Source organism: Shewanella sp. P1-14-1, from assembly GCF_001401775.1.
Classification (GTDB): Bacteria; Pseudomonadota; Gammaproteobacteria; order Enterobacterales; family Shewanellaceae; genus Shewanella; species Shewanella japonica.
The window spans coordinates 1-57,671 of the sequence record NZ_LKTL01000009.1 but is presented as its reverse complement, the minus strand read 5'-3'; the positions used below and the strand labels follow the sequence as shown (position 1 = coordinate 57,671).

The following is a 57,671-nucleotide window of genomic DNA, read 5'->3' as shown; positions in this document are numbered from 1 at the left end:
CCCACATCAGCGCTTACTGAAATCGTGAGTCGTTGTAGTGAAATCACTCACTTGAAAGCAGACATCAGCTTGATCACATCAAGCCTTGTCATGGCATTTGAACGTGTCGTTAACTCAGATGATATTTGCTGGGCTCCTTCGGTCTTCCCATTTGAATTAAGTAAACAAAGAGATGACATTGAGCTCATTGATATGACCGAGTTTTACTATACTCACCTTCAAACCCCCGCAAATATCGTTGTCCCCTGTCATTACTTACAATGTCATGAAGCTAAAACATCAGAGTTCACTGCGTTATTAATAGAAAACATGACCGATAATTTGAAAAAATATCAACAAACATATCGAAATATGAATATCAGTAATATTAACAATGATGAAGTGACAACTAATGAAATAGTTGCTGCGGAATAAATACAAATAAGAATCAATAACAATTGGATTCTACTCATTTTAAAAAGTTAAAAATAATAAAGCCACTCAATATTAATTGAGTGGCTTTAATATTCAGTTTTATATGAGCAATTAGTGAAGCGCTGAATGTACCAAACCTTGAATTTTTTCAGTTAACCATTGCAAGTTAGCTTCATGATTATTTTTATTATAAATCATATATAGCGTCGGTACTTTTACTTCCATATATAATCTATCAGATTCAACTTCAGCTAAACGACATGCGTGTAAACCTGGCGTTGTATTGATCATGTTATATATCGAGCTATATGGTAGTAAAGCAACCGCATTAGTTTGTCTTAAATACTCAAATAAACTGGAAACACCATTTAAATCCATTTCAGTATTAAGCGGTATTTTTCTACGATAACAATACTCTTGAAAAGCACTCATTCTCTGTTCTGCATCACCAACATTACTATTAACGTAAGGGTATTTCGCAATTGACTCTAACGTTATTTCTTCTTTTAGAATTGGATGTTTCTCATCACAAATTAAAAATAGCTTATTCAATTTCTTTAAAGGTAATACTGCTAAATTATCATCTATGCTTTCCAAATTATCTATTGCTTTGCTACAACAGATACCAATATCAATATCCCCAGAGACAATATGATCAAGTGAAGACTTATTCCATGCAGAGATATTAAAATTGACATCTTTTCCTGCATCTCTAATGGACGTAAGCAACATCTTAGGAAAAGGAAAAGAAACAAGATCTGGCGCAACAATCTCAAAGTTATGAATATTATCAGCTATCGCCTCACCATTCAGCTGCTGCAGGCTGTTTGAACATTCAAGTATCTGCTTAGCAATCGGATAAACTTTGCCAGCAAACTCATTAGGCACCAAGCCATATTTTTTGCGAATAAAAAGCTCATTACCAAAAATTTCTCGTGCATGCTTAAGGCAACGACTTATCTTGGGTGCTGGCACATTCAATTTATTAGATACAAATGTCGCAGACTTGTTCTCATACAGATTAACTAGAATATTGATACTCAATAAATCTAGGTCACTATAACTAATATCTCTCATCTAAATACCTCCCAATGATAAGTTCATTTTAATAATACCCAATTTAAATTTATTTTTGTTATTTTATTTTAATTGTTTTATGAAAATGTTTGCCATGTCACTTATTTGGTTATACAGAAAATGAATAATAAATATTTAAATATCGGAATACTAAAAAACATAACGCCTTTTTATATATAAAAACCTATAAACAGTGAAATAAAAACTTCACAAAAGCCACCAACCCCTTGTGGCTGCTACTTTTTAATAAAGTAAAATCTCAACAAACAGAATAACAAACAAGCTAATTTCGAAAATCAAAATATCACATTTAAATATTCAAAAATCGCAATTCAAAATATACCTTTTAAAATTTGTAAAATCTAAATAATAATAAACAAACTCAAATTTGATATTTAAATATAAAAATAACCATCCAATTATTTAATTGATTTAAATCAATGTTTATAAACCCTCACAAGGAAATACTGAATGTGCTTTAAAAATAAATTTAATAATCAATGAAAGTTTGGAGGCGTTTATGAACACATCAGTCATATTAAGCTATGCTTTTGTCTACTTTGTATTATTCCTTGTTGTTCCTTTTGTTCTAGTAACATTTACAATGACATGTATAAAGTTTTTCAAAACCAGCAATGTAGAGAATGTGGGCGTTAATATTAAATTGAATCCTGAAAAAATTGCGAATAAACCCGTTGGTTTTTTCAATAAGCTCAATTCAATTGCTAAAGGTAAATATAATATTTTATACGGTACTACGATGGATAATATTGTAGATATTGATAAAACAGACAAGCCAGAAGATGCTCACAAGCATCTACAACATTGTCACCTCGATTATGTTGTCGTCGATGATAACTCAGCAGTCAAACTGGTGATTACAGATCCTCAACACAACACACCTGAAAATAATGAGTTCATCGACCATTCATTAGCAGAGGTTGGTATTAAAGTGATTCACTTAGCTAAAAACCAACAATGTGATGAATCATTAATTCGCAACTCTCTCGCAGCTTAGTGCTATCGAGTGCTGAAGCTAGGCTTCAGCACTCAAATCCCTATTAGACGTTACTGTATCACTGAATTATGTGAGGGCTCATTATGTCCAGAATTTCAAAAATCACCCTTCCCTTGTTGACCTCTATTTTGATGGTGGTACTCGGTTTTACCGCGCCTGTCGCCAAGGCTGACACCCCTGAATTTAAAATGAATCAAAATCGCCAATGCATCATGTGCCATAAGAAAAACGGCAACATGTATGGCATGCATGCTAATGACGCACTAGGTCAAACCTGCCAGGACTGTCATGGCGAGAAAGGTAAGCATCCACGAGGTGAATCAGAACTCATTGGTTTTGGTGAAAACTCCCCCGCTACAGCAGCACAACAAACAGCTGCCTGTATGGCTTGTCACGGTCAAGAAGAGTTAGCTGCTGCAGATTGGACCCACAATGTCCATTCTAACAAGGTTAACTGCGCCGACTGTCACCAACTGCATCCAGAAGTTGATCCAATTATTGGCATAACTGAAAGCAAGCGCATCGCATCATGTGTTAGCTGTCATGAAAGCAAATAATTAGGAGGATAAAACGATGAAAAAAGAAAGAAGACTATTTTTAAAAGGAGCATGTGTTGCAGCCGTTGGCGCTGCAGGCGCATCTGGCCTAAGTATCGCCAACTCTGGCGGTCAAAAAGAAGATAACAGCACAAATTGCAAATATGCCCTTATTCATGATGAAAACAAATGTATTGGTTGCGACGCTTGTTCCGTCGCTTGTCGTGAAACCAACAATGTACCAGAAGGGGTTAGCCGTTTAGATATTGAGCGCGAAGGGCCTTTTGGTGAATATCCCAATCAATTTTATCGTTTCACCCGTAAGTCCTGTCAGCAATGTGAAGGCAAACCATGCGTTAACGTTTGCCCAACGGGCGCTGCCTACCATGATCCTAAAACTGGCATTGTCAGCGTTGATGAATGGAAATGTGTTGGTTGCTTGTATTGCATCGCTGCTTGTCCATATCAAATTCGCTTTATTAACCCTGTCACTAAAGCCGCTGATAAATGTGACTTCTGTAAGGAGACCCGCTTAAAAGAAGGTCGCCTACCAGCATGTGTTGAAGCTTGTCCAACAAAAGCGCTCACCTTTGGTGACCTTAAAGATCCACATTCACAAGTGGTTGAAGTCCTTAAAACGACGCCTAACTACCGAAGTAAAACCGAACTGGGTACACGCCCTAAAGTGTTCCGTATTGCTTCCCAAGAGGGAGAAATCAAGTTATGAGCCCATTCCATTTTGACAGCCTCATTTGGCACTGGCCAATCGCCATTTACTTATTTTTAGCAGGGATCTCTGCTGGGGCAATTTGTTTTGCAGTATTACTAAAGCACTTCAAATTGGGTAAAAACGCCTATAAGTCTAGCTTTGTAAGAGCAGCATGTCTTATTGCTCCTCTTGCTGTATTTGCTGGCCTTGGGATCCTGGTCGTTGACTTAACCAAGCCGTTTGATTTCTGGAAAATTTTGGTTTTCTACAACCCAACTTCAGTGATGTCAGTGGGCGTTGCTGTACTGATGGTTTATCAAGTGGCTTTATTCTCGTGGTTGGCTTGTTTATTCCAAGAGCCTATCCGTCATTGGTGTAATAACCGTTGGCCTATCGTCGATAAAGCGCTGGATATTTTGTTAAAGATGGAAGCAACGATTACAGGGTTACTTGTCATCTTGGCACTATCATTAGGCGCCTACACAGGCTTCTTACTGTCAGCATTAACCACATTCCCAATGCTGAATAACCCTGTACTACCAATGCTGTTCTTAATCTCGGGTATCTCTTCTGGCGCGGCAGGCACATTGCTAGGTGGCGTATTAATGAAAGGCAACCCTGACGGTAAAGAAGTGCACTTTATCCATAACATTGAGATCCCACTTATCCTGCTTGAACTCGCTTTATTATTTACCTTCTTCGTAGGGTTAATTTTAACCGGTGGTCAAAGTCAGGTTGCCGCACTCAATGCCATTGGTGAAGGTTTCTGGGGCTGGGTGTTCTGGGCAGGGATTGTCGTTGTCGGTCTAGCTATGCCGCTTGCATTTAACCTATTTATGACAGCATCAGCAAAACGCAAATTCTCTTATGTCGCCATCACAGCAAGTTGTAGCCTATTCGGTGTCCTCTTGCTTCGTAATTTCATTCTTTATACCGGTCAAATGACCGTAGCTTAATCATTATTTAGGAGTTAACCATGCTTAAAGTTTTAGGACTATCGATTTTACTGAGCTTCTCTGGTGCTGCATTTGCTGAATCAATTGCAGACACTCATACGGACATGGCTGGATGTGAAGCTTGCCACATGGATGGTGAACCATCAGCAGATATGGCGTATGAAAACCAAACCTGTATCGATTGTCACGGTGGATTAGATAGTATTGATGGTGAAATTCATCAACAACATGATGGCGTTTTAGATTGTGGAACCTGTCATATCGTGCATGAAGTTCAAGATCCAAACGATACTTGTGCTGACTGTCATTAGCATATAAAGCGCTTCGTCGAACCATTCACGAAGCGCGTTAATTAAACCACCAGCAAACAATGTCACTGTTAAGAAATCGTATCATTAAGCTTTTTTAAAAGTGACTGTTCAGTCTTACCCAAAGCACTGAAAGTGATTAATAGCCATGTAATTGGCTAATCCATCGAAGAAATGACTTTAGCCATTTCGTCGTATTAACAAGGAAGTCATTGGGCAGGATGCCATTTTACTTGTATCTATTGCACGTTAACTAAGTACTTTGCCAAAAGGTATTGCCCCTTATGCAAAGTGAGTGCACCCAACCTCCAAATGGGTTCGCCACCCTTTAAAGGGTGGCTTTTTTAGCGATTGGCCTATATTTCCCTATTATTCTGGAAACACTTCTAAGGTCAAATAAAGGCTAAAGTGCTTCACATCTATATCTGCTGCATCTGGAGCATCAACATGGGTTTCTGCAATTAACAAGTAAAAACCTGCTTGGCTTGGGGTAAAACTAATATCACCATTTTTGGTCACATCCAAAATTTGCTCATCTCGGTCATTACGGTGACGTGTTCCGGCTTTAATCAATTTCACTTTAGTGTTTGTCGTTAAAGGTTTTCCATTAAAAAGCAATTGAAACTGTGCAGTTTCATTAGCAAATAAATCATTCGGGTGGGTTGTTTTACTCACGATTTCAACGCCAGTCCCAGTAGGGGCAATCGCCTGATGAGTCGCACTGTTTAACGTCACAAAGGTTTCTACCCTTGATGCTGTTGTTCGACGAACCACCTTTGTTGCTCCGGCAGGAATTTCAGGTGATGGCCCCCATAAACGAGCAGGCTGACCTTCAGCGTTAACAAAGGTAGTCATAAACACATCCGGTTGTACCAAGCCGACACGATACGTCCCCTCGTGAGCTAAGGTCACATCAGCAACAGACATACGTGAATACGCCGCCCATTGTGTGTCTAATGACACCTTGCCATCTGGCGCGATCACCGTGTATTCAAGATTCGCAAAATATTCTTTTAGCTCACCGACATCTCGTCCTGAACCACTGTCGCCCAATGGTCTATCAGGGTGAAAAATATCATTAGAAATACTCGCCAATACGGTAATAGATTGAGGTGCTTCACCAGATAACAAGGTATGAGACGGCAGAATAAACCGTTCGTGTGCCGTGCTAGTAAATACGGCAAATACACTTGCTATCACCACGACTGCACGTGAAATAAGCTTAACGTTAACTGACATATTGATCTTCCTATTTGATAAGTAATGTAACTGTGCCTAGCTCTTGTTTTCCTTCAAGAACCAACTGCTCTTGTTTGTTACTGGGGTATGAAAACGTTTGGCGTAAATATTCGCGACTCCCTTGCTCTCTGACTGACTCAACGTGTAATACATAATCGCCTGCTGGCAGCATTGCTCCTGTTCCCAATCGACCATCCCAATGAATGCTATACACTCCCGGTTTACGCGTAGCGCCACTCACGGCTTGATAATCAGGTGAACCACTACGACCTATTTTTCGCCACCACTGGCGTAAATCTTTAAACCAGTCAGCTTGTTGTCGCCAAAAAGCCAATGTATGCACTCCCTGACGCTGCGGAGTTTCAATCCAGATCGCCACATACGGTTTATGGTATGGCGCAGCTTTTATATCTGGAATCTCAACCGACACCGTAAACTCCTGAGCTTGCAGCCAAGTGGGTGTCATTAATAAGCCGATAAGTAACAGCAACGCGAGCTGTAGCCGCACCATGAGTTTTGTTGCATTATTTTTCATTGAATTTCTCCTTGTTGCGATTACCTTGGCACCGCCATCAAATACACTAATAAAGGTGTAATGCTGCCCAATGCCACCACCATTAATCCCATGCGGCGGTGTTTGGCGTTTTGAAGCAAAATAATCAACCCTGTAATCGAAAACAGTAAAATCAGCCCTGCGGACACATCAATCACCACAGACCACACATTGCCGCTATGCCTGCCTTTATGCAGGTCATTCACTAACCCCAGTAAGCCTTGGCTACTGCGTTCAATTTCAATGAGTTGGTCATCAAGTAACACGGTGACAAAGGCATAACCTGCAGGTAAAGGGTAGTCAAAGGTGATTTCGTCCATGTCCACCAGCACATCAATACTGCGTGGAGAAGCCAGTGCCGTTTTTTGTTCGATATAGGCTTGCAGCGCGTTAAGCGGGTACTCTCCTTCAAACTGAGCAAATTGCACAGGTAAAGGTAAGCTTTGGATTTCGCTTGTGGCTTGAGCAGTCCAAGAGGGGTGATTAAGGGTAATCCCCGTAAGACTAAAAAAGACTAACAGGGAAAATAAAGTGCATGACACATAGATGTGTAACCAACGGCAAAAGCTAAAAAAGCGTTTTGCTTTTGCCGTGCGTAGCCATGAATTTGCCATTAGAATTGATATGACACCGTGGCCTTAATATTACGGCCAGGTTCAAAATCTTGCAGATACAACTCGCCAAATCGAGGATGGAAAGACACACCAGTACGAGAAGATTGCGAAGCATAATATTCATCAAATAAGTTATCGACACCTGCAATAATGGTTAACCCTTCAACCGCTGCAATATCCCATCTGGCATTGATGTTATGCACGGTATAACCTTGCTTACTGTTATCAAGGCTTGCACCGTCTAAATCAAGTCCAGCAGGCACGTCATCGGCATAAAGCAGTTCCCAATTAAACGACAGCCCCATGTCATCCAATGCATAACCTAAGGTTGCACTGACTGTATCACCTTGTTGTCTATCTAATCGTGCACCGTCTAATTCACTATATTGTTCAAACGCCTGTAATTCACTTTCAGCACTTGAGTAGGTTACCGAGCCTGAAAAACCGCCATTGAGATAATTAATGTAGGCCTCATAACCCTCAATATCCATATCGCCGATATTGTCTTTCCAATAACGACCTCCAGAAGTAGTAGGTGCTGTAGCATAATCGTAGATGTAGTCATTGATTTCGGTTTTAAATACGGTTGCCCCTAGGGAAATATTATCATCACCAAATGCTTCAAATTGATATGCAAAAGCTAGCTCATAGTTAACCCCAGTTTCGGCTTCAATTTCTTGATTGGTGGTGTCATATAAACCTGCGCCGACAAACACTTCACCAATTTCAGGCCCCTTAAATAACTCTGTTGCACTGACATTAAACACTAAATCATCAGTAGGCTGAATGGCTAACGCTAACGCCCATGCAGTATTATCAAAGTCGTTATCAACGACCTTAGAATCCACTGAATATTGGTCATAACGTAAACCTGGGATCAAACTGATGTAATCGTTAAAGGCAATTCGATCTTGAACAAAAATAGCAATGTTTGACGATTCTTCAGCAGACTCATCCGTGCTAGCAGTGTATCGAGCAGAGTAATCTGTATCATGTTTCACATAATCAAAACCATAGGTAAAGTCATGCTCCCACAGAGCTGTAAGCGTGGTTTCACCTAATAAGTTTATGCCTTGATTCTTTGCCTCTCCGGTGACAATCGCTGCCCACCCTGCGTAATCAGGATTATCTGCATAGCCCGTTTCATCACGCCACAGCTCGCTGGTATTGGAGTATGCTGCCGCTTTTATCAAGCTTGACGCCAAACTTAGCTCGTAATTAAGCGCCAAGGTGTCACGCGTAAATTTCGTCGGCCAAAGCAGTGGCACATTTAATGACTCGGTAATAGCGATATCAGTTGCAAGCCCCATATCAGGGCGGTAGCTGTAGTCACCTTCGTCGGTGTACTTTTCATAACTAAGTTGAATACGCTGATTATCGCTCGGCTCCCAGCCGAACTTAATCAGTGCATCATCAAGTTCGCCCTCAAGCCCTCTTACCGTGCCGTCGGTACCTTCAATGACATCGCCATTTGAATCGGTAATTTCTCCGCCACCCACTTCGTAATTTTCACGATTGACCAAATTGTAATAGCCAAGAAAATCAACACTGTCAGTCATCAAACCATAAGCTGTGGCTGAGTAGGTTTGTCCAGAGTTATCGCCAGCCCCCACTTGCACGCGCCCACCAAATCGTTCACCCGATTGCAATAAGTCACGTGCTTGTTTGGTTTCAAATCTTACCGAGCCACCTAAGCCGCCGTTAATGACTGAGTTGTTACCCACATCGATATCAACTGACTTCAAAATATCAGCGTGAATTTGCAAGTTACCCATGTGGTGATACATGTAGTTATTTTGCTTAGCACCATCAATCGATATGTCTAAGTCTTTATCATCCATGCTACGAATCGTAATACGCTGATTTAATGAATGTGCTCCGCCAACATCCACACCGGGAATGCTGCGTAATAAGTCACTGATATGATCAGCCTGTTTACTGGCAATCGCTTCTTCTTTTAAATACATAGAAGAGGCATTTACAGTGGTACTCCATACTGTCACACGTTCTATTTCAGTGTCTTCAGACTCAGCCGAAAATACCGCTGAAGAAGTAAGCACTGTAACAACAGCTAAGCTTGTCGAACTTATTTTAAAGCGCTTGGGTAACATAACGATTCCTTGTGGATGAAAATTATTCCGAACAACTGTAATGAGAATTATTATCATTATGTTACCACTGTGTTATGGTGTTTGTTTCACTCATTGTTATGCGAAATCGCCAAGCTGTTATGCGTAATCGCCATTTACTATGAAAAGGCAACTTAGGTATGAATACACGCTTATCAAAGGTTGAGTTATCAAGAAAAATCAAAGATGCAGGCTATGAAGATGCTTTTATTGAAGCAAAAGATATTGCTTCAAAGGAGCTGATTACCGGTAAGGTGTATTTTAAAAAACTGCCCAGTGGTATTGATGTTCACTGCGTTAATATGACAGAGCATACTGAGGGTTATAGCAACTCGCAGATTGATGCCTGCATTAGCATTAATGTATTACTGGCCGGTAAGGTTAGCTTTGCACTGGAACATCAGCGCTATGATATTCAAGCGCAAAGTTCGCCTGTGTTATTCATCAACATTATCAATTCACAGCAGATATTTACTCGGTTTTTTACTCAGCAACAGCAGGTCAAAAAAGTCAATTTAAGCATTACCAAACAATGGTTATTAACCCGCTGTGGCAGTATGGCTAACAGGCTGCATATTGAGAAAATATTTGCCTCGGCTCAGTCTGTTTTTCAGTGGCCATGCACTGAAAAACAACTAACATTAGCCGCTGAGCTGTATCAAAAAAGCCTCGATGAAACGCTTAACTTTCAATGGGAATTAGAGCAGCTGGCATTGCAATTTTTTTGTGACAGTTTTACGCTACTGAGTGACAACCTCGATCGAGATGCGATTCCCCCAAAAGAGCCTGACATTAACAACTCCCCTTTACCAGTAAGTCAGTTTGATTTTGAGGCAAAAATTGAATCCTTACTATTTGAATCATTATCTCTCAAGCAAATCGCTGACAAACTTGGCGCGAGTGTTAGTACCTTACAACGTTATTTTAAGTCACATCATCAACTGACACTCAAAGAATACATCCGCAATCAGATCCTTGAACATGCCAGAAGACGCCTTATTTTTGACAATCAATCAGTGGGGGAAGTGGCATACCACTCAGGATACAACCATGTTTCTAACTTTTCTTCGGCATTTAAGAAGTACTTTTCGATGACGCCAATTGAAATGCAAAACCAATACAGAAACCTTGAGTAACTAGGCTTACACCACCACTTGCTTAAACAAGTTTTGCACGATAAACAAACCAATAAAGCACGCTACGGCCGATAATATTGGTGTGATAACCCAGCCCACTAATATCTTACCTAAAACAGGCCATTGAATTGGCAATCGCTTTAAAAAAGCAATGCCTATCACGGCACCAATCACGGCTTGCGAGCTCGATACCGGCACCAATGGAATCGCTGGTAAGCCCATATTTACAAAGCCATTTGACAATGACTGCGACGAGAAAATAAATAGCACGATGGAATGCGCCATTACCACGACCCATGCAGTTACAGGTGTCATTGAAATCAAGTTACCACCCACAGTCATCATCACTTTTTTAGAGTAAGTAAATACCCCAATACTGATAGCAACAGCCCCTAAGAAAAACAACTGCATCGCCCCAGTAAACTCTATTCCAGCCAGCTCGATGGTATCGATAGGCGCGCTTAATACAAACACCCCCATTACATTGGCAATGTTATTCGCTCCTAAACTGTAGGCACCAAAAGCGCCAGCTAAAATCAAACCGACTCGAGTCCATTGGTCAAGCTGGAATAACCCAGGACGCCACCAGTTAATTGCTTTGGTCACCGCCTTATACAACAAAACTGCCGTAAATGCCGCTAAGATTGGACACATCACCCATGTGCTTAAAATTTTAGTGAGCACTTCGGGATCAGTTGCCATGCCACTGAATAGGTTCCAGCCAATAATCGCCCCCACAATGGCTTGCCCTGTGGATACCGGTAAACCTGATTTTGTCATTAAGTACACGGTTGTCGCTGCAGATAATGCCACAGTAAAAGCACCACCAATAGCTGACACTTTACCCAACGCGCCTAACGTATGTGACGCACCAGCACCACTTATCACAGCGCCTAAAATGACCATCACCGAACAAATCATCGCGGCAGTAGAGAACTTCACCATCCTTGAGCCAACTGCGGTACCAAAGACATTCGCAGCATCATTTGCACCCAGTGACCAACCTAAAAACAAGCCACTTGAAAGAAACACCCAAATCGCAATATCCATTTGCACTCCTTACTGAACGCGTTTTAACGTGAAAATGGCTACCCTGTCACTGATGTCTTCGGCTAAATTAGCCACTTGATCAATTCGGTCAAAGAAATAACGAAGCTGCACTTTGTTAATAAGTGGCAAGTCTGTATCAAATAAAATCGTTTTAGCTCGAGTACAGGCTTTATCTGCATCAGACTCAAACATGATCACTTTTTGATGATATTCCTGCACCCGCTGTAAATCGGTAAAAAAGCTTTTGGCGCACAATAAAGTGTGGTCAATGGTATTGCCTACAGCCTTAAGTAACACCATCAAATCAGCCTCAACCGCCTGAGGGATTAATGGTTTTTCAATTTGCAGGTGCAAACCTATAGTCTCTTGGCGATTGATTAGGCGGTCAGTTAAATCGATAAGTGACGCTACATCACCCCGTAAATCAGGAATAAGCGTCTTACGATATAAGGTTTGTTCAATTTCTCGTTTGAGCACATCAGCTTCATGTTCAATAGCTTGTAATTCAGCTAACGCATTGGAAAACTCATCACTATTAGCGCCATGGGTGAGATACATTTGCCACATATAAACAAACTTATGTTGCGCTAAGGTCACTTGATCTAGAAATAAAAAAACATTGGTTTCGGTAGACTGACTCTGAGAAAGAAGCGTAGAAATCCGAGAAAAGCCAAACATTGGCATCTCCTTGTAGTATTGATAATGGAAGGTAAAGCGAAAACATGACCGGGCACTACCAATGGGAGTGAGGGTGATAATACCCAGTCATGGGTGAGTGCGGGAAACTAGTTGAATCCTTTACTCATTTTAAAAGTGGAACTTGTTTTCGAACCACTATGACCATGCTCATAACCGACAGATTCAACTTGTTGGTATAAGTATTGGTACATTTTTTCTAATTGCTCTTTGTCTTTAACATGCCCTTTAAACGAGAACTCATTAAAGCTGATACGTGGCTTACGGTAGTATGGAGTCCATACTTGAAAGTCCACTTCTACATTATCAAAACGCTTATCTTTTACCGCCCCTTCCCAGCCATGGGTGCGCATGACCATTGTTTGAATAATCTCATCTTGATGAGCTTCATAGATGTCGCCAACGATGTCCCACAACACAGAATGGCGCTTTAACACCTTAAATACCGAGTCGATATCCACGTTTCTGACATCAATATCTGCTGGAGAATATGGCACGTCATAACTCACACTATATGCCGCTTTACCATCGGTATAGTCAATTTCCGCTTTACGGTAATTAGACAGTTCACCAAAACTTTCTGGGTCGGCTGCACGTAGTTTCACGGTAATTTTACTTTTGCGAGGCTTACTCACATCTTCACGCACACGGATATTAATATCCTTGGCTTTGAAAGCGCGATTTGGCGTATCTAAGTAAGTCACCAATTTGACTTTAAGGCGCTCTTCTAAATCGATAAAATTAAATGCCTCTTTAAATTCATCGGTTTGCTTAGTCGCTGCATAAGGCATCGTTTTCGCTGTACCCGTATTCACGTGATACTCAAGTGAAGTAAACGCATCTGGCGATAATGCATAGGCACTAGAGCTTAAACACACATTCACCAAGCCAATTAAAAATAGATTATTTCGCATCAACATATCCCCTTAAATTAGAATGCAAATTGCAATCTGGCTTGGAAAATATTGCCATCTTGATCGTACATTTCGACACCGTTAATGTCGGTATATGGCTGCTTATAATCCGACTGACTGCGAACATAGTTAAACTGCGCTTTTAGGTTATTTTCTAAGTACCAGTTTACCCCCACGATGTAATCGGTTTTTTCTCCGCCATAGATATCGGCATCGGTATCATCGAAGTTAGCAACATCCACACGTGCGGCGATTTCCCAAGCACCATAGCCACCAGCAGAAATCGCATTTTCAGGTTTTACTGATTTAAAGGTGCCTTTCTTACTACCATAGTTCCATTGCTCGCCCGTTAAGGTATACACAGCTTGTAAGTAATAGGCATCAACGCTTACCGACTCATCGTCAACTTGATCCGCTTTTGACGTTACATATTCACCTTGGATCAGTAAATTACGGTGCTGATAAGCCAGCTCTAAGCCATAACTTTGCACTGATTCAGCATCAAACTTACCAGTATCAATAGTGCGGCTAACCGGTTTGCTGCTAGGTCTTGCACGGTAACGCATTTCTTCAGCTTCACTATTATTGTTGGTGTACATACCACTCACACCAATATGCAATAAATGATCACTGGTATTAATCGGCGCCATAGTAAAGCGGCCGTTGTAGACATCTTGTTTGAAGTTTAAATCATCATCATTGATGTTAGCGGTTGTACCTAAGCCCAGCATCAAGTTGTAATCATTACCTTTATACAACCATTGCACACCCACATTACGATCTGGTGAGAAGGTATCCGTGCTCGCACGCTCTAAAAAAGCAAGGTGAGCAGAACTGCCTGTCGCCTCTAAGCCGAAGCCAAATTTTTGAAAGCCAATTTCAAGCTCTTGGTTCTCCCAGCCACGGTAACTCACATTGGCATCTTTGACTTCTACTTCTGATTCCCCATCAAAATCAAACTCTAACGAGTACTTCCAAACATTTGAAAAGTAGCCTTCTACGCCAAAGCGGACTCGTCGGAAGTCGACCGTGTTTGCTCCGCCTTCAAATTCACGTTTACTGCCAGTGTAGAAATCATCAGAGTTCACATAGTCCAATTGAATACGACCAGAAAACTCCATGGTCGACTTGCCGTCTTTCGATATAAACTCTGGTGACGGGCTGCTGCTTGAGAACGTTAATCGGTCAGTTTGATTAGCGGCATCTTTTGCTTCAATTAATTCCATTTCTAGTGCATCTAAGCGTTCTTCTAGTTCTGTCACACGGTCGCTATCAGCTGCCATTGCAGCACCTGAAAAACAAAATAACGATATCGCGACAGCCTTAGCTACGCCCGAAACTGAAAACACATTTTCTTTGCTCATCTTTCTCTTCCTTAGATTTATTTTAAGACTAATGTGGAACAAAAATGTTTCTATCCTGTTAGGCATAGAGTAGATCTACAGCAGAAGAAAAAACATGATCAACATCAACTAATTACAACTTAATCTGACAATTATTAACTAATGAGATCTAGGTGCAACTTGTTCATTTTCGAGTGTTTTTTTATATTAGGCAGCCGAATCCCGCATTAGAATTGTCTTAATTCAAACGCAACGATTCCCGGTCTTTTAGGTTAAATTACCTGTATGGTTTTAGGCTTTATATGAGAAGCGATTTGAGCGCCGTACCAGCCGATAAAATCAGAAAGTAATTATTTAACCTGTTCTAATCTATGGATCCCTTTACGGCTGGTCGTGAGTTTATAGCGTTGATAAACGCTATCAGCATCGGTTTTAATTTCTACAATAACGTTTATGGGATACACACTGTGCACATTGTATTGTTTTATGTTGTTATCTGTTTCTTGCCAGTGACAACGAATGGTTCTTGGTAAAAAACGTAAACGTTTACTTAAATTAAGTGTCAGTTTGTCTCTAAACTTAAATAAAGGCTCTTCACCGTTTTTTAAATGTGATTGATATAAGCGTTTATATACCAACGCTTCTTGGGAGCTATGGCTATCTGCACGGTAGAAACGTTTACGAAGCTGATTAATTTTGGCAGGTAAGGCCTCAGCCTTTTGTCGATACAAGGTTTCTTTGGCATCAAAAACAAGTTGACCAGAGTCGGCTTGATGAAAACGATAATGATGCTGAGAATATTTAGAAAAATACTTCTCCATAAAATAGTTACGCCCCAATTCCTTGATGCGGTCTTTAAAAATATATGACAACACCAATGAAAAGAAAAAAGGAGTCGAGAAATTGCCAAAAGCCCTTTGGGTTGCAAAAGCCACTCCCGTGGCAAACGCCATTGCTAATGCCGCAGCAAAACCAAAAATAAGTTGCTCTGCCACTTCGCCGTTTTTAAGTCGCTTACGAGATAATTGATAAGGTCTATGAATGACTCGTTTTGCAATATGTAAGCGGTTAAGTAACTTTTCTCTGCCAGCTTCTGATTTAGGCATTAACGTCAGATTACGCAGTTCAGCCTCTTCGGTTAACCGATGAATGTGAGTATTCAGCCAAGCTTTTTCTTCTTTAGATGCTTTATGTTTCGCTTCTAGTAAACACTGGTGATAGTGGTAGCTAATGACATGCAATGCCAATTTAAATAATTTACTTTGGGTAACACCCGCTTCATTGTCATGAACCTGTGAGAACTGCTCTATTCTGTCCCCCATAAACCGTAATCGCCGAGCACTGCCAATGGTAAGATCTTGTTCTGTCATTTGATGGGAAGGTAAAAAGTCTTCAGGTTGTAAATCGAGTAACCCGCAAACAAATTCAGATAAGGCCAACACATAACGACGTTGGTTGGCCTTAGCTGTAGCATAAGCAGTTTGCTTAATGATCAATAAATCACGATCAATAGTATTACAGCTGATGGGGTCAACTTTAATAAGCTGCTGTTGCTGTAGGAGATTATGATAAAAACTACTTTTATTCATGACATCGCTATTGTCAGCCAATTTAGCAGGATAGAAGAAATACACCTGCAATTGCACTCGACTTAACTCAGGTGGAATTTCCAGCTGAATCGTTAAGTGGTACTCATCGGCTATCGATAGCGACAACATGACATTCACCCTACCATTGAGTGAAAGGTTGCTTCATTAGCATTGAGTTATAGTAACGCGCATCACCAGTGACTTCTTCTGCTAACCAACTTGGTTTATGAACGGTTTGCGCTTCATCTGTCAATTCAACCTCTGCGACAGTCAACCCTTGGTTGCTGCCGTAGAACTCATCAACCTCGAAGATGTGTCCTTCGAAATCGACAAGATAACGAGTTTTGTCGATGACGCCTGGTTCACAGATTTTCAGTAGTTCTTGCGCCTCTTCAACAGTGATTTCTTTTTCCCATTCATAACGCGACGCACCTGACTCATTACCAATTCCCTTAATGGTTAAAAACCCTTTATCGCCTTTTACCCGAACTCGCACAGTACGTTGCGGCACACTACTTAAATAACCTTGAATAATGCGCACAGACTTAGCTGCTTGAGCTTTAAATTCGTCACTTGAGACTAAATATTTACGTTCAATTTCTTGTGCCATGATAGCTATTCCCTAAAAATGAATTTGTCGCTGTTACCACTTTTGCCTATTAAGTTGGCCAAATGAATTAATTCGCTAATGGCAAGTTTTTCATGCCGATAACACGCTTAATAGCTTGAAGGTAGTTAATGTTTTCAACCCCTTCTAAACGCAAATCTTTTAATGTTGTTTGGATATCATCAAGCTCGGTAGATTCACTGTTTACACTGACTAAGCGCGCACCGTTCACTAATACATTGGCGACCTCACAAATGGTGTTATTGACCATGTAACCAAAACGTTCTTTGTGAATTTTTACTGCTTGAAGATCTGGGTGGGCGTCGATGATATCGATAAACTCTTCAAAGCTATAGGTTTCTTTCGCTAATGCAGGTTGTTCTACCATAAATGCAGGGAAAATCTCTTCTACAAGCTGAGATTTAGCAATCGGGAATTCTGCTTTTAACTTAGGATCCCACTGTTCTAGACCATCTACCGTTTGCACATAACTTTTAACATCCATTTTGCCATCGCGAATTTTGGTGTTATTCAAATCATTGGTGCGAGACATAATGTAAATCTCATCACTTTCACGACGCCATACCTTTTCTGGAACCGGTACAGATAAACGCGCCATACGTTCTGCTGCTTCAGTAAAGTCCTGCCCAAACGTACGGAACTCAAAGCGTGGTTTCGAAATTTCACCAATTGTTAATTCAGACATACTGTTTCCTTTCATATCAAGTCGTTGTTATTGAGTACCCTTTTACAGTACTCCTGTGATTGACAAAAAAAACAGATCTAGATCAACTTTTATTAATTTTAGTCTCAACCTAATCTTACAAAACAGCAAAAACCAAACAAATCACAACAAATATTATACAACAAAATCAACGCACTATAGCAACGCGGTAGTTTCTACAAACAAAATCAAAAAATATTAATTAAAAACTAATTGATTATTTTATTGATCTTGATCCAGTTTTATCCTCACGTTAAGGGGTATGGTTAGCCCATAAGGATTTCAGCTAAAGGTCATAAGAAAATGAGCAAAGAAGTTACGGAACGGATAGACCCCCTAGACATGAATCAATATCGAATGGAAAGGTTGCCTGTCAGATCAAAATCAAACTTTGAGTTGTGGCTAGCACGAAGCGGTATATGGATTGCCTTAGTGGTTTTTGTTGCGATATTAACCGGTGCTCCAGCCTCATTTTTAACTCAATTTGATCCCGCTATGCTAAGTCATTCGGCAGCAGAACACTTTCATGAAGTGGGCTTAACGGAGTTTAGTTGGCACGGCCAAGCCATGTTAGCTATCTTTTGTGCGGCGGTGATTCTATGGATTACCGAGCCTATTCCTAACTACCTTACTTCGCTAATGGTCATTATCGCCTTAGTGTTAACTGGCGTTCTGCCCGAGCGTCAAGCATACGCTCAATTAGGCCACCCTATTATGTGGCTTAACATTCTCTCTTTCATCTTGGCATCTATGTTGGTGTCCTCCGGCGCAGCCAAGCGTTTCGCCTTATGGTTTATATGCCGCTTTGGCACAAGCGCTACACCCATTTTTTATAGTTTTATGGTGATCAACCTAGTGCTATCTGCATTCATTTCAGCCACCACAGCAAAAGCCGCCATCTTGATGCCCATTTTTATGGTAATCGCTGCGGTGTATGGTGCCAGAGGTGGTGACAATAAGAATAATTTTGGCCGTAACTTAGTGCTGCAAAACTTACTACAAATCAACTTATGTGCAGGTGCATTTGTTACTGGCTCAGGAGCAAACTTATTGGCAGCAAGTTTAATTGCTGGCGCGATAGGGGGAAGTTTTTTCTTTGCTGACTGGATGATTGTCGCATTACCCATTGTGGTTTGTATGATTGTTATTGGCTGGCTGCTAGCAACTAAAATATTCTTTCCGTTGGCACCAGAAGAACGCTTACCGCAAATTGAAGGCGGTATGGAGCGCTTAAAAGAAGAACTAGAAAAAATGGGGAAAGTCTCATTCCGTGAGATAAAATCGATCGTCATTTTCGTCACCATTTTGGTTTTTTGGGCAACGGATAAATATCATGGCGTGAGCGCAACAGCGATAGCATTTATTGGTGCCATCGTCGCCTTATGCCCACGTATTGGAGTGGTGAACTGGAACCAAGTCGATGTCCCTTGGCATTTACTCCTATTCTCAGCAGGTGCTTACACCTTAGGCGCAGGTTTTAAACAAACTGACTTACCTAATCTGGCAGTAAATTTTAGCCTAGAATATTTTGGCATGGATGAATCAACCCCATTCAGTGTGTTTTACATTGCCCTCACTGGCGCCATGTTACTGAGCTCGCTAGTATTTCAGTCTAAAACGATGCGAACCATGTTGTTTGTGCCTATCGCAATTGGGATTGCACAGCGATTTGATTTCCCAATCATGAGCTTGGCATTGCCTGTCGCGTTATTGATTGAGCATGTATATGTGCTTCCCTTTAACAGTAAACCAGCCTTGTTGCTTTACTCAACAGATCAGTACAGTCTGAGCGATAGCTTTAAGTTTGGCTTTACGATGTTAATGATAGGCTGGGCCACCAGCATTCTAATGGGTGAAACCTGGTTTAGGTGGTTAGGTTATACCCCTAACGGCGTTTTTTGGTAAGATGTTTTTAGATGGTAAATACTTAATGATAATAAGCAGATATGAATTCAAATAAAAATGAAATTCGCAGTAAACTTGCTCTGCTTCAGCTAGCAACTGAACTTGGCAGTATCAGTAAAGCCTGCGATATTATGGGTTATAGCCGTGATAGCTATTACCGCTTTAAAAAACAATATGAAGAGGCTGGTGAGCGAGGGTTAAAAAACCTCTCTCGTAAAAAACCAGCCCTTAAAAATCGAGTCTCTCAAGAAGTTGAAGATCAAGTGATTGAGATTGCACTCGATTACCCTAATTACGGCCAAGCCAAAGCCGCTGAGCTGCTAACTGCTCGAGGGTGTACGATTTCAGCCAGTGGCGTTCGCACTATTTGGGTTAGGCATAATCTTGAAACCAAAAAAAATCGCTTAGTTGCTTTAAACAGCCACCTACGACAACAAAACCAGCTTAGCTTCAAAAGCCAGCATGATATGGAGCAGCTCTACAAGCTTGAACAAAATGAAACGGCTTTAGACTGTAAATATCCTGGCGATGTCTGTGTACAAGATACGTTTAGTATCGGAGTTGTTGAGCCTATCGGTCAGCTATTTCAGCACACCTTTATCGATGCCTACAGCCAATATGCCATTGCAATTGTGACTGATAATAAAGAGTCTGCGACTGCGGCTGAATTTTTATCAACCACGGTTATGCCTTGGTATCAAGAACACAAGATCCCCATCAATAGTCTACTGACCGATAGAGGGGCGGAGTTTTCAGGCAAACAGTCGGCGGCGCCGTTTAAGCAGCTGCTTGAACAAACCGAGATAAACCATATTCAAATGCGTGCATACAACGGACCTGTAGTTAATGGTTTAGCGGCACGTTTTCAACAGCTCGCTTACGATGAATTTTATGCGCCTTTTTTAAAAAATCATCGCATTACCGATATCGAAGAGCTCAATACCCAACTGCAAAAATGGCTCAACCGCTATAACCATCAATATGCGATTGCAGGTCGTTATACCTTAGGTAAAACAGCTGTTGAAGTCTTAGCTCTCAGTAAGCATTTGCTAACGTAAACAACAGCCTCATTGGTTGTCATTGATATACAAACCTTTGAGGTGTCACCCTTTTGAGCTTCACCCTTACAAAGCTTCATTTTATTGAAACCTTGTAAGGGTGAAGCTTTTTTATTGATTAATAATCAATCGTGGTATCAATTGATTACCAAGGTATGTAAAAATATTGTTTCACCTTACTGGCTGTAATTCAGGATTGAGCAACTGAGCCAGAATTACATTGAGTATTGGTGCTGTTATACGTTAGCCACTGACACACCACACATAAATCACAAGGAAGTTATATGGACTTTTCTGACGGCATTTTACAGCTGAATTCATTTTTTACCGTCACTATCGGTATTATCGTGCTGTTTGTTGGCAGACGCTTAAATCAGGTCGTAGGTTTTTTAAAAGAGTTCAGTATTCCGGAGCCTGTTTCTGGCGGTATTGTTTTCTCGATAATGTTTACCCTCATTTACGCCATCGCCAGTGTTGAGGTGACTTTTGATTTAATGGCTCGAGATATTCTCTTGGTGTACTTTTTTACCACGATTGGGATTAATGCAAGCTTAGGGGATTTAAAGAAAGGTGGAAAACCCTTAGCCATTTTACTGGTAGTGACCATTGGCTACATGATTTTGCAAAACTTAACAGGTATTGGCGTTGCCACATTGTTTAACCAAGAACCAGTTGTTGGCTTATTAGGAGGCAGTGTCTCGTTAATTGGTGGTCACGGCACGGCTATCGCCTGGGCGCCCAAAATTCAAGAACAGTTCGGCCTAACCAGCGCAATGGAAATCGGTATCGCTAGTGCAACATTCGGCCTGATATTAGCCAGTTTAATGGGTGGTCCAATTGCTAAATACCTAATTAATAAGCACCAATTAAAACCTTCGGTTGATTTAGATGCATCAAACACGCAAGGTAAAGAAACCGAAACACCTGTCAAAATGACATCTTTTGATTTTTTAGACGCCCTGCTTGCTATTCATATTTGTGTCATCCTCGGCTTTATCCTTAATGAAGTCGTCAGTAATTTTGGTCTAGATTTACCTTTATTTGTTACCTGCTTATTTGCAGGTATTGTGGTCACCAACTTAACCCCAAAAAGTTACCCAAGACTGACAGGTACAGCTTGGCCTACACGTACTGCGGCTGTCGATTTAATCGCAGATATGGCATTAGGTACTTTCTTAGCTATGTCATTAATGAGTATGCAATTGTGGACGCTTGTTGATTTAGCAGGCCCTATCTTCGCCATTCTAGGTATGCAGTTTATTGTCGCTATTTTAGTGAATCTATTTGTCGTATTTCCTGCAATGGGTAAAAACTACGACGCTGCCGTTATTTGTTCTGGCTTTGGCGGTATTTCATTAGGTTCTACTCCTACCGCAATGGCAAACATGTCAGCCGTATCTATGCGTTACGGCTATTCAGCTCAAGCCTTTATTATTGTGCCACTGGTTTGTGCATTCTTTATCGATCTCGCTAATGCGTTAATCATTCCTTATTTTATCGGCTTGATGCAATAACGCGATACAATCAAAAAAGGCCATCTTGTGATGGCCTTTTTAATATCAATTCAATCAACTGTTGTAGAGCCCACACCTTACTACCACCAGCATTGGCCTCATATAACTACGGCGACACTCAATATCAATTCATCGACAAGCTCATACTAAACATAAATGGTACCTAACAGGTATAACACCCCGTAACCTGATACCAATACTCGCTGACCTTCAAGCTGACAATAAAGCACTCCTCCTCGTGCAGAGGCTTGTCTTGCGACTAAGGTTTGCTTCTCTAAAATAGCGCCCCAATATGGAACTAAACCAGCATGAATAGACCCTGTGGCAGGATCTTCATCACCGCCATTTGCAGGCCAAAAGTAACGAGAAACAAAGTCATACTCGGACTCAGCAACATCGACTTGTGCTGTTACTACAACATCTAAGGGCGCAAGCGTTTTTAGAATGTCAGATTGATATTGCAGCCGCTCTACCTCATCAACTGATGACATGATCGCAAAATAAGCCTGTCCGCTTTTTAACACAGCTCGTGGCGTAATAGACAAACCAGCAATTAATGCTTCAGGGACTTTATTAAGCGGTTCGGGCGCCCTGTTAGGAAAGCTCATTTGAATTCGACCATCAGCCAATTGCGTCACGGATAAACTGCCAGCGTGGGTCGTCATAAACTGCAGCTCGCCTTCACAGCCTAAATGGTCAAATAAAACAAAGGAGGCAGCCAAAGTAGCATGACCGCAGAAGTCTATTTCTGTTAATGGAGAAAACCAGCGGATCTCATAGCGATTGTGAGAAAAGAATTTAATAAAAGCCGTTTCTGATAAGTTATTTTCTGCAGCAATATGTTGCATTAACCCATCATCAAGCCAATCGGTTAAAGGGACGACCGCGGCTGAATTACCTTTAAATTGTTTGTCAGTGAAAGCATCTACGACATATATTTCTAATTCCATGACCACGCTCCAAATCCTTTTGTGGCAGCAGTAACTTAATTCAGACTACAGCCAGTATCTTTGTCAATTACAATGCATAAAGCGTACATATCAGCTAACCAGCTCATACACCATAAAGATTAATAGCGAGTTAACCGACTATTCATTAAAACCAATTTTCGAGATGATAGCTACGACTAAACACTCTTCATACCAGTCATTGACACACTTGCCCCCTGCATTTTCCTTATTTGCTCATACTTTGCTTTGGATGATAAGCAGCGATGAAATCTCTATATTCTTTTGAACAATACTGACGGCCTCGCCCTCTGAGAACGATAATCCGACGAGGAAATCCAAGACGGAACAAGGGCTTTGCGACAAATACAAAATCAAAACCTGCCAACTTTGTATCAATCACTAAAAAACTATTAATTTGTTATTGACACTCTGTATCGATCAATACAGAATGTGCACATCAAATATGTAGCGAACGATACAGAATGTATTCGCTCACCCCGACAACTTATTAAGTTCAACAGATTATGCAGGAAAGAACGATGATCCAAGAAACAGCAATCCCGAAAGGTGACAACATGAAAACAGTCGTAATTACTGGTAGCAGCAGTGGCTTTGGCAAAATGTCAGTAAAGCAGTTTGCAGATAAAGGGCACAAAGTTTACGCAGCCATGCGCAATGCAGACAGCAAGAATCTCGAAGTAAAAAATGAGCTTCAATCATACTCAGAAAACATTGTTGTAGTTGAGATGGACGTTTGTAGTGATGAGTCTGTTAACGCAGCAATAGCTCAAATTATGCTTAAAGAAAGTGCTATTGATGTGCTAATCAACAACGCTGGCATCATGCACATGGGTGTAACGGAGGCATTCAGTGTTGAACAAGCCCAGCAACTGATGAACACCAACTTCTATGGTGTTATCCGCACAGTTCAAGCGGTTGCACCACATATGCGTAATGCGGGTAAAGGCCTAATAATCAATACGACGTCTGTAATTGGCCGAGTATCATGGCCATTTACGGGTACCTACAGTGCGAGTAAGGCAGCAGTAGAAGCGTACTCTCAGAGTCTGAAATTTGAATTAGCACCAAGTGGTGTTGAGGTAGTGATTGTAGAGCCTGGCCCATCAGGTACGAATCTGGCTGGTTCATTTCAACCGGAAGCTCACACGCAGGTGGTTGCAGAAAACCCGCATCTAAAAGAGATCATCGACAATATGAGTGGCTCGTTTGATCAGGTATTGCAAGACCCTAAAACCGATCCACAAAAAGTGGTTGATGGATACTTAACACTGGTGAATATGGAGCACGGCACACGTCCAACACGTACAGCAATTGGTCTAGTGAACAACGTGGATAAAATCAACGATTTCTTCCAGCCACTTCAAGACCAAGTGATCTCAGATTTCCAACTGGACTTCATGCTAGAAACAAAAGTTAACGCCTAATAACACCACTATCACAACCTAAATAAACAAGGTAAAAATTATGTCTTTCAGCATTTCAAACAAAGTCGTCTTTATCACTGGTGCGAACCGAGGTATTGGTAAAAGTATTACTGAGCACTTTATTGATCAAGGCGCGAAGAAAGTGTATCTCGCGGTTCGAAACCCAAATTCAACTAAGTCTCTAGAAGAGCAATATGGTGACAAAGTAGAGACGATTCAAGTCGATATTACCGATGAAGTGTCTATTCTTGCAGCAGCTAAAACAGCAACGGATGTTGATGTTGTCATTAATAACGCGGGGATTATTTCGACAGTACCGCCTCTGGCGGATAATGCGCTCGATACCTTGAAGGTAGAGATGGACGTGAATGTTTACGGACTAATGCGTGTTGCTAAAGCATTTGAAGCGACATTGATTGCAAATCAAGGTGCGCTGGTGCAATTAAACTCGGTTGCTTCACTCAAAAACTATGTGGATATGACCACATACTGCACATCAAAAGCGGCATCTTACTCTGTGACGCAAGGTCTGCGTGATCATTTCAAGCCACATAATGTGAGTGTGCTGAGTGTTCACCCTGGCGTGGTTGCAACGGATATGGCGGATATTACTGGTTTTACTGATATCGCATCGTCACCACAAGTCGTGCCAGTTAGTATTCTTTCTGCGTTGGATGAGGGGCAATTCCACGTATTCCCCGATGCTGTTGCAAAACAGATAGAAGTAGGATTTCAATCCTATGCAGACAACGTCATCATGCAAGATTTTGCAGTATAACAACAAAAGCACGGCATGATGGAAATTCGCCTTTTTAACAATAATAGAGGCTAACAATAGCCTCTATACCCCAAGAAACACAACTTAATATATTCCTATTGTTTCAATCACCACTTAGTCAACTGGACGTGATAAAGGCAGATTAGGATGAGAGAAAACCGATTATGACAACCTATACCGCCATTAACCTAATCAAATACCATGAAAGAGGCCCTATTAGCCCGGATTACTTTCAGACCGTAAAGTTGGATAAACCAAACGCCAATGCGGGTGAATTAATCGTTAAACAGACTTATATGTCTCTTGATCCTGCTATGTTCGGTTGGATGAACGCCGATACCGATAGCTATATGCCACCGGTAGAGTTAGGTACGGTTATGCGCAGCTTCGGCATTGGTGAAGTTGTTGAATCCAACCACTCTGGTTTTAATGTCGGGGATCGTATAACCGGCATGATGGGCTGGCAGGAGTATTTCTTAAGCAATGGAGAAGGTCTGGAGAAAGTCGACTCCTCACTGCCTGATGTTGATATTCTGTCCGTTTTGTCCCTGCCTGGCCTAACCGCTACCCAAGGTTTGTTCAATGTTGGTAAAGCCAAATCGGGGGAAACCCTTGTTGTTACTGGTGCAGCAGGTTCAGTTGGCTCAATTGTCGGCCAACTGGCAAAAGCAGATGGCCTGCGTGTGATTGGAATTGTAGGCAGCGAAGAGAAAGCAAACTGGATCGTCAAAGAATTAGGTTTTGATGGTGCAATCAACTATAAGTCAGACGAGTTAGACGCCCAACTGGCAGCACTTGCGCCCAATGGTATCGATCTGTTTTTCGAAAACACTGGAGGTCCCATTCAGCATCTTATCTACAACAGAATGAATGAACATGGCCGTATTGTTCTCTGTGGTCTGATCGCAGGTTATGAAAAGGGGGAATACAGTGCCGCGCCAAGCTGGATGAACGCGATTAGAAAGCGTTTAACCATCCAAGGCTTCGTAATGACAGATCACTTCCATAATTCACAGGCTCTGTTGGAGAAATTAGCGCCATACGTACTAGAAGGTAAAATCAAACACCGCTCGCACGTATTAACCGGATTGGAATCTGCCATCTCTGGGTTGAACTTGTTCAGCACGGGTGGCAACAAAGGCAAGCTGATCGTTAAGCTGTAATCTGGATTTTATTGACAGGGTATAGTTATATCTGGCTCATTCAAGTGGCTTACTAGGAAAATGTCGAGGAAATTATGACACTAACATTAGAGCAAAGGCTTCAAAGATTAGAAGACCTGGAAGAGATTCGAACTCTACAAGCGAACTATGGTCAATCAGTTGATAAAGGTTGGAACGGCAAAGAGATGGACACTGATAAAGTGCCAGAGATATTTTCCGAAGATGCCATTTGGGAAAACCCTAAGATGAACATCCATCTAAATGGGCACCAGCAAATCACCGAATTCTTTACCGCAATTAATGCTGATAATTCGTTCTTTATGCACAGCTTCACCAACCCACGCATTGAGGTTGACGGTGACAGTGCGAAAGCAAAGTGGGTTCTCTTCTCGCCAATGAAACCCGATGGGCATCTTGTTTGTATGCTTGCAGATTATGATATGGAATATGTACGTACGGCTGAGGGCTGGCGAATCCAGTTGCTTCGATTAAATCTGGCTGAGTTTCTCGGTCAGTAGTCGGTACATTTTCTCTAGTTATTAAATGGCCTCTGGTAGCACCTGAGGTCATTTTTAATTGATTTTAGCTATTACGATTTGAAATAACCTTATCACCCTTTTTATAATTGTACCCATCATCAAGTGCTATACCGATGTATCGTACTGATCTTGTGCACTTCCCGTAACATTGCAGTAGCTAAAACGATGAGGGGTACCCATATTGGGTACCCCTCATCATATTTATCGATATCATGGACCATTAAGCCCATGGTAGCTAGCTTGCGTTATTAGTCTGTAGCGTATTGAGTGCATAGTCCATGATCGATTCTGCAACCTGCCGTGACTCTCCCGCCCGAACCTGAGTAGAAAGGCCATAAAGAACCGACAACAGGTATTTTGCCTGCAGTTCTGCGGTCTCAGACTCAGTTATCCCCCACTCAGACTCAATCAAGGTAGTGATAAAATTTTGGGTTTTTAATCCAAATTGTTTCATATACGCCGTCGCTTCCTCAGGAAAGGCAACGCTGTCAGACTCATTCATGCTTTTTGTTAATAAGCAGCCTAGCGGGGTATCAGCATCTGAAAACACTTGAATCAGTTCATAAAAACACGCTCGTAATTTTTCGATGAAGTGTGTGTCAGAAGGCTCCGTGATATGTCGGAAACTAGGCTCACTGTATTGTGTGATGTAATGCGCGATCACTTCTTTGAACAGCTGTTCTTTATTACCAAAAGCGGCATATAAACTGGGTGTATTGATCCCAAGTTCTGAGGTTAGATTCGCGACAGATGTCGCGGCATAACCGTTGTTCCAAAATAGGCGCATTGCCTTATCGAGTGCGATATCTCTGTCAAACGATCTTTTTCTTCCGGCCATTACCGATAGTTCCCTACCTAAGTTATCTTGATTGATGCCTATTTTGTAGTAATCACTAAATAAAGTCAATTTTGTTATTGACTTTATTTATCGATCGATACACAATTTACACACCAATATGTATCGATCACTACATATTGCAGATTATCGTACAGACGAATTTGTGAATATCAACCAATATGTAGGAACAAACAATGACGATTAAAGCACTAAGAACCCCTGAAGAACGTTTTTCAGTACTCCCTGCGTTTCCTTATCAGCCTAATTATGTTGATGATCTAAGCGGATATGAATCGCTGCGAATGGCGTATATCGATGAAGGTGATAAAGAGTCGGAATACACGTTTCTCTGTTTGCACGGTGAACCAACATGGAGTTATCTATATCGTAAAATGATCCCTGTTTTTACTGAAGCAGGGCATCGTGTTGTTGCCCCTGACTTATTCGGCTTTGGCCGCTCAGATAAGCCTATTGAAGAGTCTGTGTACAACTTTGAGTTCCACAGAAACAGTCTAATTCAATTAATTGAACGCTTAGATCTTAAAAATATTGTGTTGGTTTGTCAGGATTGGGGAGGTTTCCTTGGTCTTACTTTGCCAATGGATATGCAAGATCGTTTCAAAAAACTTATTGTGATGAACACTGGTATCTCAAATGGTGAACCGTTGGCTGAAGCCGCAGTACAGTGGATGGCTTTTAATGAATCGATTTCAGAATTACCAGTAGCAGGGCTAGTCGCATGTGATGCTGGCGCTGCTGTCAATGTGATGGATGCACTTGCGTATGACGCACCATTCCCTGACAAAAACTACAAAGTTGGCGTTAAGCGATTCCCACAAATGATCCCAACAAATGCGGATGATGATGCGGTGAAGTATGGACTTCGTGCGATTGAGTTCTGGTCAAATGAATGGAGCGGTGAAAGCTTTATGGCGATAGGAATGAAAGATGCAATCTTAGGTGAGGCAGCGATGATGCAACTAAAATCGGTGATCAAAGGCTGCCCGGAGCCAATGAAAATCGATGAAGCAGGGCACTTTGTTCAAGAGTACGGTGTTGAAGTGGCAGAGCAAGCGCTTATTCAATTTGGGCTAAATAGATAGTTGAGTTTGGGTATTCTGTGGAAATCACTACAGAGTGCCCAGATGACGATTGTAAAAGCATAGTGATTACTACGCTTTATCGATTTACATTTTACTTGTTTTGAGGTTTAGAAATGTTTAAGAAATTCGTTCAAATTACAGCACTGTTTAATTTCCCTATCGCGATTGGGATCATGATTCCTGAGCTTGTTTCTCCTCAGGCTAACTCATTCATTATCTCGCTTGTACTTGCCTCTTTCCTGATTTGTACCGGTGTAGCGCTACTTTGGGCTGTTTCGGATCTACCCAGACGTGCTCCGATTATTGTTTGGAACGGTTTTGTACGACTTTTCGGTTTTGTTGTTGTCACCTACGCAGCATTGTCAGGTATGGCGCCGACATTGTTTATCCCAATAGCGGTTATGGACTTAATTACTGCGGCCATCTATGTAATAGGAAGTGCCAAAGGAACGGGTATTCCCGTCTCTTCCCTGCTTCTTGGCAAGTCTAATTCTTAACAGTACCCAACGGGTACATCTGTTAGTATATGAGAATAATAGGCTTATTAGTTTTCTGCCGACCTTTTGGTGACATGTACTTTATTATCTCTACACATGTTTAATGTATTGGAACAATAAAGTTTGTACACTAAATACCATTTGGAACAATAAAGTTTGTACACTAATCACTACACCGATCAATAAAGCTTGCACTTTAAATAAAGTAAGTCGAATTTACTGTACCCATTAAGAGTGCTAACCCCAAGAGACTTTGCTGCATCAGCAACGCTATAACCTTGCTCTAGCACCATCAAGACGGCTTCATCTTTATATGCTTGCGGATAACTCTTATGTGATTTTTTTTGACTCATATAGACCTCTTAATTTATTGACCATACTGTCTCAAAATTAAGTGTCCGATGGAATTAGACCAGAACACTCTTCATGCTTTATTTAGATAAAGCAAACTACTGAAGTCCGCACACTAACTCATCAAAATACGAAATCTGTTATTGAACAGATATGAGTACATAATGGCAATAACAATTCAAACTAACCACAAATTCGAGCGGCATAATGTTGCCACTATGGAGTATGAAAATTTAGACGAGAAATTCAAAAAATTGGAAACTAGTTGACAGAAAAGGCAAAAACGATAACCAAGAAGTTAGGAGTAGACGATTGCCAATTGCTTCAAAGCGAAAAAACTCTCGGCCGCAATCAAAGATGAGCTAATAACAAGTATTTGTATTAAGCTTATTAGCGGCCAGATCACGGCGGGGAAGGCAATACTACAATTGCGTACAAAAATGCGACTTGCGAATCAAGATTATGATTACCTCTTTTATAGGTCAATAAATCTTATGGCTCAGCATGATTTTTTTCACATGCTGTTCATAACGTTCTTTCCCACCAAAACCAGCATACATCTTGTAGCTTTCAATATCCTTTCTTACTTTGACTTCTCCCTCTCGTACACCAAGAGAGTCCTGAAAACCTCTTACCTTAACTAAATAATCTGCAATCAAGTTATTTGCAATATTGGAATATGACCCTACTTTTAAAATATACTTTTTAGGTGCGTATATTTGATATCTCACAGCAACAGGACAATCAAGCCATGTTGTAAAATCTCTGTAATTGCATTTTGAACAATTAGATTTTTGGCTCTTTAGGGTGCATCGACTATTTTCGGAGTCCTTATGCCGCCATATTGGAAAAAAGAAAAGCTCCAATTCCTCAATAAAAAAATTCATTACATTACGATAGTCATTTTGTAATGCAATTTCTAGAAAATCATCCGTGTTGAACGTAACTTCCTCTCTAAGCCTATGCTTGTTTAGAGCTTGAAGCTGGTTTGACTCTAAACACCCATAATCAAAGATATCGAAGTAGCCTTCTGGAAAGAATTTTATATTATTAACCAAATAATTAATAATTAACTGTTTCCCACATGGTGCAATTCTTGTGACAACGTTTGATAACACTGCAGCTCTGCTATTTTTAAGTTGAGCAACTGGTAACGCAAGGCCACTTAAATGCTCTCCCTTTAACACCCCACTAATTAACTTAATAACTTCTTTAGATGATGTCTTTGTTGGAACCTGCTGTAAGTTAATAAGATGGACAGCACACCAACTTAATCGATCCCATTCAACTTTAAAGTATGAATATCCGAGATTTGATAATTGCTCTTTAATGCAAAAAGGACAAAACCTCACAGGTAACAGTTTACCACAGGTGGTAGACTTCTTATTGGGATTAAAGGTGCTGTCAAAATGTTCCAGATAGGCTAAAGAGTTAGAAAATATACTTTGTTTGCTATCATGTAAGTAAGTTTGCTCATAAAGTTTCAACAGAGCAGCTTTTTCAAAAATTTGAAATATACCTTTAGCAGAGATAGGAACTTTAGGCTCATCTCCCCAACCTCCTTGTTGTATTATTGTGCCAAAGTCCCAATACCCAAACCTCGATAAAGTTCGAAAAATAAAACTATTTAAAGATTCATTAATGGCAGGAACTAAACCACCATCCGCTTTATTCATTCAAATACAACTCTGCCATACCATCCAACCGACTTTTAACTTCTTTCCAGTTCGGCATCACGCTAGTCAGCAAACGCCAAAACTTTTCACTATGATTGTGCTCTGCAATGTGACAAAGCTCATGTAAAATTACGTAATCAATACATTCTTTAGGCGCTTTAATCAGGTGAGGATTGAGCATCAAGCTTCCCTTTGCAGAACAGCTTCCCCATTGCTTTGCCATCGATAACACTCGAAAACTAGGGATTCCCGTAACCCACGTAACTTGTGGAAGTAATTCAGACAGTCGTTGATGAAAAGCCCGTTCAGCACGAACCTTATACCACTTTGATACTAACGTTTTGGTCAGGGCTTGTTTGTCTTCATTGAAGCGATTCAAAGTAACCAGCAACTTGCCTCGGGTCATTTTGACATTTGAAATACCATCAAGGTCTTCCACAACTTTAAGCACATAGCGCCGTCCAAGATAAAACTGCATTTCACCACTGACATAATGTTTGGGTTGAACATACTCCAAATGCCCACGGAACTCTTTGAGTGCGTCATAGATCCATTTAGCACGCTTCATTACGGCTTCATGAATGTCACCACGCGAGGTATCTTGTGGTGCCATAATTGTCACTTCACAATTAGGATGAACCTTGATGGTTATCTTGGGCTTCTTTCCATCTGACAGGGGCTTACGAACGACTTCATAAGTAACAGCTTCATCACCATAGATGAAACTGTATTCCTCTTTGCTGCCTTCATTTGAACTAACAGAAGTCATTAATGATGGCCCGCCACACCTAGACGAGTGATTTGAATAACGTCGGCAATAATAGCCTTCGCAGAATCCATACCAATGGCTTTAAACAGCACAGGCAATAGCTTACGACGGATCTGATTTTCAATCTCTTGCGGGTTAATTGAATACTCTGCCACAGATGCAGTTACCACTTCATCGATCTGCAACGCATAATCGAAGCGATTATCCTCGCTTAGTACATTGGTATCGGCTAAGTTTTTCAGGAATAATCCATAGTAGGCTTGTACATGACGTTTGATTTTTGGGTCAAGCTCACTAAAGCGGTCGGTTGGTATACCTTCCACATTTCGCTCTTTTACTTGCTCCTCAAAGTCAGCAAATAGGAGATATTGCTTAACAGGCGCATCGAACATCTCTTTGGCTTGCTGAATTGCTTGTTTAAGCAGTTTCGAGAAATACTCTTGTGCATAAGGGTCGTCGGCAAGGTCTTGCTCAATCATCTTAGTGACACGACCTGTGATCGCATCTTTCTTATTGCGAGCCTCATCGTCACTTAGCTCTTCTGGTTTTATATCCTTACCCATGTTGCCAACTAGATAAGCGCCTTTAGACTCTTGGATCTCAACGCCACCGATGTGCTTGTCTAACATAGTGCGAATACTCTCAGCGTACTCGTCGTAATCAATGGTCTCTTCTGCTTGCTCACGGACAACTTTACGCAGCGATGTCATGCTTTTTAGTGTGTCTTTGTAAATCTGGCGCTTATCATCAAAGCTCTTGTCTTCAAAGTAGGTGGCCGATTGCAGAGCGACTTTTAAACAATTAGCAAACGCAGTGAGCGTGCTATAAAAATCTTGGCGTTTCTTTAGGTTTAAGTCTGTTGGTTGACCGTCTACATATTCTATGTTCGGCGCAAATACCCGTGCCATTGCGTGCGGATCTTGGGTGTTTTTTACATTAATAAAAAATGCCCAGAGTTCACTGTATAGCCCTGGCAGTTTCTTATATTCGGTGTCCATTCGGCTGTATAAGCCTTTGAGATCGTCAATATCAAAACCACCTTGGGTACGCTCTGCCAAATCTTGGTAGTCAGCGATGGTGGCATCTAGCTCTTTTAAGATGCCTCGGTAGTCGATGAGGTAACCAAACTCTTTCTTTTGATGTAGACGATTCACACGAGCAATGGCTTGGATAAGGTTGTGCTGTTTAAGCGGCTTATCGATGTAAAGCACGGTGTTCTTTGGTTCATCAAAGCCCGTTAAAAGCTTATCGACCACGATCATCAAGTCAGGGCCATCATCTTTACCAAACTCTTCAATGATATGCTTGGTGTAAGCTTTCTCATCTTGGCCAAAATCTGAGTCCAGTACGTTCTCTTTCCACCAATTCTGTACCACATCTTTGCTTTCTCCATCGACTGTATCGTGCCCCTCACGGGTATCTGGTGGTGACATGGCAACAACCGAGGTCACTTTACCAATTTGGTCGAGAAGCTTCTTATATTGGATAGCAGAGGATTTTGAGTCACAAGCAAGCTGACCTTTTAACCCTTGGCGCTTAAAGTTTTGGAAATGGTCTGAAATATCATGAGCGATAAGCTCGATACGCCCCTCGGTTTGATAGATTTGACCTTTTTGAGCAAATTTCTTCTTCAAATCGGTACGCTGTTTTTCAGTGAGCTTATCGGTGATGCGATCAAACCAAGCATCGAGTGCTTTGTCATTGGTACTCAACTCTGGCACACGCTCTTCGTACAACAGCGGAGTAACGGTTTTATCTTCTACCGCCTGTTGCATGGTGTACGAGTGGATGATTTTACCGAATTTGTTTTCGGTCTTATCGTCTTGCAGCAAAGGTGTACCCGTAAAACCAATATAGGCGGCTTTTGGCAGGGCTTGCTGCATACGAATGTTGTTTTCACCGTTTTGACTGCGGTGGCCTTCATCAACCAGCACTATCATGTCAGGGCTGTCGTTGTAGCACTCATCAAGCTCTATTGCGGTGCCAAACTTGTTGATGATGGAGAAGATAATACGCTCATTGCCTTTACCAATTTGCTCAGCAAGGCGTTTACCCGTTGTAGCCATGGCAGTTTTACGATCTTTTTCAGACAAGGCTCCGCCAGAAGCGAAGGTACGCGCTAGCTGATCTTCCAAATCCACACGGTCAGTAACCACTACCACACGGCATTTAGCGAGTTCTTTAACCCAAATCAGTGCCTTGGACAAGAACACCATGGTGAACGATTTACCCGAACCTGTGGTATGCCATATAACCCCACCATTACGTGCGCCTTGCTCATCAAAAGAGGTTACACGCTCAATTAATGCTTTAATGCCAAAGACCTGCTGATAACGGGCAACGATTTTGCCCGCTTTTTTATCGAACAAGGTGAAGAGTTGGGTCATTTCCAGAAGGCGGTCATGACGAAGTAGTGATACCAATAAACGGTCTTGGTCTGTCACCATTAAATCACCGCCAGCAATCAGCGATAGGTATTCATCACTTACTTTGGCAGGGCGGTGAGCAAATAGCTTATCAAGCTGCGCTGGCGCAAGTGGCGTATTTTTAAGACGTTCAAAAGTGGCTTCGGTGATCTGTTCTTCTTTCCACTTCGCCCAGAATTTACTTGGTGTGCCGCATGTACCGTATAAACCTTCATGTCCATTCACCGACATTAGCAATTGGCTATAGGCAAACAGATGTGGGATCTCATCGACTTTTTGATTGCGGATGTTTTGTGAAATACCCTCGGCAACAGTTGGCTTGCCCTCATGGGAAGAATCAGGACGTTTGGCTTCAATGACTACCCAAGGTAGGCCGTTCACAAAGCAGACAATGTCGGGAATGCGATGACCCGTTCCATGAGCATTTTCTACTTCTAGCTCTTCGGTAAAATGGAACTGGTTGTTCTCAGGAGTTTCCCAATCAATGACATTGATCGTTGGGCTGGCTTTCTTGCCATTAACAAACTCGGTTACGCCAATGCCGTAGGTGAGGGTGTTATACAGTTTTTCATTGGCCGCTTTCAGCCCTTCGTTCATAGCAGGGTTGGCAAGCTCGTGGACAATTTTATCGATGGCCGATTCCGATAGGTGATGATCTTTCCCCATGAATGAATAGGTTTTGTGCTTAAGGACATCACGCAGTACATCAGGCAAAATAACGGTAGAGAGGTTGCCACGCTTAACGACACATTCGCTCGGAGGAATGAATTGATAGCCAAGGTTAGTCAGTAAAGTAAGTGCAGGTATTTTGGCGCTTTGCTCTTCTCGGAAGTTGGGTAAATTGCGATTATCCATTCTTGTTCCCTTTCGTCGCCATACTCATCATCTCGGCCATCGGCATTTTAGGCCCCTGTTCTTGGCTTAAAAGTCCAGTCTCGGAGCGACTAAATAGTGCTTGTAAAACAATGTCGCGAGACTCTTTATCTATCTCTGACTCATGTGTTAGGGATAGGTACAAGTAGGTTAGCTGTTCTCGTTCTTCAGCATCTCTCATTAAGTGAAAAGAACTAAATGTCACTTTAGCTAACACCCGAACAATAAAAGTAAATACTGCTGCAATAGACCCAAAAAGGATCGCACCTTGGAGTGTGTTTAGTTTGAGCTTCAAATCTTGAGCGGATAACCAGTCTTTGAAGAAATCGACACCAACTACTAGAGCTATAACACAGATTGCACCAAGCAAAATTGCCGCAATAAAACCTTGAGTACGATATCTTTCTGCCGCAGTTTTCCAATACTCTGCTGGTTTTTTTAGACGTAACTTTTCTTCGTAAGTTTTCTCTAACTCAGAGATAGTTTCTGCCCAAGTATGTAGATGGTCATCAAACGATTTGTTTTGCTTGCGAATCGCTCTTGCATTTAACTTTTTATTGACTCGATGTAGTTTGGTTGAACTTACTTTTATTTCAGACTCCCACTCTTGAAAGTCAGTTTTTAGCTCCGATACTTCTGAGAACAACTCGTCTTTTGAGTCAGCAAAAGCATTGCGCAGATGCCCAAGAGAGACTTTTTCACCATTTCTTCTTCTGGTTATATCGGAGGCCTGATTTAAGAACTCATAGCCTAATAAAGCTCCGTTAAATGCATCAATGTTGTTTTGATTCATCGTGACTTTGTTTCTAATGACAAGATCAAGAAAGGCTTTAGCAACATTAGGGTTATGTTCAAGGAAACACTGAATGTAAGGTTGGACGCTTGGGTGCCCACTCCACAGCCAATGCTGTTGGAGTGGTGCATAAACATTTTGCCGAAGTTGGTTTAGTTTTTGCTGAAGAGCGTTGTCATCCAATTGGTCAAGCTCATCTAACCAGTTTTCTATATTTGTGGTTAGGGTATTCAAGTAACTGAATGAATTAATAGTCGCATCATTAACGTTGTGCTTCGCTTTAATCGTTTCCGACTGCTCTTTCCACAAATCTCGTTCTTTTTGAGCGAAGTCATAAAGGGATCGTAGGTTAGTAAACTCTTTACGGAAGCCTGAGATGTCGGTGAGAGTAATCTTAATATCTCTATCTGGGATCATACGACATTACTCCACATGGACGCGACGTTTGCCCGTCAACAATTGCTGCATTAGTGCCTTTTTCTCTTGCTTAAAGTGAGTAAGCTTGGTTTCGAGCACTTCGATTTCTTTATCGGCGGTGGTGAGGACTGAGGCTATTTTTTGTTGCTCAATCAAAGTTGGAAGTCTGACAGGTATTTTTTCACATACAGCTTTATTTATCTTAGGCTGTGCTGAGCCAGAGTTATATTTCCTATAATCTAAGCTCTCTAGATACATGCATAAGAAGTCAGTATCAGCGTTCTTGTTTGCTTTTAAAACGTGTGCATGGTTGTTTACCCACACCTTTCCTCGCACTACAAATACATGTGGTAGAACACGAGATAAGATATTTTCACCGTCTTCCCCTAACAAAATTATCTCATCATCAAAAATATAGTCATTTACATAATCAATAATGCCCGTTGCCCCGTAGTACGGGTAACTACCTTGAATGTTTGCTCGTTCTTCTTGTTTTATCGGTTTTCGTTGCCCATTGAGGAACTGTACGCATGATTTTAACTTAACCTCTTCCCATTCCCCCTCAAACGCCTTACCCGTTTCAGCCCCGTCTTTTGGTGAAGAGCGCAAACGCTTCTTACCCGTCAAAAGCTGCTGCATCAGAGCTTTTTTCTGCTGCTTGCTGGTTTCAATTAGCTTTTCAGTGGTTGCAATACCGCGATCCCATGTAGAAAGGATTTGGGCGATTTTGCGTTGTTCTGGGAGTGGGGGCATTGGCAGCTTTACAGCATAGATAGGCTTCTGTGAGACAAGTGGCTGCCCCCCTTTATTTCTAAGTCTAGATAAGTCAAACTTTTTAAGTTTGCTAACCAAATACTCTTTGTCGATATCAGAAGATACTGATTTGGTATATAAGGCGTTATCAGTAATCCAACATGCTTTATCAATGTATCGCGTTACACCACAATATTCGCCGACACGCCCAATTAAAATCACAGAATCTGAAGAGTTTTTTTGACTAGAGTACCCCATGATGTTGTTTCCGCCATAGACAGGGAATGGCGAATCATCAGAAAACTCTTTTTGCAAGTCAGTCGGTTTCGTATCTCCACTACCAAGCGTTAAAACATCACCTAGTTTAACTAAACTCCAACCATTAGGCACCATAACCCAACTCCTCTAGGTAACCCGCCATTTCGGCCTCAAGTTCAGCTAGTTCAGTTTGAAGTGCCAAACGCTCAGTACGAACAGCGACTAGATCGATTTCCTCTTCTTCCTCAAAAGTATCCACATAACGAGGGATGTTGAGGTTGTAGTCGTTCTCGGCAATCTCTTCGAGCGTTGCAAGGTATGAGTATTTATCGGTGGTTTCACGAGCTTTGTAGGTATCTACAATCTTCTGAATGTTCTCTGACGTTAGCTGGTTTTGGTTTTTCCCAGACTTGAACTCGCGAGAAGCATCAATAAACAGCACCTTGTTATCGTTTTTTTGTTTTTTGAAGATAAGGATCGCAGCAGGGATACCTGTACCAAAAAACAGCTTTTCTGGTAGACCGATTACGGTATCGAGTAGATTTTCATCAATAAGTTGCTTACGGATTTTACCCTCTGATGATGCACGGAATAGCACGCCATGAGGCACAACCACACCCATTCTTCCACTTTGAGGTTTTAATGTCTCAATCATGTGTGAGATAAACGCATAGTCGCCTTTGGTCTTTGGCGGAATACCACGGCGGAAGCGACCAAAGTGATCGCTTTCTGCGTCTTCATGTCCCCATTTATCTAACGAGAATGGCGGGTTTGCAGTTACCACGTCAAAGTGCAGTAAGCCACCATTAGCATCTTGCAGCTTAGGGTTACGAATGGTGTCGCCCCATTCAATGCGGTGGTTGTCTTCACCGTGCAGGAACATGTTCATTTTGGCTAGTGACCATGTTGAGCCAATCGCTTCTTGCCCAAACAGAGCGTACTGCTTCGAGCCGCCAAAATTCTTTTGAACTTGCTTACCACACTTCATCAACAGTGAGCCTGAACCACATGCAGGGTCGCAAATGCTGTCGCCTTGTTGTGGTTCTAAGATGATAGAAAGTAGATCCGACACCTCTGGTGGCGTATAGAACTCACCCGCCGATTTACCGCTGCCTGCGGCAAAGTGTTTGATTAGGTATTCATAAGCGTTACCAATCACGTCCAGCGAACCCACACGACTTGGACGCAGACTAAGCGTTGGTTTACCAAAATCTTCCATTAGATGACGCAGAATATCGTTTTTCTGTTTTTCATCACCGAGCTTATCTGTGTTAAAGCTGATGTCTTGGAACACATTTTTAAGCTTAGTGCCGTTGGCTTCTTCAATCGCGTGTAGGGCTTTATCAATACGTGAGCCATTACCCGCCTCAAAACGCGACTCATAAAGATCCCAAAATGTAGAACCCGTTGGAATTTTAAAAGATTGGCTTTCCATCATCGCGGCAATCAGCTCTGGTTCATCACCGTATTCTTTCGCTAGCTCATCTACTTTGTCTTGATGTACATCAGAAATATACTTCAAGAACAACATGGTCAAGATGAAGTCTTTGTAGATTGATGGGTCGACCGTGCCACGGAAAGTGTCACAGGCAGACCATACGGCCTTATTAATTTGATCTTGGTTGATTGGTAAATTAGGCATAAGAGTCTCTTAATTAGTTGATTCTTTTAAAATTGACTGGGTAATAGCGTCTAGCTCCAAACGCTTCAACTCAATTAACTTTTGATAAATTTGTCTTTGACGCTGTTCGTTCTTTACGATATTCAACACTTGGTATTGCGTCTCTAATGGTGGAATTGTTATCGGTGTTTTATCTAACACATTTCGACGAATACTCACTTGTGCTGAGCCTTCAGCTGATTGCTGAAAATACCGCTGCGCCTCTACTTGATTCAATTGCCAACCTAAAAACTCTGGTAAAAGGTTCGCACTGTTAACTCTGATCTGAAAATAGTGTGGAGAACAAACAATAGGCTTACTGATATCTGGCATGACAGATGCTAAATTTCTAGCCCCTCGTGCGGTAAAAATAATATCATTTTCTACAAGCCAATCAGGATCTTTACGCCCCACAACATCGGTTAGGGTTAATTTTTCCCAATAGATTTGCCCATCTGCATTTTGATCTCGCGTTTGAATAACATAACCATTTCCCTGCTCGGATTCTTTGATCGACCCCCTAAATGGATGCCCCGCTTTAATCACTGCTACTTCATCTAATGTTACTTTCATATGGCTCGCATCATTTTGAATGATGCAACAATAATACTTGACTCGGTCTAGAAAATCAACGTATTCTAGAAAAACAAAGCGTCATTACGAATGATGCACTTAAACTGGTTTGGGAGGATAATATGTCAACAACTGTAAACGCTGCATTTAATGCATTTATGAGTAACACCGTGAATTTAGATGGGAGTAGAACAAATACGGCACGCTCTAGTCGTGATTTCTTAAAAGGAAAAATATCAGGGCTAGAAGATTTTTTCCCACTCTACGGTGATAAGAATATCGATTTTGGCTCTTTTGCTCGTAGAACAAAAATCAAGCCTCTAGATGATATAGATATGATTTTCACGCTGAGTGCAAACGGCTGTACTTGGGAGGAAACCTTCGATGGTATTGTTTATATTACCACGTCAGCAGATTCCCCTGAGTATAAAGACTACCGACACGATAACTCATATAGACTTAACTCACGGAAAGTGATTAACCGCTTTGTTAGCAATTTATCTGACCTCAATCACTATGAGAAAGCAGAACTGCACCGTAACCAAAATGCGGCAACCCTGAAATTGACAAGCTATGACTGGAACTTTGACATAGTTCCTGCTTTCTTCACCACTGAAGATAGCGCGGGAAAAACTTATTACATCATTCCAGACGGCAAGGGTAACTGGATGAAAACAGATCCAAGACTTGACCGTCAGCGCGTCACAGATATCAATCAGCTATGTAATGGCCATGTACTTAACGCTATCCGAGCCATCAAGTATTGGCAGCGTCGTTCAACCATGCCTTCTATGTCGTCTTATTTGCTCGAGAGCATGGTGCTCAACCACTTCGAAGTCAAAGGTGAAGCAACCGAGTTTATTGATATCAATGTCATTAATATTCTTGGGTATATTAAAAATAATATATGGAGTTCTGTCGATGATCCAAAAGGGATTCAAGGAAATTTAAATACTTTAACTTATGACGATAAGCTAAAAATTTCCCAGAAAGCAGAAACTGACTTTAATACCGCTCTTGCTGCGCGTGAATTTGAGTCCGTAGGGGACCATGAGAAAGCCATAGGTGAATGGCGAAGAGTATACGGCACTGAATTCCCACAATATGGATAAAAATATGACTTGTATAGTAAGCAACCAAAAACAAGCTGCAGCAATCGAAGCAGGTACCGCATTCCGTTACGCCTATAACCGAGCGAAATTTTGGAAAGCCTTGATTTGGGGGGCAGCCCTTGCTCTCGCTTTTGTTCAGACTGTAGCATCGGTATATATTTTTTCTGGTAACAAAGCTCCATTTGACCCAGCTTATTTGACTATTGGTCCTTTACTAACTTTTATCTTCATTGGCACTTTCGGCAAGTATCTAGTCAACAAATGGCAGTCTAGGGGCTGTATGATACAAAGACTACACGACTACCAAACCATGGATATTGGCGATAAGCCTTCACAACTAGAGCTTCCCAAAAGCCTTGTTATGGAACTCAGCACAAAACGGCTTGAGCAAGCTCCTGGCGATCATGAACAGCTTGAAACATGGTGGTCTTCAGCACTTAAAGATGTGCCGTACCCTGTAGGAAAAGTCATTGCAACATACTCAACGTTCGCCTGGGAAAGTGAACTGAGAAAACGCTACCAAGGTTTATTAGTCTTTTTGTTGGTTACTTGTATCGCAATTCCAATCTTGGTGTCTCTCACATTGAACTACACCATATTACAGTCGTTGGCTTTTGTTATCGGTCCATTTACGCCCATAATTGCTGTAATACTCGATGAATGGATATTGAATAGACAGAGCCTGAAAATAGCAGAGCAGCTGACACAGGGGTGTTATAGCTCTTGGGACAATATTATCGCAGGCAAACTAAATAACGATGAGATGCACTCAGCAACTGAGCAACATATGCGTTACTGGCAAAACTTCCGACAATCAGCAACACCGATTTTTGAATGGCTATACAAGGTATCGAGAAAAAAAATGGAAAATAATATGCTTGTGGATACAGCCCAACTGATCTCGGACTTCAACGATAATAATTAACCTGAATCAAGAAGGTAATTGCCATGCCCAATGGGCTTGGCGGGAGATGGAAGAACAACCTCAAGCCAGTCTCTGTCATAAAGATAAAGCCAAAAAAATGCTGCATTACAGTCAGATTTAATATCACGGCGAATAGCATCATGATATTTCTGTCGATACCTTTGGATCTCTAAGCGATAACGTCGTCTCATTGACTCAAAGTGACATTTTTTTCGCCAATCGACTAAATCCGGTACACTGGAAATAACCTGCTCAACCGACCCTACCCCTATATCGCATCGTTCTGAAATCGACTTTCTATGCATACCTGAACGAGCGAGATGAACAATCTTACTTTTTAATTCTGATGTTAGCAGTCTAGGCTTTAGATTCAGTTTAATACCATGCTGCAGAGCTATTCGTTTTAGATAACAGCGGCTTTTTCCTGTGAGTCGAGTTACTTCGGCCATAGAGCGATTTTCTCCAAGCAGTTTTAAGCATCTATTTTCAAGTTGCAGGGCTTTAGCTTTAATCAGGCTCGGCTTGACCAAAGCTTCATTGGGCTCCGATTGTTTTTGTTTAAATATTTCATTTGGATGACTAAACAGCCAGCTGGCAAAGAGTAGGTGTCTGAATGGGTGGTGGCTCGTCTTTGGATTCAATAACTCAGATAAATATCGATAATCTTTAATATCATTGGGAAGTGGGGTATCTGCTCTAGAATGATAACTACCTACCCAAGTTATAAATTGTTGCATCAAAAGTTGGCGACGAACACGCCCACAGGATGTGATAAAACCCAAATCAGCTAGTCGCCATCGGTAAACTGAAGATAACTCTACAACGGGGAGTTCTTTCACGAGCATTAAGATGAGCTTTTGACTGAACTTAGCAACACGGTACTCAATATCCAACGCAGATTGAGTACCCCCATGACAAGATGGAAGTAGCCCCGCATCTAAGCGATGTTTTCGTTCTTCTAGCTCTATACTCTTCAGTAAGATTGGATGCTTATAACAGGCTATAACACCTGGGATCTGGTGTGCCCTATGCCAATAAGTCACCCCATAGCTTTGAATGTCTTGCTTAGCGCAGAGTTGGCACCACTTGAGACACACAGAACCTCCATGACCATATGAAGGTAACTGGCTTTCTCGAAGGGCTTTTGCGCCCTCATTAGCAAGCAAATACTTTTTAAGATTACTTGCATGTTCTGGCAAGTAAAAAAGAAAGAGTGGTGCTAAGGTTTGCTGGTATAACAACTCTTCTGGAGGCTCCTTAACAACATGAGATAAATGCTCAATTCCTGCTGTTAGTAAGGGATGTAGTGAAATTCGATTAGAGCCAAATGCTTTCTCGCAAAACCCTCCTACCTCATATCCAGATATAGCCACATAACGGATTAATCGCCCTAGCAACAACTCATCTGGTAGCACAGGAGGCAATAGCATGGCTCAAACTCTAACCGAAAGTCTTGAGCGGGTCTTCACAGAAAATTCCTTCCGATTTAAGCATACCTAAAGGGTTTTCCTCTTCTGATACTCGCTGTATTAATGCCGGATCTTCAATCAAGGCATGTAAATCATCCTCATACTGTAATTCAGTGATACGCTCAGCAAGTTCTGGATGGTGAGGGCGACTTAGGTCACCAGGTATCGTAACGAATTTACCTTTAGATTCAGTAATTGCTTTAGCTTCTTCTGAAGCCTCACTGTTTGGCTTATCATTTGTAGATTCTTTTTTACGCTTTAATAGAGAAAGTCTTAATTCATCAATGGCAGGCTTCGAGGATCTAATAGCTATACTTGCTCCTTTATTCAATACATCGGTAGTAATCCGCTCATCTAATGAGCCTATTACAGCTCGTTGTGCTGCGTAAAATATTCGCACTGCAAGATCCATATTACCTACAGACAAACTATAGAGACTATTACTTAAGTCCTGTGTCAATGGCGTTTGAACGTTAGTCCACTGTAATTCCCATAATGCATCAACAAAAAGTCCCCACTCAGCTTCTGAGTTTTTAAGTAAACCAATGTCAAAATAGCCGCCACTTTCCGCTCGTCGTGCGGCTTTAAGTGTTTTGCTTAATAACTTATCAAATGGGGGGTTTGCACAAAATAAAATTGGTATGCCAAGGTTATTCATCAAATTATGTAAGAAACCTAATAATCGCTCAGCGCCACCAGCTTTAGCTGTATTTAGGTTTTGCATCTCATCTATAACTAAGATGCCCAGAAAACTAGACTTCATTTTTGCTTCAATCTGCTTAATTAGCAGTGCAATAGTGCTGTGAGGCTTTGTATTTTCAATACCCATTTTCCTGTCAATTTCATCTAAAATCCGATGACAAAGCCCTTTTACACTTGAGTCATCAGGACAATCAACCTTAAGCCAAACAACTTGCGTTAAAGGTAATGACATACCGTTATAAGATTGATGATTAATTACATCAGGGTAAATACTTAGCACCTGTTCTAGCATTGATGTTTTACCTACGCCACTTTCACCAATGATAGTTATCCCGCACCCTTTAGGTTTAAAAAAACCAGAACGAGGCTTTATATTCGGTCTTTCCTCTAAAGAATAGTGAAGGTAATTCATTGTAGTTGGTGACAAAGGGTTTTTAGCTGAATAGCCATCTTTTATCGCAACTTCAATAGCGCGAAAGACATCAAAGTAAACAAGTTGCGGCTGACGAAGCCTGTTTAAACGAGTTAAGTACTCCACTCGTTCAGAGGCATCCTTTTGAGTATCCTTGATTAAGCATTTAGGATAATGTTCCAATTTACTAACTAAATCTTCATCAGTTAATTTCTTCGGCAGCGCCTCTATAAGGGCATTACCACTATGCTCAGGTAAAATGGGCTTTTGATAACGGGCATTCTCAACGTACATTAGTCACGATCCTTTTTACGCTTCAGCAGTGACACCACTTTTTGATTCCGCTCTTCTGGCCATTGGTCAACACGAGTTCCAACTTGTGGAGTTAACTCTATATCTGATGAACTACTGGATAATCGATCATTCTCAATCACTTTCCTTCTTCGCTCTTTCATCCCACGTGTACGTTCAGCTTTAGAAGATAAAGGAGGGGCATTCTTAGCCTCATCTTGAGCATGTTTCACAATCGCTTTTCGACGCTGATGCTGTTCCACAGATTTTGCGTCAGGTTTAGCTCGTTTTTTATCGAGCTTTTTCAAATCCTCAAACAGCAAAACATCTGCTCTATGTAGACCTTCAAGACTAGAAGATTGCAACATTAATTCACATCGAGTGAACCCCTCCATCTTTTGCAGCCTTACATAAATGAATGAGGAATTATCTTGATCGATTCGAGCCTCCATTGACCAACGAGATCCAGATCGAGCAATCGTTTTCCAATCCTCAAACTCTGGCCGATCACACTTATAGTACATATCGTCGTTGAGTCGAATTCCTTTTGAAGTCATAGAAACCGTTTCAACAGGTAATAAACGACTTCTAACTTCAGCCTCATTAACCTTATTTAAGGCATGTAAGTGTTTATCTAAATGAAAATTCCAGTAATTAATAGGACAAGGTTTATTAGCGGACTCTATAAACAAGCGACTCTGACCCGCTAAGCTGTCTAAATGATTCCGATTAAGTGACATAACCTCATCAATAAGTAATGTCGTGACCTCTTTTAATGTAAATATAGCATCAGCTCTTGGATCACGGTCCCCACGAGTATTTGGTCGCCCAAGAGTAGTTCCCTGAAGTTCGTGATTTAATCGCTGGTTCAACATATTGAATCGTTGTTCTATTGATCCTTTTCGGTCTGCCCTATAAGGGGGAGCAATGCTAAGATGGCCGATTAGGGGGACAGCTAAGTCTTCAGCATTTTTACAAATAAACTCCCCTCGGTCACATAACAGTCGCTGGGGAATATGGCTACACGGCCAATCCTTATCTTCGATGTCGATGCCAAATTGAGCACAGAACTCTTTTTTGGGTGTGAAACTATTAACCAAAGCCTGACGCCCTGCACGCCAAGAGGCAAACTCCATTGATACATGCATACCCACAATCATCCGGCTTTCTTTATCTATAACGAGATAAAGTGTTGGTCGCCCTAAAACATGATTACGCCTAATTTCTGATACGACATGTACATCTAGAACAGTAGCATCTAGCTCAAAACAACTACCAGGAACTTCTGTATGATCCGTCGATGACCCAGATAAACCTCTAAGATTGCGATCAAAATAACCTAAAGAAGTCTGCTTTCTAATTAGCTCTTGTCTAGGAACCAATCTGTTAACCCAATAAATAAAAGCTCTATAGCTCGGAACCCTTACCTCACGCTGCTCAATATCAGCAGATATTAATTCATCGGCATAAAACTCTTTTAACATCTGGTCGTACACCCGACTGTGAGTAGCCGCCTTTCCTCTTAAGCCATAACGCTTCATCGCTTTAAGGAACTTAACTTTGTCCTCTTCGCTTGTATTGACGCCTTTTGGAACAATAAGTCCTGGAGTGGATACTTGAATAGGAGAGCCTCGCTTTACATCACCAGCAACTCTTGACTTCCCTGCTCCCCCAGAATTTTTGTATGCTGGAAGCAATGCGTTAAGCTCTTGCCCATACTTCCAAAAAAGATTAAGTGACCGATATAAACCTTGAACGTATGTGCTTTGCTTTTTAGCGTGCTCTGCAACAAGTTTACACCTTGGGTTAAGTGAAACCTCCAGAAGAAAATTTGAAGCGGTGATTAATCCTTTAATTTGTTGAAAACGCTTATCCCTCTTATTCTTATGTGCTTCAGAGATCGTTTCCTCAGCAACAAGCTGGTAGAAGGGAGCTAAATAATCAGACGGGGATACTTGGCCATTTTCTATTGCTTCAATAAATATAGCGACAGAGACAGCTATGGGTCTTTGGAGATTAGTATCATCCGTAAGCCTGAATATCACAATCATTGAATCATCAGGGTAATGTTTTAAAACTCGGTAAGTTCCATCTTGAATCTCACCAACGTCTTTAATACTCCAAACACTATTTAATTCAACTTGCATTTTGTTGCTCTCCTATTCGGACCGCAACCTGTACAACCTGCAAAATGCCGCTTTCAGCTATAGGCTTATTAAGATCAACACGAATTTGCTTAGTTGCTAGTAGCACCTTCAGTAAAACCAAAGCATCATCATGCTCGATATCAAGTTCACTAATAAAGTCATTACATAAATCCTCAATTAAATTAGTCCCTAATTTAACAATAGACTTCGCTTTCTCAATTGTGTCATTTGGGAAATTACTCCCTTGCCGATACGGTGAAGTGAACCATTGAATATTTCGAGATTGGATTTGAGTCTGCTCTGTCATTGAAAATATATGAAATGCAATACCTTGTAGCTGCCACCAAACCCTCTCAATATCGAGTTTTTCAGCTGTACGTTTATCTTTTAAATCATCAGCAGGCTTAACACTTATCGCCTCATACCAAGTTTTAGTGCCGTCAGTCAGAGTTAAAAGAAAGTCCGTCGTCATCACATTGAAACATTTTTCTTTCGTCACTGGGTTTATCGGATGATCGATATCTAGTGTTTTTGCTATTTTGACCGAAAGGTCGAGTGGAAGAAGTGGGAATTGCTCACGAATATCAATAACAGGATCACAAAATTCTGCTAAATAGAAAAAGCATGATTCTTGCTCTGATAATGTGTGGTGAACTCGGTTAGATTTAAGTCCATCGATCTTACCGCTATTTCCGGCAGAATTAACATCTTGTACACGCAACCAAGGCGTGTACTCATCAGCTTCACCTAAGCCAAACTTATTCTTTAATGCTCGCTGATAATCTTTCGGTGTAACTAGCTTCCTAAACCGTCCCAAGTTAATTCACTCCACAGTATCTGGTTAAGTGAATTATAGCTTAGTGTACAAACTTTATTATTCCAATACCGCCTTGTGTACAAACTTTATTTTTTATGTACAAACTTTATTGTGCCAAAACATTTAAACAGCCATTCCAGCTGCAACACCAGATGACCAAGCCCATTGAAAGTTGAACCCTCCGAGCCAGCCACTGACATCCATGACTTCACCGATAAAATACAAACCAGCAACCGATTTCGCTTCCATGGTTTTCGATGACAATTCATTCGTATCAACGCCACCTAACGTCACTTCTGCAGTGCGATAACCTTCTGTGCCATTCATCACAATTGACCACTCATTTAACTCTTTAGCTATTTGATCTCGCTCGCCATGGCCTAATTGATTTAGGGCTTTATCAAGCTGTGCGGCATTAAATAACGCCTCAACCAAACGCTTTGGTAACCATTGGCTAATGGTATTGCGTAAGCTTTGTTTAGGGCTATTAGCTAAAGCAATTTCAAGCTTTTCAGCCGCGCTTTCATTAGGCAATAAATCAATACTAATAGCTTGACCCGCTTGCCAATAATTTGAAATTTGTAAAATAGCTGGCCCTGATAAACCACGGTGGGTAAACAACAACGCTTCACTAAACTGCGTGCCGTCTTCTGCTGTAATCGTTGACGGTACAGCAATACCTGATAGTGGCTCAAAACGTGCCTTTTGATCACTATGCCATGTAAAAGGTACTAAACCCGCCTGGGTTGGCAGCACCGATAATCCAAATTGTTCAGCAAGCTTATAGCCATATGGCGACGCACCAAGTTTCGGCATAGATAACCCACCCGTTGCGATAACCAGTGAGTCACAGCTAAAGTCACCATTTGACGTCAGCACTTCAAATTGGCCTTGAGCATTCTTGCTCACTTTGGTCATTTCTGTACGTAATTGCACTTTGGCGCCAGCCCATTCACATTCCGTCATGAGCATATTGACGATGTCTTTCGCTGAGTCATTACAAAACAGTTGACCATGATCTCGCTCGTGATAATCAATACCATGACGTTCCACAAGTTCAATAAAATCTGAAGAACGATACCTTGCCAGTGCAGACTTTACAAAGTGGCTGTTACCACAGATAAAATTGTGCGGTTCAACTTTTTGGTTGGTAAAATTACAACGCCCACCACCACTAATCAGAATTTTTTTACCCGCTTGTTTGGCATTATCCAATACCAGTACGTCACGACCACGATAGCCTGCAGTTGCCGCACACATTAAGCCCGCAGCTCCTGCACCAATAATAATTACGTCATGATGTATCACTTGTTTACTCTCTCACTTTGGGTGGTGCTAATAAGGCATTGGCCAACAAGCCGGGTTAACTATCTGCCGAAAATAAAGCGCTATTAATAACAGACTACTTTATCATCAGACACAAAAAAGGGCGCTATATTAGCACCCTTTCAGTCGTATTCACACTCACGCTACTCAGAGATGGTCTCAGACTTTTGGTCTCGCCCTAGTAGCTCTTTAGCCGCTTCAACTGGCGTTTTACCTTGATAAAGCACTTGGTAAATTTGCTCAGTTATCGGCATTTCAACACCAAGTCGTTTCGCTAATGTGTAAACTTCTTTGGTATTACGATAACCTTCAACCACTTGGCCAATTTCTGTTTGCGCAGTATCGACATCACTGCCTTTACCTAATGCTAAACCAAAACGGCGGTTACGTGATTGGTTATCGGTACAGGTCAACACTAGGTCACCTAAACCAGCCATTCCCATAAAGGTGTTATTGTCGGCACCCAGTGCCACACCAAGACGAGTCAATTCAACCAAACCACGAGTGATTAATGCTGTACGCGCATTGGCACCAAAGCCAATACCATCAGACATGCCAGCACCAATTGCGATAACGTTTTTTACCGCGCCACCTAATTGTAAACCGGTAAAGTCATCATTTGCATAAACACGTAAGCGTTTAGGACTATGCAATAACTCCACTAAATCACTGGTAAAGTCGGCACAGGTACCTGCAACTGAGATTGCTGTAGGCATTCCAGCAGCAAGCTCTTTAGCGAATGTTGGCCCAGATAACACAGCGAGAGGAATATCATCCCCTAATTGTTCTCGAGCAACATCTTGCAATAATCGACCTGTTTCTGGCTCTAAACCTTTAGTTGCCCAGACAATGCGAGCATCATCTCGAAGCAATGGTTTAGCTTGACTGAGAACTAAACCAAATACATGGCTTGGTACTACAACCAACACATTTTTACTCGCTGCTAATGCTTTACCTAAGTCAGACTCTAGCTCAAGCGTATCAGGGAAAGCGATCCCTGGTAAAAATGCGCTGTTGGCTCTGTCTTTGGCAAGGGCTTCCATGTGCTCAGGCTCATGACCCCATAGCAAGGTCTTATGACCACTGCTGGCGAGAGAAATGGCAAGGGCGGTGCCATAAGACCCCGCCCCTAATACCGTAATTTCGGTAGCGTTACTCATAAATATTAAGCGTTTTCTTCAGCAGCTGGTGCTGCAGCAGCTTCTTGCTGGCGCTGTTGAACGTATTGAGCGAATAACGCGTCAAAGTTCACTGGAGCAAGGTTAAGCTGTGGGAACGTACCACGAGAAACTAAGTTACCTACTGTTTCACGTGCGTATGGGAATAAAACGTTAGGGCAGTATGCACCTAAAGAGTGAGCCAATTGCTGCTCAGTTAAACCAGTGATAGAGAAAATACCAGCTTGTTGTACTTCACATAAGAAAGCGGTTTCGTCGCCATTTTGTGCAGTGACGGTTAACGAAAGAACAACTTCATACACGTCGTCAGAAAGTTTGTTGCTACGAGTATCAAGATCTAGCTTAACTTCTGGGTTCCATTCTTTTTGGAAAACAGCTGGGCTGTTTGGCGTTTCAAATGAAACATCTTTAGTGAATACGCGTTGAATGTTGAATTGTGGTGCTTGTTCTTCGTTGTTTGCTACTTCAGCCATGATTTCCTACCTTCAAATGTGTTTTAGCTCTTCTGTGAGGCTAATTTTAAATTTGGGCTTTTATTCCTAAAACCTAGCCAAAGCCTAGATATTAGTCCATCCCGATTAAAGTTGATCTAACTAGTTAACAAAACGCCTTAAAGCCCTTTATACAAGTAGGATCTTGTTGGACCCGCTAACATTCATTAGCAAGTCGCTGGATATATTTACTTCTTACCTTTTACTGTTGGTAAGTTTGCAGCAGTCCAGTCGCCCATACCGCCTTTTAAGTTGCTGACATTTTCAAAGCCTTGTGTAACAAGAAGTTGAGCTGCTTGCGCAGATGTCATTCCAGCATTACATACAGTAATAATGGGACTGCTTTTATACTTTTCAAGGGCAGTGGCTTTATTATTTTTAATTTCAGACAAAGGCACGTTTAACGCATCTACGATATGCCCTTTACGGAACTCTTCTTGCGAACGAACATCAATCACTTTACCGCCTTGCTTGTTCATCAGCATGGTCAATTCTTGTGTGTTGACGTTGATAACTTTAGATGTTGCTGTCTTAATTGTCGTCACAACTACAGCGATGAACAAACCAACCCAAGCGATACTTAAAACTGGGTTCGCCTGAAAAAATTCAATATATTCTTGCATCTTCTCTGCCTACTTTTAGATTGGCTAAAATTAATAAGCCACAGAGTATACCGACTGCGTCTTTATAATGCAGCAAGTTCACGCTTAATCATCACCGATGGGGGCTTATTAGTGACACTTTACACATTAAAGGTTGCATAAAATTAACAAGCCAGCGCCAAAATCATGATGATTTCGCTTTCATTGCAAAAAATTCATCTTGGCTAACCGGTATACCAGCTCCGATATTGCTATATAAATCGGCATGAAGAACAGGCTATATAAGGTAAATATCTTTTTCAGCGCCAGCATAAGTAGTAATATCCATATCAATTAAATTTTACTTTCTCATAAACTTTACACTTTAACTTTAAAAATAGAGGTACTTCCATGGCGACTCAAAAGCGTCCACTGGCATTACTTATCTTAGATGGCTGGGGCTACCGTGAAAATACGCATAATAATGCGATTTATCATGCCAACACCCCTGTTCTAGATAAACTTAATGCTACTTACCCCCATAGCCTGATTTCTGGTTCAGGTATGGATGTTGGCCTACCTGACGGCCAAATGGGTAATTCAGAAGTCGGCCATATCAATATTGGTTCTGGCCGCATTGTCTATCAAGAGCTGACTCGTATCAGTAAGTCTATTGCTGACAATGAGTTTGCACAAAACACTGCACTGTGCGAATCCATTGATAAAGCCATCAGTAAAGATGGCGCTGTGCATATCATGGGGTTAATGTCGCCAGGTGGTGTACATAGCCATGAAGAGCATATTGAAGCTATGTGTCGTATGGCTGTAGAGCGTGGTGCCACAAAAGTGTACTTGCATGCATTTTTAGATGGCCGTGATACGCCTCCACGCAGCGCTAAAGGCTCACTAGAGCACTTTGACGAACTGTTTAAATCACTAGGTCACGGTAAAATAGCCTCACTACTTGGTCGCTATTATGCAATGGACCGTGATAACCGCTGGGATCGTGTTGAGAAGGCTTATAACCTTATCACCCAAGGCCAAGCTGAATTTAACTTCTCAAGTGCTGTCGATGCATTAGAGGCGGCATATGCGCGTGATGAAAACGATGAGTTTGTAGCTGCTACGACCATCGGTGATACTGTGTCATTAGAAGACAATGACGCACTGATATTTATGAATTTCCGTGCTGACCGAGCTCGCCAAATCACTCGCAGTTTTGTTAATGCCGATTTTGACGGTTTTAAGCGCCAGGTCACGCCTAGTGTGAACTTTGTCATGTTGACGAACTATGCCAACGACATTAAAGCTCCCGTCGCTTTCCCATCTACTGACTTAGTAAATACCTTAGGTGAAACATTACAAAACCTAGGCAAGACTCAGTTACGTATCTCTGAAACCGAAAAATATGCTCACGTAACATTTTTCTTTAATGGCGGTAAAGAGCAGCCGTTTGAAGGCGAAAGCCGCGAGTTAATTAAGTCTCCTGACGTAGCAACTTACGATCTTCAACCAGAGATGAACTCAACTGAATTAACCGATAAATTGGTTGCTGCAATTGAGTCTAACGAGTTTGATGTCATCATATGTAACTACCCTAATGGCGATATGGTTGGTCATACTGGCAACTTCGACGCTGCAGTAAAAGCATGTGAAGCGGTTGATGCTTGTATTGGCCGAGTTGTTGATGCATTACAAAAAGTTGGCGGCGAATGCTTAATTACAGCCGATCATGGTAATGCTGAGCAAATGACTGATGAAACCACAGGCCAAGCACATACTGCTCACACAAGTGAGTTAGTGCCATTTATCTACGTCGGTCGTGACGCGACAATTGAAGATGGTGGCCGATTGAGCGATATCGCGCCAACTATGTTAACCTTGATGGAACAAGACGTGCCATCAGAAATGACAGGCCGCTCAATTATTAATCTCAAAGAGTAAATAGCCACTCGTGAATAGACGACAACTGTTCAAAGCCAGCATATTTGCTGGCTTTCTGATAATTTCATCATCAGTTCAAAGTGCCGATCTGAATAAGCGTCAGTCAGAGCTTAAAGCCATTCAAGCGCAGATCAATCAACAACAAAACTCTTTGAAAGACACCAGTCGTCAACGAGAAAAGCTCATCTCGCTGCTTAAGCGTGATGAGCAAGCTATTTCAAATGCAGCTCAAAAAGTCAATCAAACCCAATCTTCACTAACTCAAGTTAACAGTAAACTTAGTGAGTTAGAGACTGAAACGATTCAATTAGACAAGCGACGAACTACGCAACAAAAAACCTTATCAAAGCAATTATCTAGTGCCTATTTAGCTGGTAATCATGACTACTCAAAAATGATGTTAAACCAGCAGAATCCAGCGACTGTTGAACGTATGCTGGCTTACTATCAGTACCTTAATAATGCTCGAATTAAAGCCATTACAGATTTAAAGGCGACCATAGAGCAATTAGACACAGTCAAGCAGCAGCAAGTCACTGAACAACAAAAGCTTAATGCACTTATTATTGAGCAAAAGCAACAAGCTGAACAACTGAGTAAAGAGCAAAGCCAGCGTAAACAAACGTTGGCACAAATTCAGCGAACCTTAACGAGTAAAGGGGCTGAACTTGAGCAAATGCAAATCGAAGAAGCCAGCTTAAAGCGGCTTATCGAGCAAGCGTTACTTGCAGCTAAAGACAATCCTGAAATGGACGGCCTTGCTAAACGACGAGGCAAATTAAACTGGCCTACTAAAGGGCATTTAGCATCTAAATTTGGCAGTCGCCGCTCAGGACAAATACGCTGGAAAGGCGTCGTTATCGCTGCACCAGAAGGACGGAGTATTACCGCTGTTGCGCCAGGTACCGTCATTTATGCTGATTGGCTACGTGGTTTTGGTATGGTCATGGTTGTCGATCATGGTGAAGGCTACATGAGCCTGTACGGTCACGCTCAGGCACTGTTAATTCAGCCAGGAGAAACTGTACAGAAAGGAGAATCTATTGCTCTTGTCGGGAGTTCAGGCGGACAGACAGAATCTGGCCTATACTTTGAAATACGACACAAAGGGCAAGCCGTTAACCCAGCGAAATATTGTCGATAAACAACTGGCTAGGAAGCCTAACTCGCTGAACTAACCGACGCCCTGTATGTACCTTGACGGTATTAAGGGGCTGTTATGATGCAATTTGCACGCTATTTATTATGTTTTTTCTTGGGTATTTCGGTTGCGCTTTCGATGAGCTTGTCTAGCTCTGAGCAACATTATAAATCAGATTCTGAGTACAGCTACAGCCTGCTACTTGATGTGATAGATACCATCCACACTTATTACTTTAATGACGTCAATCGCGAACAACTGATCGAGTTTGCCATTGATGGCATTTTTACAAATCTCGACCCATATTCAGGCTTTTTAGACGCTAACGATTACCAAAGCATCAATGACAATAATAGTGGTCAATACTTTGGATACGGTTTCGAAGTGGCCACCGATGATGACCAGATCACGATTATTACTCCTTATCCTAACTCTCCTGCAGCTAGAGCCAACTTGCAGCCTGGTGATAAAGTACTTCAGCTAAACGATACTGTCATTGACAGTGCAAATTTAACTGATGTGCTAATGGATATTAAACAAAACAGCAACGCCAAACAGACCATTAATTTAACCATCGAGCGTGAAGAAAATGCGCCGTTCGAGTTGTCACTTAACCCTGAACTTATTCATATAGAATCCATCAATGCCAAAATACTCAAAGGTAATATTGGTTATATCCAATTGAACTCGTTTCAAGAAGATGCAACAAGCGCCATCATTAGACAATCTAAACTTTGGAAGGACATTGAGTTAACAGGGCTTATTCTGGATGTGCGTAATAATCCTGGTGGGTTATTAGGACAGGCCATCAGTATCGCTGACTTGTTTTTACAAAATGGACTCATTGTTTCTACAGAAGGAAGATTTTTTGATGCCAACGAAGTGTATTACGCATCCCAGCCAGCTATTTTTAAGCACGTTCCTATGGTGGTATTAATTAATAAGGGTTCAGCATCTGCATCTGAAGTGCTTGCTGCGGCACTACAAGAAAATAACCGCGCAACTTTAGTCGGTGAAACAAGTTTTGGTAAAGGCACAGTACAAAGCCTGATCCCTATGTTAGAAATGGGGAATGCCATTAAACTCACCATCGCCAAATATAGTACGCCAGATGGTAATGATATCCACAGCAAAGGAATTGAACCTGACATCAAAATTTCTAACGAAGCTATTCTAAATTCTGAATATCTGGATATAATTGAGCAATCAACTGCGCAATATGATGAGCCACAGGATGGCCAGATTTCTTCAGCTATTGCATGGATAACAACACATAACTAAAAAGCAGACTCAGTGCGCTACTTATTTTTTTTATTAACGTTACTTTTTATTGGTCCAGTTCAAGCAGTCAACATAGCAATCATCATTGACGATATCGGTTATCGTCAATCAGATGAGGCCGTGTTGTCACTACCAAATAGCGTGACACTGTCAGTATTACCTCATACACCATTAGGTCAAAAACTTGCCGAGCAAGGACATCATCAAGGAAATGAAATCATGCTGCATATTCCTATGCAGGCCTTGAACGGTAAAAAACTGGGTAATGGTGGACTTACTAATCAAATGAGCGAACAACAACTCAAACAAGAGTTAACGGCATCGCTTGCCAATATCCCATATGCCAAAGGTGCAAATAACCATATGGGCAGCTTGCTAACTCAGTTAGACAACCCGATGAACTGGTTAATGGAAAGCCTAAAACAGAAACAGCTTTATTTTGTCGATAGTGTGACTACACGTTACAGCAAAGCCAGTAGTAAGGCTGAGAAACACGGTGTTCCACTGCTACGTAGAGAGATATTCTTAGATAACGATGTCAGTGAAGTTGCACTTGAAAAGCAATTTTCACAAATCATTGAGAAAGCAAAACAGCAAGGAAGTCTAGTTGTTATAGCGCACCCTTATCCTGAAACGGTACGCTTTTTAAATCGAAACTTACATCGATTAGAGGCAAAAGGCATTAACCTAGTTCATACTTCGACATTACTGCCTGTCACAATGGCAAAAAGCGAGGGGGCTAGCTCAACTCAAGTACTGAGATAGAGAGATCAGGTAACGTCTCAAGTAATTCATCTGCATTTGCGACAATGTCAGCCAACGTTGATTCAGCAAGCACCGCCATATAAGCCGCTACCGCTTTAGCCAATATACCTTTTAAGCTACATGCTGGCGTAAATCGGCAATAAGGCTCAGTGCAATTAACTGGCGCTAATGACGGCTCTAATTCACCGACCAACTTAGCTAAATTAATGTCAGCTGGCGCCACTGCCAATTTAAATCCGCCACTCTTACCACGTATGGTTTGGATGTAGCCAAGCTTACCTAAATGATGAATAATCTTCGCAACATGGTTTGAAGATAACTCAAACACCGTAGTCACTTCCGCAATACGAAATAATGTCTCTCTTTTTGGCTGTGCAGCAAGGTACATTAGAATACGAATGCCATAATCAGTATAGCGAGTTAGTTGCATGAGTTAGTTCCAACATTTAAATACATAATCAACAAGTGGATGATTCAAGATCAGTAATCAACCAAAGCGCTTGTTCATTTGACGTACTACACACATCGATTGTGGCAGTAAAATCCGAGCATACTTTAGGTCTAGAGGGGTCGCCGAACAGTTTACAAAGGTTGTCATCATTTAACTGAATACAACGTTCTCCAGCAGGTTTACCATCTGGCATTCCTGGAATTGGGCTTGTAATAGAAGGTGCGATGCAGCAAGCACCACAACCAAGACGGCAGTCCATAAAAGTACCTAAGTGTTAAAGCAGCAATATATCTTACTAATGGCTAATATAGAATCATCTTTTCTATAAAACGCACTCAAAATACATCTTTAAGTAAAAAATGAGAGTTACGTAGAAATTATAACCTGATATTCAATGCATTGTGATGGCGCTATATGGCGTTAACTATCAATGATGTTTCTGTTAGTTAAGCTATATGCGAAAAAAGTGACACGACACGATAGCCCGTTATTAAGCTAACAAGAACAAACGATGACAGCATTCAATTAAAGCGTAATAGAATTTAAGTTTAACGCAGCACGTAAATTTCGACTCAAAACGAAAAAAGCCTCTACATTGCTGTAGAGGCTTTCGTCTTTATGTTGGCGGAGCGGACGGGACTCGAACCCGCGACCCCCGGCGTGACAGGCCGGTATTCTAACCAACTG

Annotated in this window: 53 protein-coding genes and 1 pseudogene (1 of these 54 running past the window's edge); 22 read left to right on the top strand and 32 right to left on the bottom strand. The window is 41.4% G+C overall.

The window, feature by feature from the left end; all coding sequences use genetic code 11:
* On the top strand, positions 1 to 414 hold the 3' portion of the coding sequence (locus AN944_RS08220) for a LysR family transcriptional regulator (protein WP_055024125.1). 606 nt of this gene lie to the left of the window's left edge; only the last 414 of its 1,020 coding nucleotides appear in the window; the start codon falls outside the window, past its left edge; the stop codon is at positions 412 to 414.
* A gap of 111 nt (positions 415 to 525) precedes the next feature.
* Here AN944_RS08220 and AN944_RS08215 read toward each other — a convergent pair whose 3' ends face one another.
* Positions 526 to 1,491 carry a LysR family transcriptional regulator gene (locus AN944_RS08215; RefSeq protein ID WP_055024124.1) on the bottom strand — a complete coding sequence of 322 codons (966 nt, stop codon included), beginning with the start codon at positions 1,489 to 1,491 and terminating at the stop codon, positions 526 to 528.
* A gap of 520 nt (positions 1,492 to 2,011) precedes the next feature.
* Between AN944_RS08215 and AN944_RS08210 the strand changes: the two genes are divergently transcribed.
* From AN944_RS08210 to AN944_RS08190, 5 genes are all read left to right on the top strand, one after another.
* Positions 2,012 to 2,509 (top strand): DUF2726 domain-containing protein, encoded by a 498-nt coding sequence (locus AN944_RS08210; RefSeq protein ID WP_055024123.1) that lies wholly within the window; start codon positions 2,012 to 2,014, stop codon positions 2,507 to 2,509.
* A gap of 83 nt (positions 2,510 to 2,592) precedes the next feature.
* The gene (locus AN944_RS08205; RefSeq protein ID WP_055024122.1) at positions 2,593 to 3,066 is read left to right on the top strand and encodes a nitrite reductase; all 474 of its coding nucleotides are present in this window, start codon (positions 2,593 to 2,595) and stop codon (positions 3,064 to 3,066) included.
* A 16-nt stretch (positions 3,067 to 3,082) separates the two neighbouring features.
* Entirely contained in the window at positions 3,083 to 3,772 is a 690-nt protein-coding gene (locus AN944_RS08200; RefSeq protein ID WP_055024121.1) for a 4Fe-4S dicluster domain-containing protein, read from the top strand.
* Complete coding sequence (nrfD, locus tag AN944_RS08195; RefSeq protein WP_055024120.1) at positions 3,769 to 4,710, top strand: cytochrome c nitrite reductase subunit NrfD; 942 nt, start codon at positions 3,769 to 3,771, stop codon at positions 4,708 to 4,710. Before AN944_RS08200 ends, nrfD begins: the two co-directional genes overlap by 4 nt.
* Before the next feature lie 20 nt (positions 4,711 to 4,730).
* A complete protein-coding gene (locus tag AN944_RS08190) occupies positions 4,731 to 5,021 on the top strand; it encodes a cytochrome c3 family protein (RefSeq protein WP_055024119.1) in 291 nt (96 codons plus the stop codon).
* A 366-nt stretch (positions 5,022 to 5,387) separates the two neighbouring features.
* Here AN944_RS08190 and AN944_RS08185 read toward each other — a convergent pair whose 3' ends face one another.
* From AN944_RS08185 to AN944_RS08170, 4 genes are read right to left on the bottom strand one after another with little or no spacing between them, the layout of a single operon-like run.
* Positions 5,388 to 6,257 (bottom strand): DUF4198 domain-containing protein, encoded by an 870-nt coding sequence (locus AN944_RS08185; RefSeq protein ID WP_055024118.1) that lies wholly within the window; start codon positions 6,255 to 6,257, stop codon positions 5,388 to 5,390.
* A 10-nt stretch (positions 6,258 to 6,267) separates the two neighbouring features.
* Positions 6,268 to 6,792 (bottom strand): DUF2271 domain-containing protein, encoded by a 525-nt coding sequence (locus AN944_RS08180; protein ID WP_055024117.1) that lies wholly within the window; start codon positions 6,790 to 6,792, stop codon positions 6,268 to 6,270.
* Between the two features lie 20 nt (positions 6,793 to 6,812).
* A complete protein-coding gene (locus AN944_RS08175; protein ID WP_055024116.1) occupies positions 6,813 to 7,424 on the bottom strand; it encodes a PepSY-associated TM helix domain-containing protein in 612 nt (203 codons plus the stop codon).
* On the bottom strand, positions 7,424 to 9,535 hold the full coding sequence (locus AN944_RS08170) for a TonB-dependent receptor domain-containing protein (RefSeq protein ID WP_055024115.1): 2,112 nt from the start codon (positions 9,533 to 9,535) through the stop codon (positions 7,424 to 7,426). Before AN944_RS08170 ends, AN944_RS08175 begins: the two co-directional genes overlap by 1 nt.
* A gap of 158 nt (positions 9,536 to 9,693) precedes the next feature.
* Between AN944_RS08170 and AN944_RS08165 the strand changes: the two genes are divergently transcribed.
* Positions 9,694 to 10,689 (top strand): AraC family transcriptional regulator, encoded by a 996-nt coding sequence (locus tag AN944_RS08165; protein ID WP_055024114.1) that lies wholly within the window; start codon positions 9,694 to 9,696, stop codon positions 10,687 to 10,689.
* 6 nt (positions 10,690 to 10,695) lie between these two features.
* Here AN944_RS08165 and AN944_RS08160 read toward each other — a convergent pair whose 3' ends face one another.
* The 7 genes from AN944_RS08160 to AN944_RS08130 all read right to left on the bottom strand — a co-directional run bounded on the left by AN944_RS08160 (position 10,696) and on the right by AN944_RS08130 (position 17,594).
* On the bottom strand, positions 10,696 to 11,739 hold the full coding sequence (locus tag AN944_RS08160) for an inorganic phosphate transporter (RefSeq protein WP_055024113.1): 1,044 nt from the start codon (positions 11,737 to 11,739) through the stop codon (positions 10,696 to 10,698).
* Positions 11,740 to 11,748: 9 nt separating this feature from the next.
* Positions 11,749 to 12,417: a DUF47 domain-containing protein gene (locus tag AN944_RS08155; RefSeq protein WP_055024112.1), complete on the bottom strand. Its 669-nt coding sequence runs from the start codon at positions 12,415 to 12,417 to the stop codon at positions 11,749 to 11,751.
* 107 nt (positions 12,418 to 12,524) lie between these two features.
* Positions 12,525 to 13,349, bottom strand: coding sequence for a hypothetical protein (locus AN944_RS08150; protein WP_055024111.1), 825 nt, complete (start codon positions 13,347 to 13,349; stop codon positions 12,525 to 12,527).
* A 17-nt stretch (positions 13,350 to 13,366) separates the two neighbouring features.
* Entirely contained in the window at positions 13,367 to 14,713 is a 1,347-nt protein-coding gene (locus AN944_RS08145; protein WP_055024110.1) for an OprO/OprP family phosphate-selective porin, read from the bottom strand.
* 329 nt (positions 14,714 to 15,042) lie between these two features.
* Positions 15,043 to 16,410, bottom strand: a complete 1,368-nt coding sequence (locus tag AN944_RS08140) for a hypothetical protein (RefSeq protein ID WP_055024109.1) — start codon at positions 16,408 to 16,410, stop codon at positions 15,043 to 15,045.
* Positions 16,411 to 16,420: 10 nt separating this feature from the next.
* A complete protein-coding gene (locus tag AN944_RS08135) occupies positions 16,421 to 16,891 on the bottom strand; it encodes a CYTH domain-containing protein (RefSeq protein ID WP_055024108.1) in 471 nt (156 codons plus the stop codon).
* A 67-nt stretch (positions 16,892 to 16,958) separates the two neighbouring features.
* The gene (locus tag AN944_RS08130) at positions 16,959 to 17,594 is read right to left on the bottom strand and encodes a hypothetical protein (RefSeq protein WP_055024107.1); all 636 of its coding nucleotides are present in this window, start codon (positions 17,592 to 17,594) and stop codon (positions 16,959 to 16,961) included.
* A 321-nt stretch (positions 17,595 to 17,915) separates the two neighbouring features.
* Between AN944_RS08130 and AN944_RS08125 the strand changes: the two genes are divergently transcribed.
* The 3 genes from AN944_RS08125 to gltS all read left to right on the top strand — a co-directional run bounded on the left by AN944_RS08125 (position 17,916) and on the right by gltS (position 22,089).
* Complete coding sequence (locus AN944_RS08125; RefSeq protein ID WP_055024106.1) at positions 17,916 to 19,517, top strand: DASS family sodium-coupled anion symporter; 1,602 nt, start codon at positions 17,916 to 17,918, stop codon at positions 19,515 to 19,517.
* Between the two features lie 41 nt (positions 19,518 to 19,558).
* Positions 19,559 to 20,575: a helix-turn-helix domain-containing protein gene (locus tag AN944_RS08120; RefSeq protein WP_055024105.1), complete on the top strand. Its 1,017-nt coding sequence runs from the start codon at positions 19,559 to 19,561 to the stop codon at positions 20,573 to 20,575.
* A gap of 284 nt (positions 20,576 to 20,859) precedes the next feature.
* Positions 20,860 to 22,089, top strand: coding sequence for a sodium/glutamate symporter (gene gltS / locus AN944_RS08115; protein WP_055024104.1), 1,230 nt, complete (start codon positions 20,860 to 20,862; stop codon positions 22,087 to 22,089).
* A gap of 146 nt (positions 22,090 to 22,235) precedes the next feature.
* Here gltS and AN944_RS08110 read toward each other — a convergent pair whose 3' ends face one another.
* Entirely contained in the window at positions 22,236 to 23,039 is an 804-nt protein-coding gene (locus tag AN944_RS08110; RefSeq protein ID WP_055024103.1) for a PhzF family phenazine biosynthesis protein, read from the bottom strand.
* 539 nt (positions 23,040 to 23,578) lie between these two features.
* Between AN944_RS08110 and AN944_RS08105 the strand changes: the two genes are divergently transcribed.
* From AN944_RS08105 to AN944_RS08090, 4 genes are all read left to right on the top strand, one after another.
* Positions 23,579 to 24,484: an SDR family oxidoreductase gene (locus AN944_RS08105; RefSeq protein ID WP_055024102.1), complete on the top strand. Its 906-nt coding sequence runs from the start codon at positions 23,579 to 23,581 to the stop codon at positions 24,482 to 24,484.
* A 40-nt stretch (positions 24,485 to 24,524) separates the two neighbouring features.
* Positions 24,525 to 25,262 (top strand): SDR family oxidoreductase, encoded by a 738-nt coding sequence (locus AN944_RS08100; RefSeq protein ID WP_055024101.1) that lies wholly within the window; start codon positions 24,525 to 24,527, stop codon positions 25,260 to 25,262.
* 164 nt (positions 25,263 to 25,426) lie between these two features.
* Positions 25,427 to 26,425 (top strand): NADP-dependent oxidoreductase, encoded by a 999-nt coding sequence (locus AN944_RS08095; protein WP_055024100.1) that lies wholly within the window; start codon positions 25,427 to 25,429, stop codon positions 26,423 to 26,425.
* 74 nt (positions 26,426 to 26,499) lie between these two features.
* Positions 26,500 to 26,943: a nuclear transport factor 2 family protein gene (locus tag AN944_RS08090; protein ID WP_055024099.1), complete on the top strand. Its 444-nt coding sequence runs from the start codon at positions 26,500 to 26,502 to the stop codon at positions 26,941 to 26,943.
* A 256-nt stretch (positions 26,944 to 27,199) separates the two neighbouring features.
* Here the strand turns inward: AN944_RS08090 and AN944_RS08085 are convergent, their stop codons facing one another.
* Entirely contained in the window at positions 27,200 to 27,802 is a 603-nt protein-coding gene (locus tag AN944_RS08085; protein WP_055024098.1) for a TetR/AcrR family transcriptional regulator, read from the bottom strand.
* 194 nt (positions 27,803 to 27,996) lie between these two features.
* Here AN944_RS08085 and AN944_RS08080 point away from each other — a divergent pair, with 194 nt between their 5' ends.
* Together AN944_RS08080 and AN944_RS08075 are read left to right on the top strand one after the other, a co-directional pair.
* Entirely contained in the window at positions 27,997 to 28,905 is a 909-nt protein-coding gene (locus AN944_RS08080) for a haloalkane dehalogenase (RefSeq protein ID WP_055024097.1), read from the top strand.
* A gap of 113 nt (positions 28,906 to 29,018) precedes the next feature.
* On the top strand, positions 29,019 to 29,402 hold the full coding sequence (locus AN944_RS08075; RefSeq protein WP_055024096.1) for a hypothetical protein: 384 nt from the start codon (positions 29,019 to 29,021) through the stop codon (positions 29,400 to 29,402).
* Between the two features lie 233 nt (positions 29,403 to 29,635).
* Here AN944_RS08075 and AN944_RS21495 read toward each other — a convergent pair.
* The 8 genes and pseudogenes from AN944_RS21495 to AN944_RS08040 form a co-directional block, all read right to left on the bottom strand.
* Positions 29,636 to 29,755 (bottom strand): annotated as a pseudogene (locus tag AN944_RS21495) (transposase); the annotation flags it as partial.
* 480 nt (positions 29,756 to 30,235) lie between these two features.
* Positions 30,236 to 31,429 (bottom strand): hypothetical protein, encoded by a 1,194-nt coding sequence (locus AN944_RS08070; RefSeq protein WP_055024095.1) that lies wholly within the window; start codon positions 31,427 to 31,429, stop codon positions 30,236 to 30,238.
* Positions 31,422 to 32,198 carry a M48 family metallopeptidase gene (locus AN944_RS08065; protein WP_055024094.1) on the bottom strand — a complete coding sequence of 259 codons (777 nt, stop codon included), beginning with the start codon at positions 32,196 to 32,198 and terminating at the stop codon, positions 31,422 to 31,424. The genes AN944_RS08070 and AN944_RS08065 overlap by 8 nt, the downstream gene beginning before the upstream one ends.
* A complete protein-coding gene (locus AN944_RS08060; protein ID WP_055024093.1) occupies positions 32,198 to 35,479 on the bottom strand; it encodes a type I restriction endonuclease subunit R in 3,282 nt (1,093 codons plus the stop codon). The genes AN944_RS08065 and AN944_RS08060 overlap by 1 nt, the downstream gene beginning before the upstream one ends.
* Positions 35,472 to 36,707, bottom strand: coding sequence for a DUF6161 domain-containing protein (locus AN944_RS08055; protein WP_055024092.1), 1,236 nt, complete (start codon positions 36,705 to 36,707; stop codon positions 35,472 to 35,474). The genes AN944_RS08060 and AN944_RS08055 overlap by 8 nt, the downstream gene beginning before the upstream one ends.
* A gap of 6 nt (positions 36,708 to 36,713) precedes the next feature.
* Positions 36,714 to 37,853 (bottom strand): restriction endonuclease subunit S, encoded by a 1,140-nt coding sequence (locus AN944_RS08050; RefSeq protein WP_055024091.1) that lies wholly within the window; start codon positions 37,851 to 37,853, stop codon positions 36,714 to 36,716.
* Positions 37,843 to 39,360 carry a type I restriction-modification system subunit M gene (locus tag AN944_RS08045; RefSeq protein ID WP_055024090.1) on the bottom strand — a complete coding sequence of 506 codons (1,518 nt, stop codon included), beginning with the start codon at positions 39,358 to 39,360 and terminating at the stop codon, positions 37,843 to 37,845. The genes AN944_RS08050 and AN944_RS08045 overlap by 11 nt, the downstream gene beginning before the upstream one ends.
* 9 nt (positions 39,361 to 39,369) lie before the next feature.
* The gene (locus AN944_RS08040) at positions 39,370 to 39,951 is read right to left on the bottom strand and encodes a restriction endonuclease subunit S (protein ID WP_055024089.1); all 582 of its coding nucleotides are present in this window, start codon (positions 39,949 to 39,951) and stop codon (positions 39,370 to 39,372) included.
* 122 nt (positions 39,952 to 40,073) lie between these two features.
* On the opposite strand from AN944_RS08040, the gene AN944_RS08035 reads away from it, so the two are divergent.
* Positions 40,074 to 41,063: an SMODS domain-containing nucleotidyltransferase gene (locus AN944_RS08035; protein ID WP_055024088.1), complete on the top strand. Its 990-nt coding sequence runs from the start codon at positions 40,074 to 40,076 to the stop codon at positions 41,061 to 41,063.
* A gap of 4 nt (positions 41,064 to 41,067) precedes the next feature.
* Complete coding sequence (locus AN944_RS08030; protein ID WP_144430163.1) at positions 41,068 to 41,988, top strand: S-4TM family putative pore-forming effector; 921 nt, start codon at positions 41,068 to 41,070, stop codon at positions 41,986 to 41,988.
* On the opposite strand, the gene AN944_RS08025 is transcribed toward AN944_RS08030, so the two are convergent.
* From AN944_RS08025 to AN944_RS07990, 8 genes are all read right to left on the bottom strand, one after another.
* Complete coding sequence (locus AN944_RS08025; RefSeq protein ID WP_055024086.1) at positions 41,985 to 43,418, bottom strand: TnsD family Tn7-like transposition protein; 1,434 nt, start codon at positions 43,416 to 43,418, stop codon at positions 41,985 to 41,987. The genes AN944_RS08030 and AN944_RS08025 overlap by 4 nt on opposite strands.
* Before the next feature lie 10 nt (positions 43,419 to 43,428).
* Positions 43,429 to 44,865 carry an ATP-binding protein gene (locus AN944_RS08020; protein ID WP_055024085.1) on the bottom strand — a complete coding sequence of 479 codons (1,437 nt, stop codon included), beginning with the start codon at positions 44,863 to 44,865 and terminating at the stop codon, positions 43,429 to 43,431.
* Positions 44,865 to 47,009: a DDE-type integrase/transposase/recombinase gene (locus AN944_RS08015; protein WP_055024084.1), complete on the bottom strand. Its 2,145-nt coding sequence runs from the start codon at positions 47,007 to 47,009 to the stop codon at positions 44,865 to 44,867. Before AN944_RS08015 ends, AN944_RS08020 begins: the two co-directional genes overlap by 1 nt.
* Entirely contained in the window at positions 46,999 to 47,826 is an 828-nt protein-coding gene (locus AN944_RS08010) for a TnsA endonuclease N-terminal domain-containing protein (RefSeq protein WP_055024083.1), read from the bottom strand. Before AN944_RS08010 ends, AN944_RS08015 begins: the two co-directional genes overlap by 11 nt.
* Positions 47,827 to 47,949: 123 nt before the next feature.
* Positions 47,950 to 49,134, bottom strand: coding sequence for an NAD(P)/FAD-dependent oxidoreductase (locus tag AN944_RS08005; RefSeq protein WP_055024082.1), 1,185 nt, complete (start codon positions 49,132 to 49,134; stop codon positions 47,950 to 47,952).
* Between the two features lie 161 nt (positions 49,135 to 49,295).
* Positions 49,296 to 50,312 (bottom strand): NAD(P)H-dependent glycerol-3-phosphate dehydrogenase, encoded by a 1,017-nt coding sequence (gene gpsA / locus AN944_RS08000; protein WP_055024081.1) that lies wholly within the window; start codon positions 50,310 to 50,312, stop codon positions 49,296 to 49,298.
* Positions 50,313 to 50,317: 5 nt separating this feature from the next.
* Entirely contained in the window at positions 50,318 to 50,803 is a 486-nt protein-coding gene (gene secB, locus AN944_RS07995) for a protein-export chaperone SecB (protein ID WP_055024080.1), read from the bottom strand.
* A 206-nt stretch (positions 50,804 to 51,009) separates the two neighbouring features.
* Positions 51,010 to 51,444 carry a rhodanese-like domain-containing protein gene (locus AN944_RS07990; RefSeq protein ID WP_055024079.1) on the bottom strand — a complete coding sequence of 145 codons (435 nt, stop codon included), beginning with the start codon at positions 51,442 to 51,444 and terminating at the stop codon, positions 51,010 to 51,012.
* A 369-nt stretch (positions 51,445 to 51,813) separates the two neighbouring features.
* Between AN944_RS07990 and gpmM the strand changes: the two genes are divergently transcribed.
* The 4 genes from gpmM (at position 51,814) to AN944_RS07970 (ending at position 56,533) form a co-directional block, all read left to right on the top strand.
* Positions 51,814 to 53,346, top strand: coding sequence for a 2,3-bisphosphoglycerate-independent phosphoglycerate mutase (gpmM, locus tag AN944_RS07985; protein WP_055024078.1), 1,533 nt, complete (start codon positions 51,814 to 51,816; stop codon positions 53,344 to 53,346).
* 10 nt (positions 53,347 to 53,356) lie between these two features.
* On the top strand, positions 53,357 to 54,490 hold the full coding sequence (locus tag AN944_RS07980) for a murein hydrolase activator EnvC (protein ID WP_055024077.1): 1,134 nt from the start codon (positions 53,357 to 53,359) through the stop codon (positions 54,488 to 54,490).
* 75 nt (positions 54,491 to 54,565) lie between these two features.
* Complete coding sequence (locus AN944_RS07975; protein WP_055024076.1) at positions 54,566 to 55,768, top strand: S41 family peptidase; 1,203 nt, start codon at positions 54,566 to 54,568, stop codon at positions 55,766 to 55,768.
* Positions 55,769 to 55,780: 12 nt separating this feature from the next.
* Positions 55,781 to 56,533, top strand: a complete 753-nt coding sequence (locus tag AN944_RS07970; RefSeq protein ID WP_055024075.1) for a divergent polysaccharide deacetylase family protein — start codon at positions 55,781 to 55,783, stop codon at positions 56,531 to 56,533.
* On the opposite strand, the gene AN944_RS07965 is transcribed toward AN944_RS07970, so the two are convergent.
* Both AN944_RS07965 and AN944_RS07960 read right to left on the bottom strand, forming a co-directional pair.
* Positions 56,508 to 56,963 carry an Rrf2 family transcriptional regulator gene (locus AN944_RS07965; protein WP_055024074.1) on the bottom strand — a complete coding sequence of 152 codons (456 nt, stop codon included), beginning with the start codon at positions 56,961 to 56,963 and terminating at the stop codon, positions 56,508 to 56,510. The two genes, AN944_RS07970 and AN944_RS07965, sit on opposite strands and share 26 nt — an antisense overlap.
* A gap of 28 nt (positions 56,964 to 56,991) precedes the next feature.
* Entirely contained in the window at positions 56,992 to 57,243 is a 252-nt protein-coding gene (locus tag AN944_RS07960; protein WP_055024073.1) for a YkgJ family cysteine cluster protein, read from the bottom strand.
* Positions 57,244 to 57,671 lie beyond the last annotated feature (428 nt).

What these genes read in the sequence shown, in the direction of transcription:
- AN944_RS08215 (WP_055024124.1), bottom strand. Translation starts at nt 1,491, where the DNA reads ATGAGAGATATTAGTTATAGTGACCTAGATTTATTGAGTATCAATATT.
- AN944_RS08210 (WP_055024123.1), top strand. Translation starts at nt 2,012, where the DNA reads ATGAACACATCAGTCATATTAAGCTATGCTTTTGTCTACTTTGTATTA.
- AN944_RS08205 (WP_055024122.1), top strand. Translation starts at nt 2,593, where the DNA reads ATGTCCAGAATTTCAAAAATCACCCTTCCCTTGTTGACCTCTATTTTG.
- AN944_RS08200 (WP_055024121.1), top strand. Translation starts at nt 3,083, where the DNA reads ATGAAAAAAGAAAGAAGACTATTTTTAAAAGGAGCATGTGTTGCAGCC.
- nrfD (WP_055024120.1), top strand. Translation starts at nt 3,769, where the DNA reads ATGAGCCCATTCCATTTTGACAGCCTCATTTGGCACTGGCCAATCGCC.
- AN944_RS08190 (WP_055024119.1), top strand. Translation starts at nt 4,731, where the DNA reads ATGCTTAAAGTTTTAGGACTATCGATTTTACTGAGCTTCTCTGGTGCT.
- AN944_RS08185 (WP_055024118.1), bottom strand. Translation starts at nt 6,257, where the DNA reads ATGTCAGTTAACGTTAAGCTTATTTCACGTGCAGTCGTGGTGATAGCA.
- AN944_RS08180 (WP_055024117.1), bottom strand. Translation starts at nt 6,792, where the DNA reads ATGAAAAATAATGCAACAAAACTCATGGTGCGGCTACAGCTCGCGTTG.
- AN944_RS08175 (WP_055024116.1), bottom strand. Translation starts at nt 7,424, where the DNA reads ATGGCAAATTCATGGCTACGCACGGCAAAAGCAAAACGCTTTTTTAGC.
- AN944_RS08170 (WP_055024115.1), bottom strand. Translation starts at nt 9,535, where the DNA reads ATGTTACCCAAGCGCTTTAAAATAAGTTCGACAAGCTTAGCTGTTGTT.
- AN944_RS08165 (WP_055024114.1), top strand. Translation starts at nt 9,694, where the DNA reads ATGAATACACGCTTATCAAAGGTTGAGTTATCAAGAAAAATCAAAGAT.
- AN944_RS08160 (WP_055024113.1), bottom strand. Translation starts at nt 11,739, where the DNA reads ATGGATATTGCGATTTGGGTGTTTCTTTCAAGTGGCTTGTTTTTAGGT.
- AN944_RS08155 (WP_055024112.1), bottom strand. Translation starts at nt 12,417, where the DNA reads ATGTTTGGCTTTTCTCGGATTTCTACGCTTCTTTCTCAGAGTCAGTCT.
- AN944_RS08150 (WP_055024111.1), bottom strand. Translation starts at nt 13,349, where the DNA reads ATGCGAAATAATCTATTTTTAATTGGCTTGGTGAATGTGTGTTTAAGC.
- AN944_RS08145 (WP_055024110.1), bottom strand. Translation starts at nt 14,713, where the DNA reads ATGAGCAAAGAAAATGTGTTTTCAGTTTCGGGCGTAGCTAAGGCTGTC.
- AN944_RS08140 (WP_055024109.1), bottom strand. Translation starts at nt 16,410, where the DNA reads ATGTTGTCGCTATCGATAGCCGATGAGTACCACTTAACGATTCAGCTG.
- AN944_RS08135 (WP_055024108.1), bottom strand. Translation starts at nt 16,891, where the DNA reads ATGGCACAAGAAATTGAACGTAAATATTTAGTCTCAAGTGACGAATTT.
- AN944_RS08130 (WP_055024107.1), bottom strand. Translation starts at nt 17,594, where the DNA reads ATGTCTGAATTAACAATTGGTGAAATTTCGAAACCACGCTTTGAGTTC.
- AN944_RS08125 (WP_055024106.1), top strand. Translation starts at nt 17,916, where the DNA reads ATGAGCAAAGAAGTTACGGAACGGATAGACCCCCTAGACATGAATCAA.
- AN944_RS08120 (WP_055024105.1), top strand. Translation starts at nt 19,559, where the DNA reads ATGAATTCAAATAAAAATGAAATTCGCAGTAAACTTGCTCTGCTTCAG.
- gltS (WP_055024104.1), top strand. Translation starts at nt 20,860, where the DNA reads ATGGACTTTTCTGACGGCATTTTACAGCTGAATTCATTTTTTACCGTC.
- AN944_RS08110 (WP_055024103.1), bottom strand. Translation starts at nt 23,039, where the DNA reads ATGGAATTAGAAATATATGTCGTAGATGCTTTCACTGACAAACAATTT.
- AN944_RS08105 (WP_055024102.1), top strand. Translation starts at nt 23,579, where the DNA reads ATGATCCAAGAAACAGCAATCCCGAAAGGTGACAACATGAAAACAGTC.
- AN944_RS08100 (WP_055024101.1), top strand. Translation starts at nt 24,525, where the DNA reads ATGTCTTTCAGCATTTCAAACAAAGTCGTCTTTATCACTGGTGCGAAC.
- AN944_RS08095 (WP_055024100.1), top strand. Translation starts at nt 25,427, where the DNA reads ATGACAACCTATACCGCCATTAACCTAATCAAATACCATGAAAGAGGC.
- AN944_RS08090 (WP_055024099.1), top strand. Translation starts at nt 26,500, where the DNA reads ATGACACTAACATTAGAGCAAAGGCTTCAAAGATTAGAAGACCTGGAA.
- AN944_RS08085 (WP_055024098.1), bottom strand. Translation starts at nt 27,802, where the DNA reads ATGGCCGGAAGAAAAAGATCGTTTGACAGAGATATCGCACTCGATAAG.
- AN944_RS08080 (WP_055024097.1), top strand. Translation starts at nt 27,997, where the DNA reads ATGACGATTAAAGCACTAAGAACCCCTGAAGAACGTTTTTCAGTACTC.
- AN944_RS08075 (WP_055024096.1), top strand. Translation starts at nt 29,019, where the DNA reads ATGTTTAAGAAATTCGTTCAAATTACAGCACTGTTTAATTTCCCTATC.
- AN944_RS08070 (WP_055024095.1), bottom strand. Translation starts at nt 31,429, where the DNA reads ATGAATAAAGCGGATGGTGGTTTAGTTCCTGCCATTAATGAATCTTTA.
- AN944_RS08065 (WP_055024094.1), bottom strand. Translation starts at nt 32,198, where the DNA reads ATGACTTCTGTTAGTTCAAATGAAGGCAGCAAAGAGGAATACAGTTTC.
- AN944_RS08060 (WP_055024093.1), bottom strand. Translation starts at nt 35,479, where the DNA reads ATGGATAATCGCAATTTACCCAACTTCCGAGAAGAGCAAAGCGCCAAA.
- AN944_RS08055 (WP_055024092.1), bottom strand. Translation starts at nt 36,707, where the DNA reads ATGATCCCAGATAGAGATATTAAGATTACTCTCACCGACATCTCAGGC.
- AN944_RS08050 (WP_055024091.1), bottom strand. Translation starts at nt 37,853, where the DNA reads ATGGTGCCTAATGGTTGGAGTTTAGTTAAACTAGGTGATGTTTTAACG.
- AN944_RS08045 (WP_055024090.1), bottom strand. Translation starts at nt 39,360, where the DNA reads ATGCCTAATTTACCAATCAACCAAGATCAAATTAATAAGGCCGTATGG.
- AN944_RS08040 (WP_055024089.1), bottom strand. Translation starts at nt 39,951, where the DNA reads ATGAAAGTAACATTAGATGAAGTAGCAGTGATTAAAGCGGGGCATCCA.
- AN944_RS08035 (WP_055024088.1), top strand. Translation starts at nt 40,074, where the DNA reads ATGTCAACAACTGTAAACGCTGCATTTAATGCATTTATGAGTAACACC.
- AN944_RS08030 (WP_144430163.1), top strand. Translation starts at nt 41,068, where the DNA reads ATGACTTGTATAGTAAGCAACCAAAAACAAGCTGCAGCAATCGAAGCA.
- AN944_RS08025 (WP_055024086.1), bottom strand. Translation starts at nt 43,418, where the DNA reads ATGCTATTGCCTCCTGTGCTACCAGATGAGTTGTTGCTAGGGCGATTA.
- AN944_RS08020 (WP_055024085.1), bottom strand. Translation starts at nt 44,865, where the DNA reads ATGTACGTTGAGAATGCCCGTTATCAAAAGCCCATTTTACCTGAGCAT.
- AN944_RS08015 (WP_055024084.1), bottom strand. Translation starts at nt 47,009, where the DNA reads ATGCAAGTTGAATTAAATAGTGTTTGGAGTATTAAAGACGTTGGTGAG.
- gpsA (WP_055024081.1), bottom strand. Translation starts at nt 50,312, where the DNA reads ATGAGTAACGCTACCGAAATTACGGTATTAGGGGCGGGGTCTTATGGC.
- secB (WP_055024080.1), bottom strand. Translation starts at nt 50,803, where the DNA reads ATGGCTGAAGTAGCAAACAACGAAGAACAAGCACCACAATTCAACATT.
- AN944_RS07990 (WP_055024079.1), bottom strand. Translation starts at nt 51,444, where the DNA reads ATGCAAGAATATATTGAATTTTTTCAGGCGAACCCAGTTTTAAGTATC.
- gpmM (WP_055024078.1), top strand. Translation starts at nt 51,814, where the DNA reads ATGGCGACTCAAAAGCGTCCACTGGCATTACTTATCTTAGATGGCTGG.
- AN944_RS07975 (WP_055024076.1), top strand. Translation starts at nt 54,566, where the DNA reads ATGATGCAATTTGCACGCTATTTATTATGTTTTTTCTTGGGTATTTCG.
- AN944_RS07965 (WP_055024074.1), bottom strand. Translation starts at nt 56,963, where the DNA reads ATGCAACTAACTCGCTATACTGATTATGGCATTCGTATTCTAATGTAC.
- AN944_RS07960 (WP_055024073.1), bottom strand. Translation starts at nt 57,243, where the DNA reads ATGGACTGCCGTCTTGGTTGTGGTGCTTGCTGCATCGCACCTTCTATT.